This is a genomic window from Micromonospora sp. GCM10011542, assembly GCF_042650685.1.
GTDB lineage: Bacteria > Actinomycetota > Actinomycetes > Mycobacteriales > Micromonosporaceae > Micromonospora.
The window spans coordinates 1-41685 of record NZ_JBHSBO010000012.1; the positions used below are offsets into that span (position 1 = coordinate 1).

At 73.0% G+C, this 41685-nt stretch carries 34 protein-coding genes and 1 pseudogene; 11 read left to right on the forward strand and 24 right to left on the reverse strand.

Translation table 11 applies throughout. The annotated features are described in order from the left end of the window. The 3 genes and pseudogenes from ACFOW4_RS03440 to ACFOW4_RS03450 all read right to left on the reverse strand — a co-directional run. Positions 1–653 (reverse strand): annotated as a pseudogene (locus tag ACFOW4_RS03440) (4Fe-4S ferredoxin); the annotation flags it as partial. Beyond that, positions 653–3919 carry a formate dehydrogenase gene (gene fdh / locus ACFOW4_RS03445; RefSeq protein WP_377524323.1) on the reverse strand — a complete coding sequence of 1089 codons (3267 nt, stop codon included), beginning with the start codon at positions 3917–3919 and terminating at the stop codon, positions 653–655. The pseudogene ACFOW4_RS03440 and the gene fdh, both read right to left, overlap by 1 nt. A 427-nt stretch (positions 3920–4346) precedes the next feature. Further along, positions 4347–4928 (reverse strand): hypothetical protein, encoded by a 582-nt coding sequence (locus tag ACFOW4_RS03450; protein WP_377524378.1) that lies wholly within the window; start codon positions 4926–4928, stop codon positions 4347–4349. Between the two features lie 1043 nt (positions 4929–5971). Here ACFOW4_RS03450 and ACFOW4_RS03455 point away from each other — a divergent pair. Beyond that, the gene (locus tag ACFOW4_RS03455; protein ID WP_377524325.1) at positions 5972–6313 is read left to right on the forward strand and encodes a hypothetical protein; all 342 of its coding nucleotides are present in this window, start codon (positions 5972–5974) and stop codon (positions 6311–6313) included. Continuing rightward, complete coding sequence (locus ACFOW4_RS03460) at positions 6277–6969, forward strand: nucleotidyl transferase AbiEii/AbiGii toxin family protein (RefSeq protein WP_377524326.1); 693 nt, start codon at positions 6277–6279, stop codon at positions 6967–6969. The genes ACFOW4_RS03455 and ACFOW4_RS03460 overlap by 37 nt, the downstream gene beginning before the upstream one ends. A gap of 143 nt (positions 6970–7112) precedes the next feature. On the opposite strand, the gene ACFOW4_RS03465 is transcribed toward ACFOW4_RS03460, so the two are convergent. Next, the gene (locus ACFOW4_RS03465; RefSeq protein WP_377524328.1) at positions 7113–8015 is read right to left on the reverse strand and encodes an SDR family oxidoreductase; all 903 of its coding nucleotides are present in this window, start codon (positions 8013–8015) and stop codon (positions 7113–7115) included. A gap of 201 nt (positions 8016–8216) precedes the next feature. Here ACFOW4_RS03465 and ACFOW4_RS03470 point away from each other — a divergent pair, with 201 nt between their 5' ends. Beyond that, the gene (locus ACFOW4_RS03470) at positions 8217–10007 is read left to right on the forward strand and encodes a bifunctional metallophosphatase/5'-nucleotidase (RefSeq protein ID WP_377524329.1); all 1791 of its coding nucleotides are present in this window, start codon (positions 8217–8219) and stop codon (positions 10005–10007) included. A gap of 57 nt (positions 10008–10064) precedes the next feature. On the opposite strand, the gene ACFOW4_RS03475 is transcribed toward ACFOW4_RS03470, so the two are convergent. Together ACFOW4_RS03475 and ACFOW4_RS03480 are read right to left on the reverse strand one after the other, a co-directional pair. Beyond that, positions 10065–10244, reverse strand: a complete 180-nt coding sequence (locus tag ACFOW4_RS03475; protein WP_377524331.1) for a hypothetical protein — start codon at positions 10242–10244, stop codon at positions 10065–10067. Between the two features lie 185 nt (positions 10245–10429). Then, the gene (locus ACFOW4_RS03480; RefSeq protein ID WP_377524333.1) at positions 10430–11590 is read right to left on the reverse strand and encodes a geranylgeranyl reductase family protein; all 1161 of its coding nucleotides are present in this window, start codon (positions 11588–11590) and stop codon (positions 10430–10432) included. A 154-nt stretch (positions 11591–11744) separates the two neighbouring features. Between ACFOW4_RS03480 and ACFOW4_RS03485 the strand changes: the two genes are divergently transcribed. Both ACFOW4_RS03485 and ACFOW4_RS03490 read left to right on the forward strand, forming a co-directional pair. Next, the gene (locus ACFOW4_RS03485; protein WP_377524336.1) at positions 11745–11981 is read left to right on the forward strand and encodes a hypothetical protein; all 237 of its coding nucleotides are present in this window, start codon (positions 11745–11747) and stop codon (positions 11979–11981) included. A 56-nt stretch (positions 11982–12037) separates the two neighbouring features. Continuing rightward, complete coding sequence (locus tag ACFOW4_RS03490) at positions 12038–13504, forward strand: MFS transporter (RefSeq protein ID WP_377524338.1); 1467 nt, start codon at positions 12038–12040, stop codon at positions 13502–13504. A 115-nt stretch (positions 13505–13619) separates the two neighbouring features. On the opposite strand, the gene ACFOW4_RS03495 is transcribed toward ACFOW4_RS03490, so the two are convergent. The 3 genes from ACFOW4_RS03495 to ACFOW4_RS03505 all read right to left on the reverse strand — a co-directional run bounded on the left by ACFOW4_RS03495 (position 13620) and on the right by ACFOW4_RS03505 (position 17399). Beyond that, positions 13620–14267: a hypothetical protein gene (locus ACFOW4_RS03495; RefSeq protein WP_377524341.1), complete on the reverse strand. Its 648-nt coding sequence runs from the start codon at positions 14265–14267 to the stop codon at positions 13620–13622. 13 nt (positions 14268–14280) lie between these two features. Next, entirely contained in the window at positions 14281–16065 is a 1785-nt protein-coding gene (locus ACFOW4_RS03500) for a DUF4012 domain-containing protein (protein WP_377524343.1), read from the reverse strand. Between the two features lie 83 nt (positions 16066–16148). Continuing rightward, complete coding sequence (locus ACFOW4_RS03505; RefSeq protein WP_377524346.1) at positions 16149–17399, reverse strand: glycosyltransferase family 4 protein; 1251 nt, start codon at positions 17397–17399, stop codon at positions 16149–16151. 162 nt (positions 17400–17561) lie between these two features. Here ACFOW4_RS03505 and ACFOW4_RS03510 point away from each other — a divergent pair, with 162 nt between their 5' ends. Next, positions 17562–18116 carry a low molecular weight phosphatase family protein gene (locus ACFOW4_RS03510; protein ID WP_377524347.1) on the forward strand — a complete coding sequence of 185 codons (555 nt, stop codon included), beginning with the start codon at positions 17562–17564 and terminating at the stop codon, positions 18114–18116. On the opposite strand, the gene ACFOW4_RS03515 is transcribed toward ACFOW4_RS03510, so the two are convergent. Then, positions 18097–19572 (reverse strand): polysaccharide biosynthesis tyrosine autokinase, encoded by a 1476-nt coding sequence (locus tag ACFOW4_RS03515; protein WP_377524349.1) that lies wholly within the window; start codon positions 19570–19572, stop codon positions 18097–18099. The two genes, ACFOW4_RS03510 and ACFOW4_RS03515, sit on opposite strands and share 20 nt — an antisense overlap. A gap of 333 nt (positions 19573–19905) precedes the next feature. On the opposite strand from ACFOW4_RS03515, the gene nhaA reads away from it, so the two are divergent. Continuing rightward, a complete protein-coding gene (nhaA, locus tag ACFOW4_RS03520) occupies positions 19906–21258 on the forward strand; it encodes a Na+/H+ antiporter NhaA (RefSeq protein WP_377524351.1) in 1353 nt (450 codons plus the stop codon). A gap of 45 nt (positions 21259–21303) precedes the next feature. On the opposite strand, the gene ACFOW4_RS03525 is transcribed toward nhaA, so the two are convergent. From ACFOW4_RS03525 to ACFOW4_RS03560, 8 genes are all read right to left on the reverse strand, one after another. Beyond that, positions 21304–21501 carry a hypothetical protein gene (locus ACFOW4_RS03525; RefSeq protein ID WP_377524352.1) on the reverse strand — a complete coding sequence of 66 codons (198 nt, stop codon included), beginning with the start codon at positions 21499–21501 and terminating at the stop codon, positions 21304–21306. A 137-nt stretch (positions 21502–21638) separates the two neighbouring features. Beyond that, positions 21639–22226 (reverse strand): TMEM165/GDT1 family protein, encoded by a 588-nt coding sequence (locus ACFOW4_RS03530; RefSeq protein WP_377524354.1) that lies wholly within the window; start codon positions 22224–22226, stop codon positions 21639–21641. Positions 22227–22453: 227 nt separating this feature from the next. Further along, on the reverse strand, positions 22454–23419 hold the full coding sequence (gene egtD, locus ACFOW4_RS03535) for an L-histidine N(alpha)-methyltransferase (RefSeq protein ID WP_377524355.1): 966 nt from the start codon (positions 23417–23419) through the stop codon (positions 22454–22456). A gap of 48 nt (positions 23420–23467) precedes the next feature. Further along, positions 23468–24214, reverse strand: coding sequence for an ergothioneine biosynthesis protein EgtC (gene egtC, locus ACFOW4_RS03540; RefSeq protein ID WP_377524357.1), 747 nt, complete (start codon positions 24212–24214; stop codon positions 23468–23470). Between the two features lie 55 nt (positions 24215–24269). Next, positions 24270–25610, reverse strand: coding sequence for an ergothioneine biosynthesis protein EgtB (gene egtB / locus ACFOW4_RS03545; RefSeq protein ID WP_377524358.1), 1341 nt, complete (start codon positions 25608–25610; stop codon positions 24270–24272). 174 nt (positions 25611–25784) lie between these two features. Then, positions 25785–27020: an ergothioneine biosynthesis glutamate--cysteine ligase EgtA gene (gene egtA / locus ACFOW4_RS03550; RefSeq protein WP_377524360.1), complete on the reverse strand. Its 1236-nt coding sequence runs from the start codon at positions 27018–27020 to the stop codon at positions 25785–25787. Between the two features lie 171 nt (positions 27021–27191). Then, the gene (locus ACFOW4_RS03555; protein ID WP_377524361.1) at positions 27192–28097 is read right to left on the reverse strand and encodes a hypothetical protein; all 906 of its coding nucleotides are present in this window, start codon (positions 28095–28097) and stop codon (positions 27192–27194) included. Positions 28098–28113: 16 nt separating this feature from the next. After that, positions 28114–28746, reverse strand: a complete 633-nt coding sequence (locus ACFOW4_RS03560) for an RNA polymerase sigma factor (RefSeq protein ID WP_377524363.1) — start codon at positions 28744–28746, stop codon at positions 28114–28116. A gap of 525 nt (positions 28747–29271) precedes the next feature. Here ACFOW4_RS03560 and ACFOW4_RS03565 point away from each other — a divergent pair. Next, positions 29272–30648, forward strand: a complete 1377-nt coding sequence (locus ACFOW4_RS03565; RefSeq protein ID WP_377524364.1) for a protein kinase — start codon at positions 29272–29274, stop codon at positions 30646–30648. Positions 30649–30772: 124 nt separating this feature from the next. Then, positions 30773–32035 carry a nucleotide sugar dehydrogenase gene (locus ACFOW4_RS03570; RefSeq protein ID WP_377524366.1) on the forward strand — a complete coding sequence of 421 codons (1263 nt, stop codon included), beginning with the start codon at positions 30773–30775 and terminating at the stop codon, positions 32033–32035. An 86-nt stretch (positions 32036–32121) separates the two neighbouring features. On the opposite strand, the gene ACFOW4_RS03575 is transcribed toward ACFOW4_RS03570, so the two are convergent. The 4 genes from ACFOW4_RS03575 to ACFOW4_RS03590 all read right to left on the reverse strand — a co-directional run bounded on the left by ACFOW4_RS03575 (position 32122) and on the right by ACFOW4_RS03590 (position 37363). Then, positions 32122–34605: an ABC transporter permease gene (locus tag ACFOW4_RS03575; protein WP_377524367.1), complete on the reverse strand. Its 2484-nt coding sequence runs from the start codon at positions 34603–34605 to the stop codon at positions 32122–32124. A gap of 149 nt (positions 34606–34754) precedes the next feature. Further along, complete coding sequence (locus ACFOW4_RS03580) at positions 34755–35420, reverse strand: response regulator (protein ID WP_377524369.1); 666 nt, start codon at positions 35418–35420, stop codon at positions 34755–34757. Continuing rightward, positions 35417–36637 (reverse strand): sensor histidine kinase, encoded by a 1221-nt coding sequence (locus ACFOW4_RS03585; protein WP_377524370.1) that lies wholly within the window; start codon positions 36635–36637, stop codon positions 35417–35419. The genes ACFOW4_RS03580 and ACFOW4_RS03585 overlap by 4 nt, the downstream gene beginning before the upstream one ends. A gap of 24 nt (positions 36638–36661) precedes the next feature. Next, positions 36662–37363: a DUF305 domain-containing protein gene (locus tag ACFOW4_RS03590; protein ID WP_377524372.1), complete on the reverse strand. Its 702-nt coding sequence runs from the start codon at positions 37361–37363 to the stop codon at positions 36662–36664. A gap of 138 nt (positions 37364–37501) precedes the next feature. Between ACFOW4_RS03590 and ACFOW4_RS03595 the strand changes: the two genes are divergently transcribed. Continuing rightward, positions 37502–38947, forward strand: a complete 1446-nt coding sequence (locus ACFOW4_RS03595) for an LVIVD repeat-containing protein (protein ID WP_377524373.1) — start codon at positions 37502–37504, stop codon at positions 38945–38947. Positions 38948–39047: 100 nt separating this feature from the next. Here ACFOW4_RS03595 and ACFOW4_RS03600 read toward each other — a convergent pair whose 3' ends face one another. Both ACFOW4_RS03600 and ACFOW4_RS03605 read right to left on the reverse strand, forming a co-directional pair. Beyond that, a complete protein-coding gene (locus tag ACFOW4_RS03600) occupies positions 39048–40052 on the reverse strand; it encodes a carcinine hydrolase/isopenicillin-N N-acyltransferase family protein (RefSeq protein WP_377524375.1) in 1005 nt (334 codons plus the stop codon). 56 nt (positions 40053–40108) lie between these two features. Further along, entirely contained in the window at positions 40109–41041 is a 933-nt protein-coding gene (locus ACFOW4_RS03605; RefSeq protein ID WP_377524376.1) for a PfkB family carbohydrate kinase, read from the reverse strand. Between the two features lie 336 nt (positions 41042–41377). On the opposite strand from ACFOW4_RS03605, the gene ACFOW4_RS03610 reads away from it, so the two are divergent. Then, on the forward strand, positions 41378–41685 hold a 308-nt coding region (locus ACFOW4_RS03610; protein WP_377523671.1), incomplete at its 3' end, for a transposase family protein.

A 41685-nucleotide genomic window follows, 5' to 3' on the forward strand; every position in this document is an offset into this window, starting at 1 on the left:
ACGTCCAGGCAGGCGGCGTGGGTGCAGTGCTTGCACACGTCGGACATCATCAGCCAGCGGAAGTCGCTGCGCCCCTCGGCGCCGGTGCCCCGGCCAGGCGGCTGTGCACCCGGCATGCCGAGGAACTGCGCCCCGGACGCCGAGCCACCACCGCCCGGAGCGCCACCGCTCGGAGCGCCACCGCCCGCGGCACCATCGCCCCGGCCGGCCGTGACCGGCTCGCCGAGCACGTCGACCGCGCCGTCGGCTGCCATCCGGGCGGCCGCGGGCGGCGAACCGGGCGGCAGACCCGGGTCCGTACCGGTCGGATTGCCGGTGCCCGCGGCGACGGCCGCCGACGACGCGCTGACCGACCCGTCGGTCGGCGTGCCAGCGAACGGCGGGGTGCGGTGCCCGGCCGGGCGTGCCTGCTCGATGAAAGCCACGTGCCGCCACGAGTTCGCGGTCAGCGCCCCCGTGTTGTCGTAGGACATGCCGAGCAGGTCGAGGCCGGAGCCGGGCACCCCGTTCCACTCCTTGCAGGCCACCTCGCAAGCCTTGCAGCCGATGCAGACGCTGGTGTCGGTGAAGAACCCCATCCGGGGCGGCGCCGACGACCAGCCGGCGTCCGGCGCCGGGTCCAGCGGCCCGTACAGGCTGTTCGGGTCAGGAATCACCGGGGCCCCTTCCCGTCGCTGTCGGTCGTGACCGCCGGTGCCTGTCGCCCGGGGACGATGCCCGCTCGCCGCTGGTAGTCAGCCACCAGGTCGAGCAGCGCCGGCCCGGTCGGCCGGCGGCCGGGCCGGACGTCACAGGTGCCGACCTTGCTCTCCTGGATCAGCACGTTCGGGTCCAGGGTGATGCCGAACAGGTCGTTGGCCGAGTCACCGGTCACCAGGCCCTCGAATCCGAAGTGGTACGGCAGCCAGACCTGGTGGATCACGCGACCGTCCACCCGCAGCGGAGTAAGCCGGTCGGTGACGAGCACCTTCGCCTCGATGACCGCGCGCCCGCTGACCAGGTGCGCCCAGCCCAGATGCGCCAGCCCGGCCTCGGCGGCCAACTCCGGCGACACCTCCACGAACATCTCCGGCTGCAACTCGGCCAACGGCCGCACCGTCCGACTCATCCCGCCGGCCGTGTGGTGCTCGGTGAGCCGGCTGACCGTGAACACGTACGGGAAGACCTGGCTGTGCTCTTCCGGTGGACTCGGGTTCACCGAGTTCACCGGGTGGGTGTAGACCTTGCGGGTCGGGTTGGCCTGCTGCCGGTAAAGCGGATTACGCACCGGCGACTCGGCCGGCTCGTAGTGCGTGGGCAGGGGCCCGTCGAGCACCCCGCTCGGCGCGTACAGCCAGCCCTTGCCGTCACCCTGCATCACGAACGGGTCGTCGCCGGCGATCCCCTCGGTGCCCGACGCGCCGTGCGGCGGCCGGTACGACGGCGGCTTGTCCTTCTCGAAGTCCGGCACGTCGTAGCCGGTCCACTCGCCCTTGTCCGGGTCCCACCAGACGTAGCGCTTGCGCTCGCTCCACGGCCGACCGTCCGGGTCGGCGGAGGCGCGGTTGTAGAGGGTGCGCCGGTTCGCCGGCCACGCCCAACCCCACTCGGCGGCCACCCAGTCCTGCTCGTGGCGGGACTTGCGCCGCGCCGCCTGGTTCACCCCGTCGGCGTACACGCCGGTGTAGATCCAGCAGCCGATCGCGGTGGAACCGTCCCCCTGGGCCTCACCGAACGACGACAGCGGGCGACCCGTCGCCACCTCGTAGCCGTTGATCTCGCGCAGCACGTCCTCGGCGCTCGGCTCGGCGTGCGGGCCGTGCGTGGGGTAGTCCCAGGCCAGATCGAGCAGCGCGCGGTCACGCGGCAGCGTCGAGGCGGCCAGCTTCTCGCGCAGCTTGCGGCCCAGGTGGTAGAAGAACCACAGCTCGGAGCGGCAGTCACCCGGCGGGTCGACGGCCTTCTCGCGCCACTGCACCAGCCGCTGCGTCTGGGTGAAGGTGCCCTCCTTCTCCACATGCGACGCCGCCGGCAGGAAGAACACCTCGGTACGGCACTCCTCCGGCACGATCTCGCCGGTGGCCACCTCCGGGCCGTTCTTCCAGAACGTCGCACTCTCGATCATGAACAGGTCCCGGACGACCAGCCAGTCCAGGTTCGCCATGCCCAGGCGCTGCGCCCGCCCGTGCGCCGAGCCGACGGCCGGGTTCTGGCCCAGCAGGAAGTAGCCCTTGATCTTGCCGTCGATCATGTTCAGCACCTGCTGATACGTGCCGTGATCGCCCGTCATCCGCGGCATGTAGCCGTAGCAGAAGTCGTTCTCGGCGGTGGCCGCGTCCCCCCAGTACGCCTTGAGCAGGCTGGCCGCGAACGACCGCGCGTTGCCCCAGAAGCCCTTCTGCCCGGGGTGCCGGATGCTCTCCACCCACTCGTCGAAGGTGGGGTGGTCGGCGTGGTGCGGCATCGGCAGGTAACCGGGCAGCAGGTTGAACAACGTCGGAATGTCCGTCGAACCCTGGATGCTGGCGTGCCCGCGCAGCGCCAGCACCCCGCCACCCGGGCGGCCCATGTTACCCAGCAACAGTTGGATGATCGCCCCGGTCCGGATGTACTGCACACCCACGCTGTGCTGCGTCCAGCCCACCGAGTAGATCAGGCAACCGGTGCGCTCCCGGCCGGAATTCTCCGTCCACGCCCGGGCCAGCTCCAGGAACTTCTCCTGCGGAATGCCACAGACCCGTTCCACCATCTCCGGCGTGTAGCGAGCGAAGTGCCGCTTGAGGATCTGATAGACGCAGCGCGGATGCTGCAACGTCTCGTCGCGCAGGGTCTGCCCGGCCACCTGCGCGCCGTGCGACTCGTGGCGCAGCCCGGCGGCGCTGTCGCGCTCCTTGGCGGTGTGCCCACTGCCGGAGGTGTCCTCGTGCCCCTCGTACTGCCAGCTGTCCTGCACGTAGCTGCCGGTCTTCGCATCGAAGCCGGAGAAGAACCCGTCGCCCTCCTCGGTGTCGACGAACTGCTCACTGACGATCGTCGCCGCGTTGGTGTACGCCAGCACGTACTCCCGGAAGTCCAACTCGTTGTCCAGGATGTACCGCACCACCCCGCCCAGCAGAGCGATGTCGGTGCCCGCCCGGATCGGCAGGTACGTGTCAGCCAACGCACTGGTCCGCGTGAACCGCGGATCGACGTGGAACACCTTGGCGCCGCGCCGCTTCGCCTCCATCACCCACTGGAAGCCCACCGGATGGGCCTCGGCCATGTTCGAGCCCTGGATGACGATGACGTCAGCGTTGGCGACGTTCTGCTGGAAGTCCGTCGCACCACCGCGACCGAAGCTGGTCCCCAGACCGGGGACGGTGGCGGAGTGTCAAATACGGGCCTGGTTCTCGATCTGGAGCGCCCCCACCGCCGTGAACAGCTTCTTGATGAGGTAGTTCTCCTCGTTGTCCAGCGTCGCCCCACCCAGGCTGGAGATACCCAGCGTGCGGTTCAGCGGCCGGCCCTGCTCGTCGACGTCCTCCCAGGTCTGCTCACGCGCCGCGAGCACCCGGTCAGCGATCATGTCGACCGCCGTGTCGAGGTCCAGATCCTCCCACTGCGTCGAATATGGACGCCGGTAGCGGACCTTGGTCTCCCGCAGCGGGCTGGTCACCAGACTCTTGCTGGCCGCGCCCTTCGGGCAGAGCCGACCCCGGGAGATCGGGCTGTCCGGGTCGCCCTCGATCTGGCTGACCCGGCCGTCCTTGACGAACACCCGCTGCCCGCAACCCACCGCGCAGTACGGGCAAACCGAGCGGGCCATGCTGTCGGCGTCCTCGGTGCGGGCGGTCAACTCCGCCGACCGGGCCGACTGCGCCGCGGCACCCCGGCCGAGCGGATCGGTGCCGGTGAGCTGCCGGTAGACCGGCCAGCCCTCGATGAAGGTCCGCAGACCCACCCCGCGACACCTCCTCCCCGCGCCTGTGCCCGTGCGCGTCCGCCATCGCGGACCCCATGAAGATAAGCCAGCCGGCGCGCCACCGCGAGCCGAGGGGATCAATTCGCCGTACGCACAGCGCCGCCCCCGGCCCGGGTGGGTCGGGGGCGGCGCTGGGTGTCGGTGTGCAGGTCGCCTCTCGGCGAGTGGCGCGACGCGGCTCCAGCCAAACGGTATTCCGCGACGGCAATATTAGGTGAGGCCCGGGGACACTGAGTCACACCGACACTGTCCACAACCAGCCCCCACCCCACCTTGTTCCCCGCGAGCCTTTTCGGCGTTCACAATGCGGGCGGGTGTGGATGTGCCGCTGGCCGGCACCCCGGTGTTGGGGGTGCCGGCCAGCGAAACTGCCGTGCCGCCGTGCTGTGGTTTGTCAGTGCGTGTGTCAGTTCCAGTGCTTGGCGACGAGGTCGGCGGCCTGCTGCTCCCACTGGGCGTAGGCATCCGGGTAGGCCGAGACCTGCACGGTCTGCGCGGCGTCGGTCAGCGGCATGTCCTTCCAACCATCAACCTGACGCAGGCCCTTGAGGAAGGCGGTGGTGGAGTAGGCCGGGTCGGTGATCTGCTCCGGCGTGCCCCAACCCGAGCTCGGGCGCTGCTGGAACAGGCCCAGCGAGTCGTGGTCGTTGGCGTCGCCGAGGTGGCCCAGGTTCTCCAGCTTCGACTCCTGCAAACTGGTGGCAATCGAGATGACCGCGGCCCGCTCGGGCAGGCCGGCCTTCTTCGTCGCCGCGATGATCGCCTTGACATTGCCGATCTGCTCATCGTTCAGGTCGATGTGCGACTGCTTGCCCTGCACACCGTGCGGAATCAGCTTGCCCGCGTCGGACTTGTCGGCCTGCACCACCGCGACGGGCTTGGCATCCACGGGGGTGGTGGCGTGGGCGGCGACGGGGCCGGCGAAGACACCACCGGCGAAAGCGAGACCGGCAACGGACAGCATGCTCTTACGGATGATCGTGTTCATGGGGGTAGCTCCTTCGGGGGTAGGAAACACCATGGCCGGGGGAACGGCTCGTGGTGTCAGCACCTCGTCGGGCGCCTGCACAAGGGGGAAAGTCTTGGGGTTCGGCGGCTTCACGGGCGCAGGCTCGTGGCGCCGGGTGTGTAACGACCGTCGGACCGAGGTCATTCCGGGGCCGGGCCCATCCGCGAACACCCCGGTGAAGCGGGTGCTGGTGCGGTCGTTCGGGGATCTGTAACCACGGTCGGGCCGGGGTCATTCCGGGGGGCGGGCCCATCCGCGAACACCCGGTGGGGCGGGTGCTGGTGCGGTCGTTCGGGGATGTGTAACGGCCGGGCGGCGGCCGGCATTCCGGCCGGAGGGCCGGGTGCGGCGGGCCGGCTGGGGAGCCGGCGCGGTGCTGCGATCGTCAGGGTATGTAACGACGGCGGGCCGGCCCCGATTCCGCCACGGGGATGCCGCCGGTCACAGGTCAGACCACCCTAAATCCGACAACCGTCACCACACCGGCCGCGCCGCGAGGCGTCAGTCGGCCACGAACCGCATGATCCACTCAACATCGCCGATATCGGGGTATCCGCACGGCCCGGGACACGCCGACATCGCCGATACCGAGTGGATCACCCGAACTCCACGGGCCTGGGACGCCACAGCGACGGCTTTCCGCGCGTTCCGGGCGGCGCTCAGCCACCGACAGGGGTGGGGCCCGCCGTGCCCGGCGCAGGGATCAAGCCTGACCGCCCGGAGCCGGGCACGGCGGGCCCCACCCCACCCACGACGCAGCGCAACCCACCCGGAGCCAGGCCCCACCCCACCCACGACGCAACCACCCAGACCACACAACAGACCAACGCAACGCCCGCCACGCGCACCGAAACACGACAGCCCAACGGCGCACCGGCCACCCGGACCAAGGGCAGGTGGGCCCACGGCGCAGCGCAACCGCCCGAACCAAGCCCCGTCGCGGCCACCCGCACGGCAAGCCCGCACCATCGGCGACGAGCGGCCTGAGCGACAGCGGGACCGGCGGGCGTTACCCTGACAGCATGCAGGCCGTCTCCCCCATCGCGACCGGCGTGGCCTTCCCGGCCCGCCCGGGTCGCCCCGCGGTGGTGGCACGGACCCTCGCCGAGCTGGCCGGGCCCACCCGGGGGGTCGTCGAGCTGCCGGTACGGCTGATGTGGTGCGCCGAGCGCACCTTCGACCTCGCCGACCCCGACCAGTTGCTCTGGATGTACGAGAACGTGCTGCGCGAGACCTGCCGCGCCGAGGATCTGCGCGTCCTGATCAACGGGCGGACGTTGCGCCGGGTGTGGCGGTTGCTGAACCTGCCTCGCGGCGTACGGCAGGCATGGGAGAGCCGCCACCGCGGCCTGCGCACCGCGTGACCCCGACCCACCTGCACGAGTTCTACCGCGAGGTGGCCCGGGTCGCCCTGTCCGCCGCCGGCCCGCACCGGTTCGTGCTGGGAGGCGGGGTGGCCTGGGCGGCGCACGGCCTGGTGGCTCGGCCGACCGAGGACGTGGACCTCTTCGCGGACGTGGAGGGCGCCGCCGCGGCGGCCTCGACCGGGGTACGGGCCGCCCTGGAGCGGGCTGGTTTCACCGTCGCCGACGCCGACCCGGACAGCGACCTCGCCGACCTGTTCGACGGGTACGGGCGGGACATGAAGGACTTCGTGGTGAGCCGGGACGGGCGGCAGATCCGGCTCAGCCTGGCCCGGCTCGACCGGCACCGCAGCCCGGTGGTGATGGACCTCGGCCCGGTGATGGACGTCCGCGACCTGGTGGCCAACAAGATCGCGGCGCTGGTCAACCGGCGGGAGGTCCGTGACTACATCGACGTCGCGGCGGCGCTGGAGCACTACGGCGTCGCGGAGCTGCTGGACCTGGCCCGGCAGGTCGATCCCGCGCTGGACCCGGACGACGTGCGGGCTGCGGGACGCTACCTGGACCGCGTGCCCGACCAGCGCTTCACCCGCTACGGCCTGGGGTCCACCGACGTGGCCCTGGTCCGGCAACGGCTCGCCGCCTGGCCGCGCTGACCAGCCCGCCGCCCCACGCCGACCAGCGCCCGACCAGACCAGCGCCCCACCAGACGAGCATGATCAGCACCTCACCAGACCAGCACCTCACCACAGCGGCGGCGGGCCCGGGTGGTCGCAGCGGCACGACCACCGGGTGGGGCTCACTTGGTGGGCCGGCCGCCGGTGACGCCGAGGATCTCCCCGGTGACGTAGCTGGACTCCTGCGAGGCGAAGAAGACGTACGCCGGCGCCAGTTCGGCCGGCTGGCCGGGGCGGCCCTCCGGGGTGTCCTTGCCGAACTGCTCCACCTTCTCCTCGGGCATGGTCGCCGGGATCAGCGGCGTCCAGATCGGGCCCGGCGCCACGGCGTTCACCCGGATGCCCTGCTCGGCCAGGTCGGCCGCGAGCGCCTTGGTGAAGTTGGCGATGCCCGCCTTGGTGGTGGCGTAGTCCAGCAGTTGCGGCGACGGGTCGAACGCCTGGATCGACGAGGTGTTGATGATGGCCGACCCCTCGGCCAGGTGCGGGATCGCGGCCTTGCAGAGCCAGAACATGGCGTACAGGTTGGTCTTCAGGACCCGGTCGAACTGCTCGGTGCTGATCCCGAGGATGCCCTTGTCCTGCGACATCTGGTAGGCCGCGTTGTTGACCAGGATGTCGATCCCGCCCAGGTCGCTCAGTGCCCGTTCGATCAGCTGCCGGCAGTGGGCCTCGTCGGTGATGTCACCGCGTACCGCGACGCCACGGCGACCGGCCTCCTCGACCAACCGCACGGTTTCCCGGGCGTCGGCGTCCTCCTCCTCGCCGAGGTACGAGATCAGCACGTCGGCGCCCTCCCGGGCGAACGCGATCGCGACGGCCCGGCCGATCCCGGAGTCACCGCCGGTGATCACCGCGCGCTTGCCGTCGAGCTTGCCGCTGCCCCGGTACGACTCCTCGCCGTGGTCGGGCTTCGGGGTCATCTCCCCCGTCGACCCGGGCGGGGACTGCTGCTGGCCGGGCTGGCCGGACTGCTGGCCGTACTGGCTGGTCGGGTCCTGCTGGGTGTACTGGTCCTCACTCACCGCTGTCTCTCCTCGCACCTGCGGATCCCGGTCCTCGCGGATCCGGTCCCGGACCGCGGTACCCGGCGGTTGCGCTGGGAAACGGCACGGTCGGCGATGGCGTGGCCAGGAACACCGGGGTGCACGTGGCAGGAGTGACCGGCGGTCGTTATGGTGCGCGAGGCGCCCACGAGGCGCGTCCACCCCATGGAAGGGCATGTCATGACCTCTCCCTCCGGCCCGTCGCGTCGCCAGGTGCTCGCCGCCGCGGCCGCGGCGGCGACCGCCCCGCTGATCGCCGCCGCCCCCGCGCAGGCGGCCGGCGCGGCCCGGTCACGCACCTGGGACCTCACGCTCCTGGGCACGTCGGACACCCACGGCAACGTCTACAACTGGGACTACTACCGCGACGCCGAGTACGACGACAGCAAGCACAACGACGTCGGCGTCGCGAAGCTGGCCACCCTGATCAACCAGATCCGCGCCGAACGGCGCGGCAAGGCGACGCTGGTGCTCGACGCCGGCGACACCATCCAGGGCACGCCGCTGGCCACCTACTACGCCAAGCAGGAGCCGATCACCACCACCGGTGAGAAGCACCCGATGGCGCGGGCGATGAACGTCATCGACTACGACGCGGTGACCCTGGGCAACCACGAGTTCAACTACGGCCTGCCGCTGCTGGACCTGTGGATCCGCCAGCTCGGCTTCCCGGCGCTGGCCGCCAACGCGATCAACGCGAAGACCGGCAAGCCGGCCTTCCTGCCGTACGTCATCAAGAAGGTCTCCCTCGGCTTCGCCGCGCCGACCCTGCGGGTCGGCATCCTGGGCCTGACCAACCCCGGCGTGGCGATCTGGGACAAGGGCAACGTCGAGGGCCGGCTGCGCTTCGACGACATGGTCGCCACCGCGGCGAAGTACGTGCCGATCATGCGGGCCCGGGGCGCGGACATCGTGCTGATCTCGGCGCACGGCGGAGACAGCGGCACCTCCAGCTACGGCCCGGAGCTGCCGAACGAGAACCCGACCGCGCTGATCGCCCAGCAGGTGCCCGGCATCGACGCGATCCTCTTCGGCCACGCGCACAACGAGGTCGTCGAGAAGTTCGTGACCAACGAGCAGACCGGTGCTCAGGTGCTGCTCTCCGAGCCGTCCAAGTGGGGTCAGCGGCTCACCCGGATGGACTTCACCCTCGTCCGCGAGAACGGCCGGTGGACGATCACCAAGAAGGCCGCCACCATGCTGAACACCAACACGGTGGTGGAGGACCCGAAGGTGCTGGCCGCGGTGCGGGCCCAGCACCAGAAGACCGTGGCGTACGTCAACCAGGTCGTGGCGCAGGCCACCGTGGAGATGTCGGCCGTCGAGTCACGGTACAAGGACACCCCGATCCTGGACTTCATCAACCACGTCCAGGCGGAGACCGTCACGAAGGCGCTGGCCGGCACCCAGTACGCGAACCTGCCGGTGCTGTCCCAGGCCTCACCGTTCAGCCGTACCGCGGTCTTCCCCGCTGGTGACGTGAAGATCCGCGACGTGGCGGGGCTCTACGTCTTCGACAACACCCTCGAGGCGGTCGTGCTCAGCGGCGCCGAGGTGCGCGCGTACCTGGAGTACTCGGCGAAGTACTTCCGGACCCTCGCACCGGGCGCCCCGGTCGACCCGGAGCAGATCAGCGACCCGTCGGTGCCGGACTACAACTACGACGTGATCTCCGGCCTGGACTACGACATCGACATCGCCAAGCCGGTGGGCCAGCGGATCACCCGGCTGGTGCTGGCCGGCACCGACACCCCGGTGGCGGACGACGCGCAGTTCGTGGTGGCGGTGAACAACTACCGGCGCAGCGGCGGCGGCAACTTCCCCGGCATCGTGAAGACCCAGGTCTACAACCAGCAGCAGGAGATCCGCCAGCTGCTGATCGACTGGGCGCAGGCCAAGGGCGTCATCGACCCGGCCGACTTCTTCCAGCCGAACTGGCGCCTCGTGCGCGAGGGCGTGCCGGTGTTCTGACCGACCCGTACCGCGACGGGCCGTGGGTGGCGACACCCGCGGCCCGTTCCGCGTTTTTCAGGCGCCGTGGCGCAGGTCCCAGCCGAACGGGTCGTCGGCCGGTTCCGGGGTGTCCCGGCTCGGGTCGGTTTCGGTCAGCTCGACGCGCTCCTCCGGACGGACCGCGGGCGGCAACTCCCCGAACCGGACGTGTCGCAGGAACGCGTACTCGTCATCGGTGAACGGCTGCTCGGCCATCGCCACCTCCCCTGTCCCCCACCATTCTCCGGCGACGGGTCCATCCGGGACCAGTGGCTGTCCCGTCGACTTGCGGTCAGTGGCGCGGGTCACCGCGCGTAGAGCATCCTAGGATCCTGGGTGGACGGGAGGGCCGGCAGTGGCAGACGGGGACGGTCAGACCGGCGGTCGGGCGCGGCGGGTCGTCAGGAGGGCCGCGTCACCGCGGACCGCGCTCGCCGGGACGCCGGCAGCCGGTCCAGCAACGCCAGCGCCGCCCGGATCGGCGGGCGGTCCAGCATCTGGTCGAAGCTGGCCCGGCCCTGGCAGAACTGCACGAACATCCGCCACCCCGGCGGCGTGGCCAGCAGCGCGTGGCACGCCTCCGGGCGGCGAACGAACACGTCGAGCAGCCGGAAGCCGGCCCGCATCGACGGCACCAGCCGCTCGGCCACCGCCCGCTCGTACCCGGCCAGGTCGCCGTCGGCCACCGCCGCGCCGGCCAGCTCGCCGGAGCGCAGCGCGTAGCTGATGCCCTCCCGGGTCCACGGTTCCAGCAGTCCGGCCGCGTCGCCGGCCACCAGCACCCGGCCGCGCCGCAACGGCGAATCCTCCGTCCGGCAACGGGTCAGGTGACCGGAATCGTGCAGCGGCGGCAGACCGGTCAACCCCAGGCGGTCGACGAAGGCGCGCAGGTACTCCCGCGTCCCCTCCCCCGCGCCCCGGGCCGCGATCACGCCGACCGTGAGCCGGTCGCCCTTGGGAAAGACCCAGGCATACGAGCCGGGCAAAGCACCCCAGTCCAGCAGCAGCCGCCCCCGCCAACGCTCCTGCTCGGCCGGCGGTACCGGCACCTCCAGCTCCAGCCCCAGGTCCACCTGCCGGTGGCGGACGCCCACGTGCCGGGCGGTCACCCCGGAGGAACCGTCCGCGCCGATCACCGCCCGGGCCGTCACGGTCGTACCGTCCGCCAGCCGCAGGCGTACGACATCGGGGTCCTGCTCGATGGCGCGCACCGCGACCCGCTCGCGGACCTGGGCGCCCGCGGCCACCGCCGCCGCGCGCAGCCGGTCGTCGAAGTCCTCCCGCCGCACCATGGTCAGCACCGGACTGTCGTGCCGGCGGGTGAATTCCCGCCGCCCGTCCCGGGTGAACGTCACCCGGTGCACCCGGTCGTGCGCGGGCACCTCGATCCGGTCCCGCACGGCGGCCAGCGACGTGCCGATCAGGCCACCACCGCAGGTCTTGTAGCGCGGGTGCGCGGCCCGCTCGACGACCAGGGTGCGCACTCCCGCGCGGGCGGCGGCATGCGCCGCGGAGAGCCCGGCGGGGCCGGCGCCGACGACGACCAGGTCCCAGACGATCACGGATGCAGCCTAGGGCACCGGCGGCCGCCCAGCCCGGCGGTGGCAGTTCGAACGCGGTCGGTCGACCGCCCGATCGGGTGGGTATCTTCGGTCACGCAGGGGGTAACCGCGCAGCGCAGCCGCCGGCCACGGCGGACCAGCCGAGGAGGTCACCATGCAGCAGGTGCAACTGTCGGAGATCGAGGAACGGGTGTACGAGGCGGTCGCCTCCCTCGAAACGCGCGGCCAGGTGCCGTACCCCGACCTGATCGCCCAGGAGTCAGGGCTGACCGAGGAACAGGTACACGCCCCGCTGCACCTGCTCACCGAGAAGAACCTGCTGCACCGGGAGGACTCCCCGATGGCCGGCCTGGACTTCGGTCCCCGCTTCTGCGCCCGCCAGATGGCCTGACCCGCGAACGGACCCGTGGACGATTCGCCTCCCGAGGACCGGGGTAGCGGTCAGGAATGCATGATCGACCGTCAACGGGGGGCACCATGACCGCCGCAGAGCCGGCCCACGTCGACGCGGCGGAGAACCGGCGACGTTGGCAGGCCCTCGGCGTCGGCCTGGTGGCCGCCTTCATGACGCTGCTGGACGTGAGCATCGTCAACGTCGCGGTGCCGTCCATCGACCGTGCTCTGCACGCCTCCCCGAGCGACCTGCAGTGGGTGCTCTCCGGGTACGCGCTCACCTTCGGCCTGGTGCTCGTACCGGCCGGCCGCTTCGGCGACGCCCGCGGCCGGCGCAACGCGTTCGTCTTCGGCATCGCGCTGTTCACGCTGACCAGTGCCCTCGCCGGCCTCGCCACCAGTCCACAGTGGCTGGTCGTCGCCCGGCTGCTGCAGGGCGCAGCCGCCGGCGTGGTCAACCCCCAGGTGACCGGGGTCATCCAGCAGCTGTTCCGGGGGCCCGAACGGGCCCGGCCGTTCGGGCTGCTCGGCGCCACCATCGGCATCTCCACCGCCGTCGGGCCGCTGCTCGGCGGGATGCTCATCGCCATCGGCGGCGAGGAACACGGTTGGCGGTGGGTCTTCTTCGTCAACGTGCCGGTCGGCATCGTGGCGGTGATCCTCGGCTGGCGACTGCTGCCCGGTCGACCCGCGGGGGCGAGCCGGCATCGCTTCGACCCGGTGGGCGTGCTGCTGCTCGGCGTGGGCGTGGTGCTGGTCCTGCTGCCCCTGGTGCAGGAACAGCAGTGGCGTACGCCCTGGAAGTGGGCACTCATCCCGGCCGGCCTGGCGGTGCTGGCCGCCTTCGGGCTCTGGGAGCGCCGGTACGCCCGGCGCGGGGAACCCCTGTTCGACCTGCGGCTGTTCACCTTCCGGTCGTACACCCTGGGGTCGCTGATCGCGTTGATCTACTTCGGTGGCTTCACCGCCATCTTCTTCATCTTCACCCTCTACCTGCAGAACGGCCTGGGCTACAGTCCGCTCGTGGCCGGCCTGGCCATCACCCCGTTCGCCCTCGGCTCGGCGGCCGCATCCGCCCTCGGCGGCCGCATCGTCAACCGCTTCGGCCGCCCGCTGGTCGCCATCGGCCTGCTGGCCGTGGTCGTCGGGCTCGTCGCGACGGTGATCGCGCTGCACCTCGCGCCGCACGCGCCGGCACCCTGGGTCACCGCCGGACCGCTGCTGATCGCCGGCATCGGCAGCGGGCTCGTGATCGCCCCCAACCAGACCCTCACCCTCGCCCAGGTGCCGGTGCCCCAGTCCGGCAGCGGCGCCGGAATGCTCCAGACCGGTCAGCGCATCGGCACCGCCGCCGGCATCGCCGCCGTCGGTTCCCTCTTCTTCTCGTCGCTGGCCGACAGCCGGGGCAACTGGACCACCGCCTTCGAGCACTCGCTGCTGCTGGCCACCGGGATCATCGCGCTGGCCCTGGTGGCCGCGATGGTCGACATCCTGCGCAGTCGCAACCACGCCGAGCACTGACCCGGGTCCGCACCGGAGGGCGCGACGGGTGGGCGCGCGGATGGGCTGGCGCCCGTCGGAGTGATCCGACGGGCGCCAGCCACGGGAGCTCCGGGCCCTGCCCGGTGTGGTGCGGTCAGCTCGCGGCCCCGCCGAAGCGCTGGCGGCGACGCCAGGCCAGGGTCAGCAGCAGCATGATCGCGCCGGCGCCGACCAGGCCGCCGCCGAGCTTCATGGGCGTGCCGATGCTGTCACCGGTCACGGGGAGCGGAGGCTGCTTCTTGTCCAGCACCCGCAGCTGCGTGGTGGCGGTCCGGTTGGACTCCCGGCCGGTGGCGGTGAAGGTCAGCAGACCGGTCACCGACGGCTTGTACTTCTTGGTGAACCGCCCATGGGCGTCGGTGTAGGCCGTGAAGGACGACGGCGCACTCGCCCGGTAGGCCACCGGCGCCATGGCGACGGCGCTGCCGTCGCTGCGTGGGGCCGGTGCCTGGCCGGCAGCCGGCGCGCCCAGCGGGGTCACCGACACCACGATGTCGACGATCTCGTTCGGACCGAAGCCGGTGCCGGTGAGCACGACCGTCTCGCCGAGGTAGATGGTCGGCCGGTTGACGGTGAGCGACGGGGCCGTCCCTGCCGGGGGCTGGGGCGCGTACGGCGGTGGCTGGGGCGTGTCCGTGATCGTCGGCGACGGCTGCGGCTGCGGCGCCGCCCCCGCTGCGGTCGGCACGGCCACCACGGCCAGGCCGACCGTGAGCGCCATGATGATGCGGGATAGCCGCATGATTGGTTCCCTCCTACTGGTCACAGCTTGGTGCGGAATGAACTTGGGTGGTCCATGGAGTGGCCGTCGGCGTCAGCCACAGCTCGGCCTGCCCGGCGCCGGTCCTGGCGGTCAGGACCGTGACCTCCAACGCCCGCTCGGCGCCGGGGCCGACCTCGACGTTGACTGTGGCGACCTGGCGGCGGCGTTCGGTGCCACTGCCGAGCGCCGTCTCGGTGCCGTCGAGCCGAGCGTCGAGTACCGCTCCACCCGCCGGGCTGAAGACCGACACCAACGTGCGGACGGTGTACGGGTCACCCGCCAGGCCGAGGCCGAGGACCGACTCACTGAGCCCGGACTTCGGCGCCGTCGAGCGCAGGGTCACCCGCAGCCGGAGCTCGCGGCGACCGTCCGGGCGGCATTCGCCGACCGTCAGGCTCGCCGTCGGCCGCAGGTAGTAGCCGAGCTTCGCGCCGCTGCCGTCGTTGAGGAACACGCCGACGGTCGGCACGGTGTCCTGTTCCGGAAGCGTCCCGGCCATCCGGCTGTCGCCGAACGCCCGCTGTTCCTTCTGGTGGGCACTCCAGAACAATATCCGGCGTTCCGTGACGGCACGGTCGAATACGGACAACAAGGCCCTTGGGTTGACATTCTTCTTGAAAAAGGCGTCGAAGACCGCGGCGGCGGAGGCCGCGAAGAAGGCGTCCTGCTGCCTGAGGTCGAGGCGCTGGTAGGTGTCGCTGAGCAGCGTCTGGACCACCTTCTCGCTGGCCAGCGGCACGCCGCCGGGCACGAGCACCGGCCCGGTCGCCTTCAGCAGGTACGACAGCACGACCGGGTCGACCGCGAGCACGCCGTCGACCGTGGTGCCGGTCTTACGACGGAACATCTCCCGGTAGAGCGCGGCGGCCGTCGGGAAGTGCGGGCTCAGGTTGACGTCGGCGGGGTACACGCCCGGCAGGTCGGTCCAGAGGGCCCGGATCTCCGGGGGCAGCTTCAGCGCCGGAGCGAAGCGACCGAGCGAGGCGCTGGTGCCCTGCTCACTCATCCGAACCCGGCCGCCGTCGGCCTCGATCAGCGCGTACGCGCCGAACATGCCGCCGGTGGCGCGCAACTCGGCGAGGTTCTGTGAGACCAGCAGGTACCGCCGCGAGCCGCCCGCACCGAGCAGCGGCGGCAGCAGCCGAGCACCCTGGTCGGCCGCCCTGGTGAGGCCGGCCAGCCGGTCGATCTCGCCGCGCAGGTCGGTCAGGGCCTTGCGGATCTGGCTGACCAGGCTGTCAGCCGGCACCGCTGCCAGGTCCCGCCGGGTGCGCTGCACCGCCGCGTCGACCTGAGACAACTCCGCCGAGACGCTCGTGAGCCGGGCCAGATCCAGCTGCCCCCCGGTGGGCACCAGGCTGGTCAGGTCCGTGCGCAGCAGGGTGGGGAACGCCTGCCGGGCCAGGTCGTCGATCGCCACGGCGATCTGCCGCACCGCGGCGAGGTCGTCGCCGGCGAGCGGGGTGTGCCGGCCGAGCCGCCAGCCCGGGTCGGCGGTCGCCGCCCGGGCCGCCCCGGCCTGCTGTTGTAGTGCGGCGAGCGTCCGCTGGGCGCGGTCGGCGTCCCCGCCGACCACCTGCGCGCTGAGCTCGCGGGCCAGCCCAGCGGCGTTGAGCAGGTGCGCGCGCGCCTGCCAGCCGCGGAAGCCGATCCAGCCGCCCATCGCCAGCAGCAGCGAGCCGACCACCAGGCCGGCGAGGAGGGCGCGTCGCAGGCGTGCCCTGCGGCGAAGCCGGGACCGACTGCGCCGCCGGCGGGGTCGTTCGCTTTCCGTCACACCACACCCCCGTATTGCGGAACCGGACAGAAGGCCCGATATCTCCTGTCAGTTCTTAGCATGTCCGGGGGGTTCTCGTACCGTTACGGTATTTCTCGTCCCTTACGCGAGGTTGCTTCGGAGTCGGGAGCCGCCGGGGATCGGCCAGCGGCCTCGTAGAGCAGCCGCTCGATCCGGTCCACCCCCGCCGGCTGGGACATCTCTCGCAGGTACGCCTCGCGGCCGCGCCGACCCATCTCGGCGCGGGTCGCCGGTGGGATGGTGGCGGCCAGCCAGAACCGGTCGGCCAGCGTGGCCCAGTCCTCCGGCGGGCAGGAGAGCCCGGCCCGGGCCCGCTCGACCAGCTCGGCGGTGTCCCCACCGGCCGACGCCACCACCGGCGCGGCGCAGGAGAGAGCGGCCTGCACCTTGGCCGGCACCATGCCCCGCAGCTCGGGCAGGTCACGCAGCATGACCAGCTGGTAGTCGGCGGCGGCGTAGAGCTCCGGCATGTCCACCGGAGACCGCCGGTCGACGAAGCGGACGTTCTCCGCGCGCAACACGGCGGCGAGCCCCCGCACCCGCCGCTCGTCCGCGCCCGAGCCGACCAGAACCAGGTCCATCGTCCGGTCCAGCGCCGCCGCCGCCCGTACCGCTGTCTCCAGCCCCTGCCGGGCGCCGATCGTGCCGGCGTACATCACCACGCACCGGTCGTCGCGACGGATGAGCTGCCGGGCCGCCCGGGTGGGCCGCGCCGGATGGAAGATCCGCTCGTCGGTCCAGTTCAGCACCAACCGGACCCGGTCCGGGTCCGCGCCGGCGGCGACCACCAGGTCCCGCATCGACGGCGCCGCGACCGCGATCCGCGCCGCCGCCCGGTAGATCCGGGTCATCGCCGCGCCCATCCGCACCGCCCACCGTCCCTCGGCGCCGTCGTGGGACCAGACGTCCTGCACGTGCAGCACGGCGGGCACCCGGCCGAGCAGCCGGAGCACGCCGGCCGCGGCGAAGGTGGTGGCGGGCAGTTGGAAGACGTAGAGCGCGTCGACGTCGGCGAGGAAGCGCCGGGCGGCCACCGTGGCGCTGCCCGCGAACGAGAGATAGCCGGCCATCCGGGCCCGGGTGGACGCGTCGCCGCCGGAGTACCGGGGCACCCGGCGCACGGTCAGCCGTTCACTGTGCGTCTCGTGGTGCCAGCGCTGCCGCCAGCCCGGGTACACCTGCCCGCCGGGGTAGTCCGGGAAGCCGGTCAGCACCCGGACCTCGTGCCCGCGGGCGGCGAGTTCCTCGGCGAGGCTGCCCGGGATGAAGGCCGGCTCCGGCGGAAAGTGGTACGTCAGGATGCCGATCCTCACCGGGCCACCGCCGTCTCGACCACGCCGGACGGCGCGGCACCGCGCCCCCCGGGCACTCGGCCCGCGTACGATGCCGACAACCCCTCCACGCCCGGTCGACCGCGCCGGTGCGCCGCCATCGCGGTGCGCCCGCCGGCGGCCGTACCGACGAGAGGGGTCCCGATGGCCGACCGCGTGCTGTTCGTCTGCCACGCCAACCTGTGCCGGTCACCGATGGCCGAGTTCCTGGCCCGCCGGCTGCTGGCCGACCGCCCGGTCGCCGTCGCCAGCGCGGGCACCGACGCGATGGACGGCCTGCCGATGCACCCGTACGCCGCCGAGATCGCGGCCGAGACCGGCGCGGACCCCACCGCCTTCCGCAGCCGTGAGCTGAGCCCGGAACACCTCACCGGCGCGACCCTGGTGCTCACCGCGACCCGGCGCCAGCGGTCGGTCTGCACCGCGCTGGCACCGGGCGTGCTGCACCGGATCTTCACCCTGCGCCAGTTCGGCCGGCTGGCCGCCGCGGTGGAGCCGCCCACCGAACCGGCCGACGACTCGCTGCAGGCCGCCATCGAGGCCGCCGCCCGAGCCCGGGGGCGGCTGCAACCCGCCACCCCGGACGCGGACGACCTGCGGGACCCGATCGGCGGCACCCCGGCCGACTTCCGCCGCTGCGCCGACGAGATCGAGCGGTCGATGCGACCCCTCGCCGCGCTCATCGGGGCAGCCGGGTGAGTTCCTGGGTGCGGTCGCTCACGCCGTTGACCCCGGTGCTGTCGGCGTGCCGGGCGGTCGTGGCCCGGTCGGAGGCGGCCCGTTCGGTGGGCACCGAGGGCGTACCCGTCGAGGTGACGACCCGGTAGGCCTCGTACTGGTACGCCTCCGCCTTGGCCACCTTGGCCATGTTGAGCACACAGCCGAGCAGCCGGACCGAGACCGAGTGCAGCGAGCGGGCCGCCGCGGCCACCTGGGTCCGCGACGTGCGGCCCTGCTGCGTCACCAGCAGCGCACCGTCGGCCTGGACGGCCACCACCACACCGTCGGTCACCGCGAGCAGCGGCGCGGTGTCGATGATCACGATGTCCGCGGACTCGCGGAGCGCGAGCAGCAGATCCGCCATCGCCTTTGAGCCCAGCAGTTCGCTCGGGTTCGGCGGCGCGGAGCCGCTGGGCAGCACCAGCAGGGACTTGTCCCCCCAGCGCTGGACCACGTCGCCGACCTCGACGTCGCCGACCAGCACGTCGGTGAGGCCGACGCCGGCGTCCAGGCCGAGGTACTCGTCGACCTTCGGGCGGCGCAGGTCGGCGTCGACCAGCAGCACCCGCCAGCCCGCCTCGGCCAGCGCGATCGCCAGGTTGCAGGAGAGCGTGGTCTTTCCCTCGCCCTGCAACGCGCTGGTCACGGCGATGACCCGGGCTGGCTCGTGCACGTCCACGAAGCGCAGGTTGGTACGCAGCTTGCGGACGGCCTCAGCGCGTGCGGAGGTCGCGGCCTCCCCGACGATCAGCGGCGCCGACCGGGCGTTGCTCTCGAACGGGATCTCGCCGAGCAGGGGGCTGCCGGTGGCCCGTTGCAGGCCGGCGGCGTCGCGCAGCCGGACGTCGGCCACCCCACGCAGGATCGCCAGGCCGACACCGAGCACCAGCCCGAGCAACCCGCCCAGCGTGAAGTTGCGCACCGGTTGCGGGGAGACCGGGCTGGCGCTGACCCGCGGGCCGCTGACCACCTCGATCTTGATCGGTGCCTTGCCCTCGGGTGGCGTCTCGATCTTCTGTACGAGTTCGACGAACTTCGCGGCCAGGGTCTCGGTCACCTTGAGCGCCCGGGTCTGGTCGGTGTCGGTGACCGAGGCGCGCAGCAGCACGGTGCCGGCCTCGGTGGAGGTGGTCACCCGCCGCTGCACGTCGTCGGCGGTGAGCCCGACCGAATTCTCGGCCACCACGCTCTGTGCCAGCCGGTCGCTGCTGAGCAGGTCGGCGTACGACTTGACGCGCTGCTGGAGGAAGAGCCCACCCTGGTAGGCATCGGCGATGCCCTGGTTCGGGGTGGTGACGAAGAAGGTCACCGAGGCGACGTAGCGGGGTTGGGCCCGGACCGTGACGAGGGCGGTGACACCCAGGGCCACCATCACCGTGACCAGGACGACCCACCAGTGCCGACGCACGTGGCGGAGTTGGCGGAGCAGGTCCATCAGGCGCGCCTCCGTGCCGGTCCGGTTACGCCAAAGAACTTCACGAAAACCCCCAAGGTCGTCTGCAAACTCGTGAAACCATTAAAGCCGCTCATACGGCTTATGTCCGGAGTTATGTATTTTCAACGGCGCCGTATGTGTCCGAATGACCAACCCGGGAAGTGGTGATTCGGCAGCGGCGACAACGGGGAAAATCCGGGCCGATCGGACGGCGACTCCAGCGGCGGCCGGGACCGGCGGGCCGGCCGGGTAGGGTGGGCGGCGGTGTGCCGGGAAGTCTGGTCGGCGAATGGATCCCTGCCGTCCCGCCGACACCCGAGGTGAACCCCCCGCATGGCCGACCCGAAGCCGCCGACCAACCGTTCCCGGTCGGTCGGCCGACTCTTCTCACGCTCCTCCTGGCCGGAAGCCCGACACCTGGCCGAGGTGCTCCGCACCGAGACGGTCGGCGGCGCCCTGCTCCTGCTGGGTGCCGTGCTCGCGCTGGTCTGGGCCAACTCCCCCTGGGGAGACTCCTACACCCGGATCGGACGCTGGGTGCCGTGGCCCGGCGGCGCCGCCTGGCACCTCGACCTGAGCCTGGCCGCCTGGGCCGCGGACGGGCTGCTGGCCATCTTCTTCTTCGTGGTGGGGCTGGAACTCAAACGGGAGTTCATCGACGGCGAACTGCGCGACCCCCGGCGCGCGGCGCTGCCGGTGGTGGCGGCCCTCGGCGGGATGCTGCTGCCGGCGCTGCTCTACCTCACGGTCGTCCTGGCCGCCGGCGGTGCGGGGCTCCGCGGCTGGGCCATCCCCACCGCCACCGACATCGCCTTCGCGCTGGCCGTGCTCGCGGTGGTCAGCTCGCACCTGCCGCAGGGGCTGCGCGCCTTCCTGCTCACCCTCGCCGTGGTCGACGACCTGTTCGCGATCACCATCATCGCGGTCTTCTACACCGCCGACTTCCACCCGCTGCCGCTGCTCGGCGCGCTGGTGCCGATCGGTCTCTTCGCACTGCTGGTCCAGCGGCGTCGTACCTGGTGGTGGGCGCTCATCCCGCTCGCCGTCGCGGCCTGGACCCTGGTACACGCCTCCGGCGTGCACGCCACGGTGGCCGGCGTGCTGCTCGGCTTCGCCGTGCCGGTGCTCGCCCGCCACCGTGGCACCCCGGCCAGCGGCGGCGCGGGTGCCGGCGGACGGGGACTGGCCGAGCACCTGGAACACCGCTGGCGGCCGGTGTCGGCCGGTTTCGCGGTGCCGATCTTCGCTTTCTTCGCCGCGGGCGTGTCGCTGCGCGGCACCGATTTGGGCGTGCTGCTGGCCGACCCGGTGGTGATCGGCGTGGCCGCCGGCCTGGTGCTCGGCAAGAGCATCGGGATCTTCGGGTCCACGTACCTGCTCGCCCGGTTCACGCGGGCGGAACTGGACGAGGACATCAGTTGGGCCGACCTGCTCGGGCTGGCGCTGCTGGCCGGCGTGGGGTTCACCGTCTCGCTGCTCATCGGGGAACTGGCGTTCGGCCCGGGCAGCGTGCTCGACGAGCGGGTGAAGACCGCCGTGCTGACCGGCTCACTGGTCTCCGCCGGCCTGGCCGCCGTCGTGCTGGCCCGGCGCAACGCGGTGTACCGGCGGGTGGCCGAGCGGGAGCGCCTCGACGCCGACAACGACGGGGTGCCGGACGTCTACCAGCGGCCGACGGACGGTTGAGCCGAGCGTGCCGGGCGGCGCCGCGATGGCGCCGCCCGGGTGCGCTCAGCGGCGGCGCTCGGCCGGCCGGTGCTCCTCGGTCTCCTCGGTCAGCGCCTCGGCCGCCGGCTCGGTCAGGTCGTCGCCGGGGACCGCCACCGCCTCGGCGAGGTCCCGCTCGTCGGGCTTCCCGCCCTTCTGGGGCTCGGGCGCGGTGGCGCCGCCGGCGAAGCCGTACTCGTTGGGTTCGTCGTGCCTGCTCATGTGGTTATCCTCCCGCTTTCGGCGGCTTCGCCTCCTACCGCCAACGGTAGGTGGTGATCGTCGGCGGCGCAGCGCGGCGCGGATTGTCGCCCCCGCCCCGGCGGCGCGGCGGTCACCGGCGCCGCCGGGGCGGCCGGTCAGGTCAGCTGCGAGACGGCCTCCAGGATCAGCCACAGGCCGCAGATGGCGAAGAGCACCGCGGCGCCGTACTTGATGGCCTTCTCCGGCAGCCGGCGGCCGAGCAGCCGGCCGACCAGGATGGCGAGCGCGTCCGCGGCCACCATGCCGATCGTGGAGCCGAGCCAGGTGCCGAACCAGCCGTACTTGGTGGCCAGCGTGATCGTGGCCAGCATGGTCTTGTCGCCCAGCTCCGCCAGGAAGAACGCCACCGACACGGCCACGATCGCCGACTTGCTGGTCTTCTCCGCCTTGCGCTTCTCCTCCTCGGTGAGGGTGTCACCGCGCAGGGTCCACGCACCGAAAGCGAGGAACGCCAGGCCGGCCACCAGCGAGATCCACTCGGTGGGCAGCACGGCGCCGAGACTCGAACCGATCGCCACCGACGCCAGGTGCACCACCGCCGTGGCGACGGTGATGCCGATCAACACCGGCAACGGCCGGAACCGCGTGGCGAAGGTCAACGCCATCAGCTGGCTCTTGTCCCCCAGCTCCGCGACGAAGATGACGCCGAAGCTGATCGCCAGCGCGGCGAGAAATCCCTCCATGACACCCTTCCCGTTCAAGCCGGGAGGAGGTACAGGGGCGCCCTCGACCCGGCTGCGACAGCCTGAGTCGAAGGTCTCGCCCGCCCCGGGAACCGGGGCCGCGTGGCCGGGCGCGGAACGCACCAGTATGTCGACCACGACATTGGGGGCTACTCCCCTTCGCCCGGCCAGCCTAGCCGATCACCGTCCGGGTCGACCGCCGCGGGTGAACGGGCTCACGGCGGCCGTCACACCGCACGGGCCAGGGTGACGCCGAAGAGACCGTCCGGATCGGTCCAGAACTCCTCCGCGTCGAACCCCGCGGCGGCCAGCTCCGCGGCGACGCCCTCCGGGCGGAATTTCGCCGAGACCTCGGTACGCAGCTCCTCCCCCACGGCGAACTGCACATTCAGGTCCAGCACCCGGACCCGCATCGCGCGCTCGGCCCGCAGCCGCATCTCGAGCCACTCCCGCTGCGGATCCCAGCGGGCGACGTGCGTGAACGCCTCCGGATCGAAGTCGGCCCCCAACTCGCGGTTGATCACCCGGAGCACGTTGCGGTTGAACTCGGCGGTGACGCCCGCCGCGTCGTCGTACGCGGGCACGATCACCGACGGGTCCTTGACCAGGTCCGTGCCGAGCAGCAGCCAGTCGCCCGACTCCAGGGCGGCGCGCATGTCCGCCAGGAAGTCGGCCCGCTCCGCCGGCAGCAGGTTGCCGATGGTGCCGCCGAGGAACACCACCAGCCGCCGCCCACCGGTGGGCAGACGGTCCAGCTGATGGGTGAAGTCCCCGACGATGCCGCGGACCCGCAGGCCCGGGTAGTCGGCGGCGATCTGGGCGGTGGACCCGCGCAGCGCACTGACCGACACGTCCAGCGGCACGAACGTGCCGAGCCCGCCACGGCGGGTGAAAGCGTCCAGCAGCAGCCGGGTCTTCTCTGAGGAGCCGGAGCCCAGCTCGATCAGCGTCTTGGCGCCGGTCAGCGCGGCGATCTCGGGAGCCCGCTCGGCCAGTACGGCCCGCTCGGCCCGGGTCGGGTAGTACTCCGGCAGGCGGGTGATCTCCTCGAACAGCTCGCTGCCCCGGGCGTCGTAGAACCACTTGGGCGGCAGCCACTTCGGATCGGCACTCAGCCCGGCCCGGACGTCCTCGCGCAGGCCGCGCTCCAGGTCCTGCTCCTCCAGGTAGATCTCCAACGGCTCCGCGGTCATCAGGTGCCCTCCTTCGTCGTCGGTGTCGACCGTGTGCACGCCGCCCGCTCACCGGGTCGGCAGTGGGCTTAACCGCACCTCCGCCGTGGTGGCCGTGACGAGGTGTCCCTCGGGCACCGCCCGCCATCCGGGGTCGTCGTCGTGCGGCTCGGAGCACAGCAGCACCGAACCCGGCGCCGCCCGCACCGACAGCGCGTGCCCCGCCACGCTCGCCACCGCGGTACGCCCGTCAGTGAGCAGCAGATTGAGCCGAGACCCGGGGGCCGCCGCGGCGACCTCGGCGACCGTGTCGCCGACCGCCTCGGCCGGACCGGCGCCGGCGCGCAGCCGGTGCCGGACCAGGGCCCAGATCAGCGCCGAGTCCGTGGCCGCGTCCAGGGTGAGCAGGTCGCGTACCGGCAGGCCGGCGGCGAGCGGCACCATCGCGTCGGGCCAGCCGCGCACCACGCCGTTGTGGCTGAACAGCCACCGCCCCTCGGCGAACGGCGCCGCGGCGCCGTCGAGCACGGCCATCCCGACGGTCGCCGAACGGACCGCGGCGAGCACCGCGCCGGCCGAGGTCACCGCGGCGAGCTGAGCGATGGTCGGGTCGCTCCAGATCGGCTGGGCGCGCCGATAGCGCACCGGCTCGCCGTCGCCCGGGTACCAGCCCACGCCGAATCCGTCGGCGTTGATCGTCCCGCCGCCGCGCATGTCGCGGGGAGCCCAGGACTGGCGCACCAGCGAGTACGGCGGGTCGAACAGCAGCTCGGCGAGGGTCACCGGCGGCCCCAGGTAGGCCAGGTGGCGACACATCAGCGCCGCCCGCCCGCCCGGGCCGGCCCGGAGGACCAGCCAGCGTGGCCGCGGCTCACCGGTGCGACTCGTCCGGATGGGCGTCGCGGGCGCAGCGGAAGCCGCTGAAGATCTGCCGCCGGATCGGGTAGTCCCAGTTGCGGAACGTGCCCCGGCAGGCGGACCGGTCGGTGCCGAACGAGCCGCCGCGCAGCACCCGGTAGTCGTCGCCGAAGAAGACCTCGGAGTATTCGCGGTACGGGAACGCGGTGAAGCCGGGATGCCCGCGGAAGCTGGTCGAGGTCCACTCCCAGACGTCCCCGATGAGCTGGTGCACGCCCAGCGGCGACGCCCCGGCGGGGTAGGCGCCCACCGGTGCCGGCGTCAGGTGGCGCTGGCCGAGGTTGGCGTGCGCCTCGCTCGGTTCGTCGTCACCCCAGGGGTAGCGGCGGGACCGGCCGGTCGTCGGATCCCAGCGGGCCGCCTTCTCCCACTCCGCCTCGGTGGGCAGCCGCCGGCCTGCCCACGCGGCGTACGCCTGCGCCTCGTACCAGCAGACGTGCACCACCGGCTCGTCGTCGCGGACCCGGTCCCACCGGCCGAAGCGCCGGTAGGCCCACCCGTCGCCGTCGCGGTGCCAGTGCATCGGCGCGACGAGATCCGCCTCGACGCGGTGCGCCCAGCCGGCGGGGCTCCACCAGCGCGAGTCGGTGTAGCCGCCGTCGGCGATGAACGCCCGGTACTGCCCGTTGGTGACCGGCGCGGCGTCGATGACGTACGCCGGCAGGTCGACGGAGTGCGCGGGCCGCTCGTTGTCCAGCGCCCACGGGTCGGTGTCGGTGCCCATGGTGAACTCACCGGCGGGCACCAGCACCTCGGCGCCGACCCGCACCCGCGGTTCCGGAGGCGGGGACGCCGGCAGCACCGCCGGCCCGGAGCGCAGCTGGTGGGTGGCGAGCATCGTCTCGTCGTGCTGCTGCTCGTGCTGCACGATCATGCCGAAGGCGAACCCGTCGGCGACCAGCGGTCGCTCGGTGAAGGCCACCGCGTCGAGCAGGTCGTGCACCTTGTCCCGGACGGTGGCGAGGTAGGCGCGCGCCTCCCGTGGCGGCAGCAGGGGCAGCGCGGGGCGGTCGCGGCGGGGCTGCTTGAACGCGTCGTACAGCTCGTCGATGTCGCAGCGGACGGGCTCCCGACCGCCGACGTCGCGGACCAGCCAGAGCTCCTCCTGGTTGCCGACGTGGGCGAGGTCCCAGACCATCGGCGACATCAGCGGGGAATGCTGCCGGACCAGGTCGGCGTCGTCGACCACCTCGGTCAGCAGAGCGGTGCGGGACCGGGCCCGCGCCAACTCGCCGGCGATCCGCTCCCGCAACCGCTCTCCGTCGACGCGCCCCGTCGTGGTCGTGTCGGTCACCGGCCGTCCCTTCGTTCGCGACTGCGGGGCTCGCAACCCCGGCTCACTCCTCGCGCTCACCGGTCTCCCCTCGTTCGCGACTGCGGGGCTCGCAACCCCGGCTCACTCCTCGCGCTCACCGGTCTCCCCTCGTTCGCGACTGCGGGGCTCGCAACCCCGGCTCGCTCCTCGCGCTCACCGCGCACCCCGCTCCGCGGTGGCCAGCCGCCGCCGTACGCCTCGCTGGACCTCGTCGTGCAGCGCGGCCGGCAGGTCCAGCCCGGGCAGGGCCGTCAGGGCCAGGTCGAGCAGCGCCGCCGCGGCGGCGGCCACGGCCGGGTCGGCCAGGCCGCGTCGGGCGGCGGCGGACCAGCGGTGCGCCACCGGTGCGCCGATCGAGTACGCCGCACGGACCGTGCCGGGGTCGGCGAACAGTGCGGCCAGCACCGCCAGCGGGAGGACCCAGTCGCGGCCGGGCTGGGCGTCGAGGTAGCGCAGCTCCAGGTAGCCGCGCGGGCGCACCGGTGGGAACAGGGTGCTGACGTGGTAGTCGAGGTCGTCGGTGGTGGGTGGCCGGGGCAGCGCGCCGTCGAGCCAGTCGGCGAAGGTCACGCCCGGCGGTGGGGTCCAGTCCGGGCCGTGCCGGCGCAGGCAGAGCAGCGGCGCGGCGAGCACGTACCGGACCCAGGCGTCGGTCGGATCCTCGTCGGCGCGTCGCGGCGACCAGACCGGGCGGGTGCGCGGTGGGTCGATGTCCAGCCAGGCGGCCATCCGGGCCGACGCCCAGCCGGTGCGCCGCCCGGCGTGCCGGTCGGCGGAGGCGAACGCGGCGAGCAGCGGCGGGCCGATCGCGTGGGCCGCGGCCCAGCGGGACGCGACCTGTCCGACATCCCCGGCGTCCAGACAGATCTGCAGGCCGGCGGTGCTGTACATCATCGTCCGACCGGCCGGGCCGCGCTGGTCGAAGGCGCCGCGCATGGCGCGGTAACGCGGAGTTTCCAGCACCGGGCGGGGCCGGCGGTGCGGGTCGATGCCGCTGCGGCCGAGGACCAGCCCGGCGACGGTCAGCAGGGCGGTGACCTCGGCGATCTCGGCTTCGGTGGCGCGGATCAAGGCGGCGACCGAGGGTCGCGGCAGGGTGGAGATCTCCAGCTGGCCGCCGGGCTCCAGCGTCACGGTGCCACCGTGCCCCAGCGGCGTGGCCGGGCTGGTGTGGTCGAGGGTGACGGGGCAGTGCCGCCCCAGCGCCGTCCGTAACCGCGCCACGTCGACCGGACGGGCGGGGTCGGCGGCGTCGTGCACGGTCCATTCCAGTTCGACGCCCGTGTGTGTCGGTGGGCCGGTCTTGAAGCAGATCCGGGCGAGATGCCGGGCGGCTGTGGCGGACTCACGCAGGATGCCACCGCGGTCCAGCTCGGGCGATGTCACCACCGGCCGGGCCCCCTCTCCGTGCGCCGACTCCCGGACACCCTGCCACCGTAACCCCGGCCACCGACACCGTCGGGGGCGTCCGCGGCCCCACCAATCCCTGTCTAGCAGACGAACTTCCCGGGATCGGCCGGAACGCCGGGCCGCGAGCGACGGCCGTTCCGCCGTAGGTGGTCAGCGGCCGGTGTGGCCGCCCTTTCCCGGCTTCGACGGGGTGGCCTTCGCCGAACGGGCCGGCTCGGACGTCTCCGGCTTCGGCTTCGGCTCGGTCGGCGGCGACGCCGTCGGCCTCGCCCCGCTCGGCGGCGACGCCGTCGGCCTCGCCCCGGTCGGCGGCGACGCCGTCGGCTTCGCCTCGGGCACCAGCCTGCGGCAGTAGGCCTCGACGTCGCCCGCCGAACCGGCGGCGCTCACCAGGCGCGCGAAGGCGGGCGTGCCCAGGGCCTTGTCCCGCTGGTCCGGCGTCTTGGCCAGCCAGGCGCCGCACAGCCCGGTCAACTGGCCGGCCGGAGCTGGATCGTCGCCGCTCCCCGGGCTGGTGCTCGGCCCGGCGCTGGCGGAGCCCGCGGACCGGCTCGGGTCGGTGCCCGACGGTGTGCCCTCGCCCGACGGCGTGCCGTCGCCGGAGCCCGAGGGGCCTGCTGTCCGGTCGGTGGGCGTCGGAGCCACGCTGGTGCGGGCGGGTGCCGGCGGGTCCGCCGGCCGGTTCAGACTGACCGCGGCGAACGCCACGCCGGCGGTGGCGCTGGCAGCCAGGGCGGTGAGCCACGCGATCGCGGCGGTGGTGAGCCGGCGGCGGTGCGGTCGGCGTGCGGAAGCCGGTGCCGGGTCGGCGCGGGCGGCCCGGAACGCGGCCAGGGCAGCCTGCTCACCGGCCAGTTCCCCGGGCTTGGCCGGGGCGGCCGCCGCGGCCAGCAGCCGCGCCAACGGCTCGGAGGGCGACGTGGACGCCGCAGCGGGGGTGGCCGCGCGCAGCGGCGGCGGACCGGCCGGGTCGGCTGACCCGCCGGCGCGGGCCGCGTCGAGCAGCCGCTCGGTCTCTGCACGATCGGCGGGCCGGTCCGACCGGCGCAGGTTCATCCGGAATCCCCTCACGTCAGCCGTCCGCCGCTTCGGGCCGTGGCGCCGGCCGCGAGCGGCCGTTACGCGGGCGGGGCGGGGTCGCGTCGTCGGCCGCGGCCGACGGCGGCGCCGGATCCTGCCGATCCATCATGGCGGCGAGCCGCCGCAGCCCGCGGTGGGCGGCGGTACGTACCGCGCCCGGCCGGCGACCCAGCACCCGGCCGGCCGACTCCGCGTCGAGCCCGACCACCGCTCGCAGCAGGACCGCCTCGGCCTCGCGCGGCGGCAGAGTGGCGATCAGTGCCAGGGCCGCCTCGGTGCCGATGGTCTCCCCGGCCCGCTCGGCGGTGTCCGCGTCGCCGGCCAGCTCGCTGAGCGCCTGCACAGGCACCGGCAGTGACGGGCGTCGGCGCAGGCGCCGCAGGTGGTCCATGGCCCGGTTCCGGGCGATCGTGACGGTCCAGGCGCGGAACTCGCCGCCGGTGAAGCTGGGCAGGTCCCGGGAGATCTGCAACCAGGTCTCCGAGGCGACGTCCTCGGCGTCCGCACCGACCAGGGCGGTCAGGTATCGCAGCAGACCCGGTTGCAGGCTGCGGTAGAGGAAGCGGAAGGCGTCCTCGTCTCCGGCCTGCGCCGACGCGACGGCCTCGTTCAGCTCGCCGGTCATGCCCGTCCCGTGTGCCAGCCGGGGCGGAACCCCTCCGCGGGTGACCACCACCCGGCGCGGAACGTCGAGCCGCCCAGACCCCGCACCGCACCGCCCTCCGCCAACCTGATCGCGCCCGCGACCGAGGTGGCCCGGGCGGGGTGTCTGGACCTGCACCACGGCGCTCGGCGCGCGCTGCCCGCCGGGACCGCCGGTGGGCCCGAGTCGGGCTAACGCTAGGAGCGGACCACGGGACCGACAAGTCGGCGCCGCATCACGGAAGAGTGACATTTATCAACCCGGCTGGGCGGCGCGTCGCCGTAACGCGGGACGACGGTTGGGCGCTCCGGGTGCGCGAGGACGGTTATCCGGAGGGACCGGGCCAGGGTTTGTTGTCGTATGTCAACTTTTGTCACGGTCCGTCATTGCACCGTCACGGATGCGTCAGGTTCGCCCCAGTCAGGCCGGGACGGACCGGCGGGTACGCCCCGCCCGGCCGAGCCGCCAGGATGCGCCGTTCCCCGCCGCCCTGGGTACGGTAATGCCGTGTTGTCTTCGGAGGTCGTACTCAGCGGTCGGTACCGCCTGGACGAGCGTGTCGCGACCGGCGGCATGGGCGACGTCTGGCGGGCCACGGACGTGGTCCTCGGCCGTCAGGTCGCGGTCAAGGTCCTGCTCCCCGCGCTGGTCTCCGACCCCGACTTCATCGCCCGCTTCCGCGCCGAGGCCCGCATCATGGCGGCGCTGCGGCACCCCGGCATCGTGCAGGTCTACGACTGCGGTGAGGACGACCTGCCCGACGGCAGCCGGGCCGACTACCTGGTCATGGAGTTCGTGCAGGGCGAGCCGCTGTCCAAGCGGATCGAGGCGGCCGGCCGGCTCGACGTCGCCGAGACCATGTCGATCGTGGCGCAGGCGGCCCAGGCACTGAACGCGGCCCACCGCGGGGGCATCGTGCACCGCGACGTCAAGCCCAGCAACCTGCTCGTGCAGGAGGACGGCAGCGTCGTCCTGGTCGACTTCGGAGTGGCCCGCTCCACCAACGTCACCAGCATCACCAGCACCAACGCGGTGCCGGGCACGGCGCTCTACATGGCGCCCGAGCAGGCCGCCGGTCGCCCGGTCAGTGGCGCCACCGACGTCTACGCCCTCGGCGCGGTCGCCTACTGCTGCTTGACCGGAGCGCCGCCGTTCACCGGCGACAACCCGCTCCAGGTGGCCGTCCGCCACCTCGACGACGAGCCGCCGGAGCTGCCCCACGACATCCCGGAGGCCGTACGGGCCCTGGTCTCCCGCGCGCTGGCCAAGGACCCGCAGGAGCGGTTCAGCAGCGGAGCGGCGATGGCCGAGGCGGCGCGTACCGCGGTGACCGGCGACGCCGGGCCCACCGCCATGGTGCCGGCGGCCCCGCTGCGCGACGCCGGGCCGGGCACCCGCACCGACGTGCCGGCCGGCGCGGCGGTGGCCACCGCGGCGGAGCTTGGCCGTCGGCGCCGCCGCGGCCCGCTGGTCGGTGCCGCGGCGGCCGTGCTGGTCGCGCTGGTCGGCCTGGGCGCGGCGCTGGGCGCAGCCCGGAACACCGGTGAGGATCCGGCGGTGAACCTGCCGAGCACCGGGCCGGCGGTGGTGCCCTCCGAGCAGGCCGAGGTGCCGGCGGCGAACGAGCAGGTCACCAGGGACCCGGTCCGACCCAACCGCCCGAACTCGCCCGGCGGCCTCGGTCCCTCGGCCTCGACCTCCGCCACGCCGACCGCCACGCCGAGCCCGGCGGCGACCTCGCCGTCGCCCACGCCGAGCGTCACCACCTCCCCGCCGGGCGAGCCGTCGCCCACCCCCACCGAGTCGACGGACCCGCCGAAACCGCCGGATCCGACTCCCAGCGCCAGCATGTCGACCGACCCCGGGAACCCGCCGGCAGCCTGATGGCGACGTCGCCGGAATTCGCGCCAACCTCACCAGCACCGTTATCCCCAAAACGGACTTACGTCACGTAAAAGCCCACTACGCTCCAAGCAGGTCGTAACCACCGTCTGCCACGGGAGCCCGGGTGAGCGCTGAGAAGCTGGTCGTGATCGGCCAGGGGTACGTCGGACTGCCGTTGGCCATGCGCGCTGTGGAGGCGGGCCTCGACGTGGTCGGGCTGGACGTCGACGGCGACCGGGTCAAGCGGTTGGCGTCGGGCGAGTCGTTCGTGGAGGACATCGGAACCGACCGGCTGGGCCGGGCACTGGGCAGCGGGCGCTACCACCCGAGCACGGAGTACACCGACGCCGAGGTTTTCGACATCTGCGTCATCACGGTGCCCACCCCGCTGCGCGACGGCACGCCCGACCTGAGCTTCGTCGAGCAGGCCGGCATCGGCATCGGCCCGTACGTACGGGCCGGCTGCACCGTGATCCTGGAGTCGACCACGTACCCGGGCACCACGGAGGAGTTGCTGCGCCCGCTGCTGGAGTCGGCCAGCGGGCTGCACAGCCCCGGCGACTTCCACCTCGGCTACAGCCCGGAACGGATCGACCCGGGCAACCCGACCTGGCGACTGGAGAACACTCCCAAGGTGGTCTCCGGTGTGGACGCCGACTCGCTGGCCCGCGTGGACGGGTTCTACCGGCGCCTCGTGGAGCGCACCGTGCCGGTGGACTCCACAAGGGTCGCCGAGCTGACCAAACTGATCGAGAACACCTTCCGCCAGGTCAACATCGCGCTGATCAACGAGTTGACCATGCTCTCGCACCACCTGGACATCGACGTGTGGCAGGCGATCGAGGCGGCCGAGACCAAGCCGTTCGGTTTTCTGCCGTTCCGGCCCGGCCCGGGCGTCGGCGGGCACTGCCTGCCGATCGACCCTTGCTATCTGTCCTGGCAGGTCAAGCGGCGCCTCGGCCGGCAGTTCCGGTTCATCGAGCTGGCCAACGACGTCAACCACGAGATGCCCGAGCACGTCGCCCAGCGGATCATGGCCGGGCTGAACCGCGCCGGCCGGGCGGTCAGCGGTGCCCGGCTGCTGCTGCTCGGGTTGGCGTACAAGAAGAACACCGGCGACATGCGCGACTCCCCCGCGGTGGACGTCGCCCGACGGCTGCAGGCCCTCGGCGCGCAGATCCACGCGGTCGAGCCGTACGCCGACGCGCACCAGATCCCCGGCGGGGTGACCGTGGTGGGGCTGACCGAGAGCGAGGTGCGGAAGGCGGACGCGGTGGTGGTGGTCACCGACCACGACATCTTCGACTACGACCTGGTGGTCCGGCACGCCCGCTACGTCTTCGACACCCGCAACCGGTGCGCCGGCCCCATGGTGGAGCGCCTCTAGACCCGGCACCGCTGGCCGGTCCCGCCGCCGGGGAAGACGGCGGGGCCGGCCGGCGGATGTCCGTCGCGTGGGCCGGCACCGCCGGGTCACTGGTCGCCGAGGGCCTCGACGACCGGTCGGGAGAGGGCCCGGCGCGCCGGCAGCACCGAGGCGAGCAGCGCGGCCAGCACCGCGACGCCGAGGAGCAGCCCGAGCTGCCCCAGCGGCAGCACCACGTGGAAGTCCCCACCGAGGCGGGCCAGCAGGGCCATCGCGGCGGCGCTGACGCCGGTGCCCAGCCCGACCCCGAGCACCGCGCCGACCAGGGCCATCAGCACCGCCTCCACGGCGAGCATGGCCCGCATCCGGCCCCGGGTCAGGCCGACCGCGCGCAGCACGGCGTTCTCCCGGGTGCGTTCCACCACCGACAGGCTCAGCGTGTTCGCCACCCCGACCAGCGCGATCACCACGGCCAGCCCGAGCAACGCGGTGACGAACGCCAGCAGCATGTCGACGGTGCCGGTGAGCATCTTCTTGTACGCGCCCTGGTCCATCAGGTTCACCGTCGGGTACCGGGCCAGCACCGCCTCGATCGCATCGCGGGCCCGCTGGCCGCTCACCCCTGCCGCGGGATCGACCTCGGCGAGGAAACCGCGCCGGTCCGGGAAGAGCGCGCCGAAGTCCGCGTCGACCATGTCGACGACGTGGCCGGCCGGTACGCCGGTGGCGACCATCTCCGCGGTGTCGTCGGCGATCACGGCGGCCACCCGGAACGGCCGCCCGCGCACGGTGACCGGGTCGCCGACGTGCCAGCCGCGTACCTCGGCCAACTCGCGGTGCACCAGCACCTGCCCCGGGCCGAGCCGCCCGACGTCGCCGGCCAGCACGCCGGTGAGCGTGCGGCCGATCAGCGCCGGGTGGGCCGCGCGTACCTCGACGTCGTCGGTCACGGCGCTGCGCTGCTCGTGCACCACGCCCAGCTCGGGTCGGGCCGCCAACTCACCGGCGAGCGGGGCGGGCAGGTCCGCGCCGATTCCGGTGACCACGAAGTCCACCCCGATCTGGGCGTCCACGCTGCGCTCGATGCCGTCCTTGGTGCTGCGGGCGCCGACCACGAACGCGGAGACCAGCCCGATGCCGATCACCAGGGCGGCGGCGGTCGCGGCCACCCGGCGGGGGTTGCGCACCGCGTTGGCCACCGCCAGTCCCGCTGTCGCGCCGACCATCCAGCGCACCGGCCAGCCGAGCAACCGCACCAGTGCCGGGACCAGCACCGGCCCGAAGAGCACGATGCCGAGAAAGGCCAGCACGCCACCGACGGCCACCAGCACCACCTGGCCGGCGGGGGCCGCGCCGACGAGCGCGGCGACGCCGGCGGCCAGCACCACCGCGCCGAGGGCCAGCCGCAGCCGGCCGGCGCCGCGGCCGGGCTGCACGGCGGCGTCGGTCAGCGCGGCCACCGGGGCGACCCGGGTGCCCCGCCAGGCGGGCAGCAGAGCCGCACCCACCGTCAGCCCGGTGCCCAGCAGCAGGCCGGTCAGCACGGTCGGTGTGGTCACCGTGAGCCCGCCGGAGACCGGCGTGTCCAGCCGGGACAGCAACGCGTTCATCCCGACGGCCAGGGCCACCCCGATCACCACCCCGACCGTGGACGCGGCCAGCCCGACCACCGCCGACTCGAGCAGGGTGGCCCGGAAGACCTGCCCCCGGGTCGCGCCGACCAGCCGCAGCAGGGCGGTACGCCGGGTGCGCTGGGCCAGCACGATGGCGAAGGTGTTGGCGATCACGAAACCGGCCACCACCACGGCGATGCCGGCGAACATCAGCAGCACCATGTTGAACTGTTCCAGGCTGCGGACCGCGTCGTCGACCGCCTCGTCGAGGATCTGCTGACGACCCTTGACGGTGCTGCCGGTGCCGGCCACCGCGGCGACCCGGGCGGCCAACGCCGTCGCGTCGACGCCCGGGGCGGCGGCCACCATGATCCGGCCGTAGCCACGCCCACCGGTGACCGCGAGCGCGTCCGCGCCGACCAGACCGATGAACGGGCCGCCGACGTCACGGGCGGTGTCGGCCACGTCGACGGTGCCGACCAGGGTGTACGGGCGGGCGGCGCCACCGGTCCCGCCGACCCGTACCGGACCACCGAGGGTGAAGCCCTCCTGGGCGACCGTCGGCGCGTCGAGCACCACCTCGCCGGCGCGGTCGGGCAGCCGGCCGGCGACCACGTCGTACGAGCGCAGGGCGGGCTCGGTGGGGATCGCGGCGAGCACGGCGAAGCCCAGCACCGGTCGGCCGTCGGAGCCGACGACCCCGCCGGTGCCGGTCAGCTCGCCCGCGGCGGCGGCCACCCCGTCGACCGCGCGCACCCGGTCGACCAGTGCGGCGGCGAGCGGCCGGTCGCCGCTCGGGTAGACGCCGAGGTCGGTGTGCCGGTCGAAGGTGCCGGCCCGCTCGTACGCGCCGGCGCGCATTCCGTCGACGAAGATCAGGGTGCCGGCGATGAACGCGACACCGAGCACCACGGCCAGCGCGGAGAGCAGCATGCGCAGCGCCTCGGCGCGCAACGAGCGCAGGGTCAGGCGGATCATCGCGGTGGGCTCCCCGGTGCAGGTGACGGTCGGACCCCTCCGACGCTATGGCCGGACCTGCCCGGTCGATCTCCACCTGCGCGCTCGACCTGGGTGCGCCTCAGGTCGTGGCGGCGCCGCCGGTGACTACGACCCAGGTCGTACGCGGGTCAGCCTCCGGGGGTGACCAGGCCGCTCTCGTAGGCCAGCACCACCGCCTGTACGCGGTCACGGAGTTGGAGCTTGGCCAGGATCCGCCCGACGTGCGTCTTCACCGTCGCCTCCGCCACGTGCACCCGGTTGGCGATCTCCACGTTGGACAGACCCTGCGCCACCAGCAGCAGCACCTCCCGCTCCCGGTCGGTGAGCTGGGCCAGCCTCGGGTCGGCGGTGGGGGCGGCGCCGAGCTGACCGGCGAACCGGTCCAGCAGCCGCCGGGTGATCGACGGGGCGACCACCGAGTCACCCCGGGCGACCACCCGGATCGCGGCCAGCAGTTCCTCCGGGGGCACGTTCTTGAGCAGGAACCCGCTGGCGCCGGCCTGGAGGGCGGCGAACGCGTCCTCCTCGGTGTCGAAGGTGGTCAGCACGAGCACCCGGGGCGGGCCGGTGGGCCGGTCGGCGCAGATCCGCCGCGTGGCCTCCACCCCGTCCATGGTCGGCATCCGGATGTCCATCACCACCACGTCGGCCTCGGTGCGGGCCAGCACCCGCAGCGCGTCCGCCCCGTCGATGGCCTCGCCGACCACCTCCAGGTCGGGCTGCGAGTCCAGCACCATCCGGAACCCGGCGCGCACCAGCGCCTGGTCGTCCACGATCACCACCCGGACCGTCATGCCGCGATCACCTCCGTTGCCGGGTCCGACGGTAGCGGCAGCCGGGCCCGCACCTGCCATCCCCCGGCCGGTCGGGCGCCGGCGGTCAGGCTGCCGTCGTACACGGCCAGCCGCTCCCGCATGCCGAGCAGGCCGTGACCACCGGACGGCGCCGGGCTGACCACCGGCCGGCCGCGCCCGTCGTCGACCACCCGGACCAGCACCGCGTCGTCGGTGTGCTCCAGGGTGAGTTCCACCGAGGCGCCCACGCCGGCGTGCTTGAGCGCGTTGGTCAGCGCCTCCTGCACCACCCGGTAGACGGTCAGTTCCAGGCCGGGCGGCAGCGGCGACGGTGTGCCGGTGACGGTGTGCCGGATGCGCAGCCCGGCGTCGCGGAACCGGGCCAGCAGGTCGGGCAGTTCGGTCAGCGCCAGCCGGCGGTGCGCGGGGTCGGCGGCCACCGTGGGCCCCGGGGCGTCGTCCGGCCCGCCGGGGTCCGCGTCCCGCAGCACGCCGACCAGCCGGCGCATCTCGTCGAGGGCCTGCCGGCCGGTGTCCGCGACCACCTTGACCGCGGTGCGCGCCTGCTCCGGGTCCTGGTCGAGCATGAAGCGCGCCCCGTCGGCCTGCACGATCATCACGGCCATGCTGTGCGCCACCACGTCGTGCAACTCCCGGGCGATGCGGGTGCGCTCCTCGGCGACCGCCGCACGGGACTCGGCCTCCCGTTCGCGCTCCAAGGTGCTGGCCCGCTCCTCCAACGTGAGCACGTAGAGCCGGCGGGTCCGCACGTTCAGCGCCACCAGCCAGACCGCGCCGGTGACCAGCGCGTACCACAGCGCGGCCGCCCACCACGGCCCGGCACCGCGGGTCTGCGCGGCGGCGAGCACGACGCCCACCGCGGCCACCAGCCCGGCGAGAACGCCGTCGCGCAGCCGCTCGCCGTACTTGACCACGCTGTAGAGCGCGATGAGGACCGCGATGTCGAACGGCAGCGGTCCCCACCGGGCGATGACCTGAGTCAGGGCGAGCACGGCGACCACCGCCGTGACCGCGCTCGAATGGGTACGGCGGAACAGCAGCGCCACGGCCATTCCCGCGCCGACCAGCGTGGCCAGCCAACCACCGGGCTGAGGTGCCGCGCCGGCCACGCCCAGGAGCACCACCACACCGGCGACGGCCACGTCGAAGGCGACGGAGCGCGTCGGGCGGCCGAAGAGGGTGCGTCTCACGGTCACCCAGCGTACGTGCTGGTGGACGGGTCAGGAGCCGAGGACGTCGCGCATCCGGTCGATCTCCACGGTCTGCTCGGTGGCCACGGCGTTGGCGAACTCGCTGAGCGTCAGGTCGGCACCGACCTTGAGCAGATTGGTGGCCATCTCGATGGCACCCTCGTGGTGCTCGGTCATCATCCGCACGAAGAGCCGGTCGAAGTCCGCGCCGCGGGCGGCGGCGAGTTGGCGCATCGCCTCCGGTGACTGCATGCCGCGCATGGTGCCGTGGTCGTGCCCCTCGACGTCGGCGGCGAGGCCCCTGGTCTGCAGCCAGCCACGCATCATGCCGATCTCGGGGCCCTGGCTGGCCCGGATGCGGTCGGCGAGGGCGCGCACGCTCGGGTTGGTGGCCCGCTCCGGCGCCAGCTCGGCCATCTCCAGCGCCTGCGCGTGGTGCGGGATCATCATCCGCACGAACCAGACGTCCATCGAGTTGTGCGCCCCCGCGCCGGCGCCGCGGACCTCCTCGGCGGGCCGGATGGCCGCCGACTCGCCCGGCCGCCCGGGCACGATGACGGTCAGGTCGGTGGGAGCGGGGGTGGCCGCCGGCGCGGTGGTGGCGGGTGCGGCGGCGGGCCGCCGAGCGCCGGCTTGCGGGTCGGTCCCGCTCCGAACCCAGATGACCGCCACCAGTGGCAGCAGGAGCGCCAGTGTGACGATCGCCAGGGTCCGTGCGCGCCGGCTGGTCATGGGCCACTCCCTGGGGTCGAGGTCATGGCGATGTTATCCATTGAGGAACCGCCTTTGATGTGACCCGCATCACATCGACCTCTGTCATCGGACGGTAAGGTGTCGACAATCGACCTCCCCTTGCGAAGGGCCTCGCCGATGATCAGAATTCCCGTCCCACGGCTACGACAACTGAGGATCGTGAGCCTCGCCGCAGCCGGCCTCCTCGTCGCCAGCGTCCTGGTGGCGCCACCCGGCAACGCCCAGGTCGCGCCGCAGGCGGCGGCACCGGCCCCGGCCGCCGCCGCCATTCCCGGCGTCGACGAGATCGTGAGTAGCCCCAACCTGCGCCTCCTCACCAACATGCCCAAGGTCGCTCCGCTGGACGCCACCAACAGCGACCTGGCCTTCCAGGGCCGGTACGCGTTCGCCGGCAACTACAACGGTTTCGTCGTCTACGACATCTCGCGGCCCAACGCGCCGAAGGTCGTGTCCCGGGTGCTCTGCCCGGGGTCGCAGAACGACATCTCCGTCCACGGTGACCTGCTGTTCCTCTCCACCGACTCGCCGCGCAGCGACGACTCCTGCGCCAGCACCTCGGTGCCGTCGTCGGAGACGAGGTGGGAGGGCATCAAGGTCTTCGACATCAAGGACAAGGCCAACCCGCGCTACCTCAAGTCGGTGCAGACGGCCTGTGGTTCGCACACCCACACCCTGGTGCCGGCGAAGGACAAGAAGTCGGTCTACCTGTACGTCTCCTCGTACGGGCCGTCGGACACCTACGTCGGGTGCCCGCCGCCGCACGACTCCATCTCCATCGTCAAGGTGCCGCTGAAGAAGCCCACCGAGGCGGCGGTGGTCGCCGTGCCGAACCTCTTCCCCGACGGCGGCTACCCGGGCATCCCGCGGGAGAAGTCGGCGACCAGCGGCTGCCACGACATCACCGTCTACCCGGCCAAGGACCTGGCCGCCGGCGCGTGCATGGGTGACGGCATCCTGATGGACATCCGCGACCGCGAGGCGCCGCGGGTGATCAACCGGGTGCGGGACACGACGAACTTCGCGTTCTGGCACTCCGCCACCTTCAACAACGCCGGCACCAAGGTCGTCTTCACCGACGAGCTGGGCGGCGGCGGCGCGGCCACCTGCAACGAGACCGTGGGCCCGAACCGGGGCGCGGACGCCATCTACGACATCACCGGCCGCGGTGACGCTCGGACGATGGAGTTCCGCAGCTACTACAAGATCCCGCGGGCCAACGCGGACACCGAGAACTGCGTGGCGCACAACGGCTCGCTGATCCCGGTGCTCGGGCGAGACATTATGGTGCAGGCCTGGTACCAGGGTGGCATCTCGGTGTGGGACTTCACCGACTCGGCCAACCCGAAGGAGATCGCCTACTGGGAGCGCGGCCCGATCTCGGACCAGCAGCTGGTCAGTGGCGGCAGCTGGTCCGCGTACTACTACAACGGACACATCTACTCCAACGACATCGCCAAGGGCTTCGACGTACTGGAGCTGAGGGACTGGCGCACGTGGACGGCCGACCTCACCCGCTACAAGGAGCTGAACGTGCAGACCCAGCCCAGCTACCTGGACCGGTAGCAGCCGCACCACGGTAGCCACCGACGCACGACCGACGGGCCCGGTCCCCGCCTCCGGGGGCCGGGCCCGGCCACGTCCGGCGCGACGACCGGCCCACGGGTCAGCTCATCGACAGCTGGTAGCGGCGCTCGCCGCCGGTCGCGGTGACCAGCCGCACCTCGCCGCTGCGCAGGCCGTACGTGACCGACCAGCGGGTGTGCCCCTGCCGCACGCTGGCCAGGACCCGGTGCGCGGCGTCGGCGTCGAGCACTCCGCCGGCCCGGCTCACCGCGCCGGCGATGAGCCCGTAGCGGTGGTCCTGGCGGCGCCGCTGCTCCGCGACACCGACGACCGGCACGTTGGTCAGGGCCTGCCAGCCGCCCGTGCCCCGCTCCACCCGAAGCTCGCCGTCGACGAACTCGACCACCGCGGACGCGCCGGTGGCGTCGGCCAGCAGGTAGTGCAGGGCGGGCCCGCCGTCGAAGTCCAGGTTGTGCCGAGTGAAGACGGCCACCGCCTCGTCGACCGTGGCGGCGCTGTCCAGCACCAGTCGCAGGATGCGGACCGAGCCGACGGTGGGCTTGCCCAGGTCGGGGCGCACCGTCGCCTCGTCGTCCGCCGCCAGACCCACCGCGAGCCCGCGCTCGTTCATCCCGTCGAAGGGCAGCAGCGGCGCATCGAGCAGCCGACGGTCGCCGCTCGGGTCCGGGCCGACGCCGAGGTAGGACATGTCCACCAGCGAGATCGCCGCGTAGCCGTCCGGCGGGTCGGTCCGCAGCACCAGCGCCGGGTTGGCGTCCCAGTCGAAATTGCGGGCGAACAGCGGGCGCCCCGGGTCGCCGGCCGCGACGAACAACGAGCAGCCGAACGGGCTCGGCGGGGTGGCGTCGGTGCCGACCGTCGGGTCGTACGCCCCGACGTAGGTCATCTCATAGAGCGGTAGGTCGTCGAGCCGGCGCAGGCTGGCCAGGGTTCGCTCGACCTGGGCGGCGTCCTGCCGGGAGGCGGACGGCGGGCCGCCCGGTGTCGGCGTGGCGGTCTGCGGGCCGGCGGTCCCGGCGGTCCCGGCGCAGGAGGTCAGGGTGAGCAGCAGCGCCAGTGTGACGGCCGGCAGGGTCCTCCGCATATCTCCTGGACGCTAGGGGACCGATAGACGGTTGTCCACCGAACGGACAACATCGGTCAGTCGGGCGGAAGACGGTCGAGCTGCGCGCGCAGCGCGGCCGGGGTCAGCGCCGGCCGGCCGCCGGGATGCCCGACCGTCGCGCCGGCGGCGGCCACCGAGTACCGGGCCGCCGCGGGCAGGGCGTCGCCGCGCAGCAGCGCGACGGTGAGCGCAGCCACGAAGGCGTCTCCGGCTCCCGTGCTGTCCACCGTCGGCGTGTCCGCCAGCGGCAGGAAGAGCTCCCCGTCCGGCCAGACGAACGCGTTACCCACGCCGGACACCTCGACGGCGAGCAGCGACGGGCCGCGCCGCAGCAGCTTGCGGCCGGCAGCCAGACCGCCCTCGGCATCCGCCGGGGCGTCCCCAATGATCAGCTCGATCTCCCGGGCGTCGGCACGCAACACGTCGGCGGCGGCGAGCAGATCGTCGGCGTACGCAGGGTCGGCCGGTGCGCCATCCAGCACCACCAGCCGGCCAGCCTCCCGTGCGGTCCGGGCGGCGGCGAGCGCCGCGGACGCCGGCTGCTGTAGCTGGACCAGCACCGCTCGGGCACTGCGCAGCGCGTCCGCTGCGCCGGCGACGTCGTCCGGGGTGAGCAGGGTCGCCTCCGGAATGTCCTCCAGGTAACGCCAGCGGGCACCGGCGTCGACCAGGTCGACGATCAGCGCGGTGGCGGTGTCCGGCCGGCGCAGCACCGGCCCGACGTCGATCCCGTCCGCGCGGGCCTGCTCGACCAGCCGGTCGCCGACCTCGTCGGCTCCGAGGACGCCCAGCAGCCCCACCCGCGCACCCAACTGCGCCGCACCAACCGCCTGGTTGGCGCCCTTGCCGCCGAGCAGTTCACGCCGCCGTCGCACCGGAGCGGTACCACCGGCCGCCGGCACCTCGTCGACCAGCAGCACGAGATCCCGGGCCACCTGCCCCGCCACCAGCACGTCCAACTCCGCCATGCCGAAACACCTACCCCCTGCCACGCCCGGCACGCACGACCCCGCACGTCGGCACCCCACCGCGCCCACCGGCGAACGGACCGGCGGACCGGCGGACGGACAGGCGAGCGAGGGCCGGCGGGCGGGAGCCGACGGGCGGACCGGCACGGCGGCGGGCTTGCATCCAGTGCCGGGCGGCCGGCGGCGGTGACGTCGTTGAGGCCGATGACTCTGGGCATAAATATGGGTCTTGTGACGTGTCTGTGGGTGGTTGGGCGCGTCGTTTATGGCGCACGCCGTTGTCCTGCCTAGGTTCTGGCTTGTCGAAGGTCAGAACTGGATGGGCGGGAGAACGGCGTGCGTTCTGCCAGGGTATGGGCTGGGCTGCTCGGGGTCGAGCAGGCGGTGGTCGAGGGTGTGGAGTTCGATCCGGTCGAGTCGGTGTTGGTGGCTCGGGTGAGGGTGCGTAAGGGCGCGTCGCGGCGGTGTCCGCATTGCGGGCGGCGGTGCGCCCGCTATGACGCGGGTGTTCGTCGTCGGTGGCGGGCGTTGGATCTGGGAACGGTCCGGGCGGTGGTGGAGGCGGACGCGCCGCGGGTGTCGTGTCGGGTGCATGGGGTGGTGGTCGCGGCGGTGCCTTGGGCGCGGCATGGGGCGGGGCATAC

What these genes read in the sequence shown, in the direction of transcription:
- ACFOW4_RS03450 (WP_377524378.1), bottom strand. Translation starts at nt 4,928, where the DNA reads ATGAACACGATCATCCGTAAGAGCATGCTGTCCGTTGCCGGTCTCGCT.
- ACFOW4_RS03455 (WP_377524325.1), top strand. Translation starts at nt 5,972, where the DNA reads ATGCAGGCCGTCTCCCCCATCGCGACCGGCGTGGCCTTCCCGGCCCGC.
- ACFOW4_RS03460 (WP_377524326.1), top strand. Translation starts at nt 6,277, where the DNA reads ATGGGAGAGCCGCCACCGCGGCCTGCGCACCGCGTGACCCCGACCCAC.
- ACFOW4_RS03470 (WP_377524329.1), top strand. Translation starts at nt 8,217, where the DNA reads ATGACCTCTCCCTCCGGCCCGTCGCGTCGCCAGGTGCTCGCCGCCGCG.
- ACFOW4_RS03475 (WP_377524331.1), bottom strand. Translation starts at nt 10,244, where the DNA reads ATGGCCGAGCAGCCGTTCACCGATGACGAGTACGCGTTCCTGCGACAC.
- ACFOW4_RS03485 (WP_377524336.1), top strand. Translation starts at nt 11,745, where the DNA reads ATGCAGCAGGTGCAACTGTCGGAGATCGAGGAACGGGTGTACGAGGCG.
- ACFOW4_RS03490 (WP_377524338.1), top strand. Translation starts at nt 12,038, where the DNA reads ATGCATGATCGACCGTCAACGGGGGGCACCATGACCGCCGCAGAGCCG.
- ACFOW4_RS03495 (WP_377524341.1), bottom strand. Translation starts at nt 14,267, where the DNA reads ATGCGGCTATCCCGCATCATCATGGCGCTCACGGTCGGCCTGGCCGTG.
- ACFOW4_RS03510 (WP_377524347.1), top strand. Translation starts at nt 17,562, where the DNA reads ATGGCCGACCGCGTGCTGTTCGTCTGCCACGCCAACCTGTGCCGGTCA.
- ACFOW4_RS03515 (WP_377524349.1), bottom strand. Translation starts at nt 19,572, where the DNA reads ATGGACCTGCTCCGCCAACTCCGCCACGTGCGTCGGCACTGGTGGGTC.
- nhaA (WP_377524351.1), top strand. Translation starts at nt 19,906, where the DNA reads ATGGCCGACCCGAAGCCGCCGACCAACCGTTCCCGGTCGGTCGGCCGA.
- ACFOW4_RS03525 (WP_377524352.1), bottom strand. Translation starts at nt 21,501, where the DNA reads ATGAGCAGGCACGACGAACCCAACGAGTACGGCTTCGCCGGCGGCGCC.
- ACFOW4_RS03530 (WP_377524354.1), bottom strand. Translation starts at nt 22,226, where the DNA reads ATGGAGGGATTTCTCGCCGCGCTGGCGATCAGCTTCGGCGTCATCTTC.
- egtD (WP_377524355.1), bottom strand. Translation starts at nt 23,419, where the DNA reads ATGACCGCGGAGCCGTTGGAGATCTACCTGGAGGAGCAGGACCTGGAG.
- egtC (WP_377524357.1), bottom strand. Translation starts at nt 24,214, where the DNA reads ATGTGTCGCCACCTGGCCTACCTGGGGCCGCCGGTGACCCTCGCCGAG.
- ACFOW4_RS03555 (WP_377524361.1), bottom strand. Translation starts at nt 28,097, where the DNA reads ATGAACCTGCGCCGGTCGGACCGGCCCGCCGATCGTGCAGAGACCGAG.
- ACFOW4_RS03560 (WP_377524363.1), bottom strand. Translation starts at nt 28,746, where the DNA reads ATGACCGGCGAGCTGAACGAGGCCGTCGCGTCGGCGCAGGCCGGAGAC.
- ACFOW4_RS03575 (WP_377524367.1), bottom strand. Translation starts at nt 34,605, where the DNA reads ATGATCCGCCTGACCCTGCGCTCGTTGCGCGCCGAGGCGCTGCGCATG.
- ACFOW4_RS03580 (WP_377524369.1), bottom strand. Translation starts at nt 35,420, where the DNA reads ATGACGGTCCGGGTGGTGATCGTGGACGACCAGGCGCTGGTGCGCGCC.
- ACFOW4_RS03590 (WP_377524372.1), bottom strand. Translation starts at nt 37,363, where the DNA reads ATGACCAGCCGGCGCGCACGGACCCTGGCGATCGTCACACTGGCGCTC.
- ACFOW4_RS03595 (WP_377524373.1), top strand. Translation starts at nt 37,502, where the DNA reads ATGATCAGAATTCCCGTCCCACGGCTACGACAACTGAGGATCGTGAGC.
- ACFOW4_RS03600 (WP_377524375.1), bottom strand. Translation starts at nt 40,052, where the DNA reads ATGCGGAGGACCCTGCCGGCCGTCACACTGGCGCTGCTGCTCACCCTG.
- ACFOW4_RS03605 (WP_377524376.1), bottom strand. Translation starts at nt 41,041, where the DNA reads ATGGCGGAGTTGGACGTGCTGGTGGCGGGGCAGGTGGCCCGGGATCTC.